The organism is Autumnicola patrickiae, assembly GCF_031846525.1.
Taxonomy (GTDB): domain Bacteria; phylum Bacteroidota; class Bacteroidia; order Flavobacteriales; family Flavobacteriaceae; genus Autumnicola; species Autumnicola patrickiae.
The window spans coordinates 173,015-230,685 of record NZ_JAVRHM010000002.1 but is presented as its reverse complement, the minus strand read 5'-3'; the positions used below and the strand labels follow the sequence as shown (position 1 = coordinate 230,685).

Annotated in this window: 57 protein-coding genes (2 of these 57 running past the window's edge); 32 read left to right on the top strand and 25 right to left on the bottom strand. The window is 37.2% G+C overall.

Going from position 1 to position 57,671, the window contains the following annotated elements:
• Positions 1–107: the start of a pyridoxal phosphate-dependent aminotransferase gene (locus tag RM549_RS03750; protein WP_311681538.1), read on the bottom strand. The gene continues 1,084 nt to the left of window position 1, outside the view; the window shows 107 of its 1,191 coding nt (coding positions 1–107); its start codon is at positions 105–107; its stop codon lies beyond the left edge, outside the window.
• Positions 108–288: 181 nt separating this feature from the next.
• Positions 289–678, bottom strand: coding sequence for a DUF1573 domain-containing protein (locus tag RM549_RS03745; protein WP_311681536.1), 390 nt, complete (start codon positions 676–678; stop codon positions 289–291).
• Positions 679–818: 140 nt separating this feature from the next.
• Between RM549_RS03745 and RM549_RS03740 the strand changes: the two genes are divergently transcribed.
• Positions 819–3,449: a valine--tRNA ligase gene (locus RM549_RS03740; protein WP_311681534.1), complete on the top strand. Its 2,631-nt coding sequence runs from the start codon at positions 819–821 to the stop codon at positions 3,447–3,449.
• A gap of 27 nt (positions 3,450–3,476) precedes the next feature.
• On the opposite strand, the gene RM549_RS03735 is transcribed toward RM549_RS03740, so the two are convergent.
• From RM549_RS03735 to rsfS, 6 genes are all read right to left on the bottom strand, one after another.
• Positions 3,477–3,749, bottom strand: a complete 273-nt coding sequence (locus RM549_RS03735) for an acyl-CoA-binding protein (RefSeq protein WP_311681532.1) — start codon at positions 3,747–3,749, stop codon at positions 3,477–3,479.
• 9 nt (positions 3,750–3,758) lie between these two features.
• Entirely contained in the window at positions 3,759–4,412 is a 654-nt protein-coding gene (locus RM549_RS03730) for a phosphatidylserine decarboxylase family protein (protein WP_311681530.1), read from the bottom strand.
• Positions 4,402–5,142 carry a phosphatidate cytidylyltransferase gene (locus RM549_RS03725; RefSeq protein ID WP_311681660.1) on the bottom strand — a complete coding sequence of 247 codons (741 nt, stop codon included), beginning with the start codon at positions 5,140–5,142 and terminating at the stop codon, positions 4,402–4,404. The genes RM549_RS03730 and RM549_RS03725 overlap by 11 nt, the downstream gene beginning before the upstream one ends.
• A 66-nt stretch (positions 5,143–5,208) precedes the next feature.
• On the bottom strand, positions 5,209–5,817 hold the full coding sequence (locus tag RM549_RS03720; protein ID WP_311681528.1) for an LUD domain-containing protein: 609 nt from the start codon (positions 5,815–5,817) through the stop codon (positions 5,209–5,211).
• A gap of 100 nt (positions 5,818–5,917) precedes the next feature.
• Positions 5,918–7,963 carry an ATP-dependent zinc metalloprotease FtsH gene (gene ftsH, locus RM549_RS03715; protein WP_311681525.1) on the bottom strand — a complete coding sequence of 682 codons (2,046 nt, stop codon included), beginning with the start codon at positions 7,961–7,963 and terminating at the stop codon, positions 5,918–5,920.
• Between the two features lie 25 nt (positions 7,964–7,988).
• Positions 7,989–8,360, bottom strand: a complete 372-nt coding sequence (gene rsfS, locus RM549_RS03710; RefSeq protein ID WP_311681523.1) for a ribosome silencing factor — start codon at positions 8,358–8,360, stop codon at positions 7,989–7,991.
• 95 nt (positions 8,361–8,455) lie between these two features.
• On the opposite strand from rsfS, the gene RM549_RS03705 reads away from it, so the two are divergent.
• Positions 8,456–9,187, top strand: a complete 732-nt coding sequence (locus tag RM549_RS03705; protein WP_311681521.1) for a biotin--[acetyl-CoA-carboxylase] ligase — start codon at positions 8,456–8,458, stop codon at positions 9,185–9,187.
• A 112-nt stretch (positions 9,188–9,299) separates the two neighbouring features.
• On the opposite strand, the gene RM549_RS03700 is transcribed toward RM549_RS03705, so the two are convergent.
• Both RM549_RS03700 and pyrE read right to left on the bottom strand, forming a co-directional pair.
• Positions 9,300–9,692 (bottom strand): SRPBCC family protein, encoded by a 393-nt coding sequence (locus RM549_RS03700; protein ID WP_311681519.1) that lies wholly within the window; start codon positions 9,690–9,692, stop codon positions 9,300–9,302.
• A gap of 2 nt (positions 9,693–9,694) precedes the next feature.
• Positions 9,695–10,336 (bottom strand): orotate phosphoribosyltransferase, encoded by a 642-nt coding sequence (gene pyrE / locus RM549_RS03695; RefSeq protein ID WP_311681517.1) that lies wholly within the window; start codon positions 10,334–10,336, stop codon positions 9,695–9,697.
• A gap of 7 nt (positions 10,337–10,343) precedes the next feature.
• Between pyrE and RM549_RS03690 the strand changes: the two genes are divergently transcribed.
• The gene (locus RM549_RS03690; RefSeq protein WP_311681515.1) at positions 10,344–10,967 is read left to right on the top strand and encodes an NUDIX hydrolase; all 624 of its coding nucleotides are present in this window, start codon (positions 10,344–10,346) and stop codon (positions 10,965–10,967) included.
• On the opposite strand, the gene RM549_RS03685 is transcribed toward RM549_RS03690, so the two are convergent.
• Entirely contained in the window at positions 10,935–12,686 is a 1,752-nt protein-coding gene (locus tag RM549_RS03685; RefSeq protein WP_311681513.1) for a M14 family metallopeptidase, read from the bottom strand. The two genes, RM549_RS03690 and RM549_RS03685, sit on opposite strands and share 33 nt — an antisense overlap.
• A gap of 230 nt (positions 12,687–12,916) precedes the next feature.
• Between RM549_RS03685 and RM549_RS03680 the strand changes: the two genes are divergently transcribed.
• On the top strand, positions 12,917–14,200 hold the full coding sequence (locus tag RM549_RS03680) for a PQQ-dependent sugar dehydrogenase (RefSeq protein WP_311681511.1): 1,284 nt from the start codon (positions 12,917–12,919) through the stop codon (positions 14,198–14,200).
• A gap of 12 nt (positions 14,201–14,212) precedes the next feature.
• On the top strand, positions 14,213–16,504 hold the full coding sequence (locus RM549_RS03675; RefSeq protein ID WP_311681509.1) for a TonB-dependent receptor domain-containing protein: 2,292 nt from the start codon (positions 14,213–14,215) through the stop codon (positions 16,502–16,504).
• Between the two features lie 122 nt (positions 16,505–16,626).
• On the opposite strand, the gene coaD is transcribed toward RM549_RS03675, so the two are convergent.
• Together coaD and RM549_RS03665 are read right to left on the bottom strand one after the other, a co-directional pair.
• Complete coding sequence (coaD, locus tag RM549_RS03670) at positions 16,627–17,082, bottom strand: pantetheine-phosphate adenylyltransferase (protein WP_311681507.1); 456 nt, start codon at positions 17,080–17,082, stop codon at positions 16,627–16,629.
• Between the two features lie 34 nt (positions 17,083–17,116).
• Positions 17,117–18,103, bottom strand: coding sequence for a D-alanine--D-alanine ligase (locus RM549_RS03665; RefSeq protein WP_311681659.1), 987 nt, complete (start codon positions 18,101–18,103; stop codon positions 17,117–17,119).
• A gap of 99 nt (positions 18,104–18,202) precedes the next feature.
• On the opposite strand from RM549_RS03665, the gene RM549_RS03660 reads away from it, so the two are divergent.
• From RM549_RS03660 to RM549_RS03645, 4 genes are all read left to right on the top strand, one after another.
• The gene (locus tag RM549_RS03660; protein WP_311681505.1) at positions 18,203–18,823 is read left to right on the top strand and encodes a PASTA domain-containing protein; all 621 of its coding nucleotides are present in this window, start codon (positions 18,203–18,205) and stop codon (positions 18,821–18,823) included.
• Positions 18,823–19,872, top strand: a complete 1,050-nt coding sequence (locus RM549_RS03655; protein WP_311681503.1) for an RluA family pseudouridine synthase — start codon at positions 18,823–18,825, stop codon at positions 19,870–19,872. The genes RM549_RS03660 and RM549_RS03655 overlap by 1 nt, the downstream gene beginning before the upstream one ends.
• Positions 19,873–19,975: 103 nt before the next feature.
• Positions 19,976–20,737 (top strand): peroxide stress protein YaaA, encoded by a 762-nt coding sequence (gene yaaA, locus RM549_RS03650; protein ID WP_311681501.1) that lies wholly within the window; start codon positions 19,976–19,978, stop codon positions 20,735–20,737.
• A gap of 270 nt (positions 20,738–21,007) precedes the next feature.
• Entirely contained in the window at positions 21,008–21,667 is a 660-nt protein-coding gene (locus RM549_RS03645) for a uracil-DNA glycosylase family protein (RefSeq protein WP_311681658.1), read from the top strand.
• Positions 21,668–21,669: 2 nt separating this feature from the next.
• On the opposite strand, the gene RM549_RS03640 is transcribed toward RM549_RS03645, so the two are convergent.
• The 12 genes from RM549_RS03640 to RM549_RS03585 form a co-directional block, all read right to left on the bottom strand.
• Positions 21,670–21,807: a 30S ribosomal protein THX gene (locus tag RM549_RS03640; protein WP_311681499.1), complete on the bottom strand. Its 138-nt coding sequence runs from the start codon at positions 21,805–21,807 to the stop codon at positions 21,670–21,672.
• On the bottom strand, positions 21,807–21,959 hold the full coding sequence (locus RM549_RS03635) for a hypothetical protein (protein ID WP_311681495.1): 153 nt from the start codon (positions 21,957–21,959) through the stop codon (positions 21,807–21,809). Before RM549_RS03635 ends, RM549_RS03640 begins: the two co-directional genes overlap by 1 nt.
• A 76-nt stretch (positions 21,960–22,035) precedes the next feature.
• Entirely contained in the window at positions 22,036–22,803 is a 768-nt protein-coding gene (trpA, locus tag RM549_RS03630) for a tryptophan synthase subunit alpha (protein WP_311681489.1), read from the bottom strand.
• A 52-nt stretch (positions 22,804–22,855) separates the two neighbouring features.
• A complete protein-coding gene (gene trpB / locus RM549_RS03625) occupies positions 22,856–24,037 on the bottom strand; it encodes a tryptophan synthase subunit beta (RefSeq protein WP_311681473.1) in 1,182 nt (393 codons plus the stop codon).
• A 40-nt stretch (positions 24,038–24,077) separates the two neighbouring features.
• Complete coding sequence (locus RM549_RS03620; RefSeq protein ID WP_311681467.1) at positions 24,078–24,743, bottom strand: phosphoribosylanthranilate isomerase; 666 nt, start codon at positions 24,741–24,743, stop codon at positions 24,078–24,080.
• A 29-nt stretch (positions 24,744–24,772) separates the two neighbouring features.
• Positions 24,773–25,555: an indole-3-glycerol phosphate synthase TrpC gene (gene trpC, locus RM549_RS03615; RefSeq protein ID WP_311681460.1), complete on the bottom strand. Its 783-nt coding sequence runs from the start codon at positions 25,553–25,555 to the stop codon at positions 24,773–24,775.
• A 56-nt stretch (positions 25,556–25,611) separates the two neighbouring features.
• Positions 25,612–26,604 carry an anthranilate phosphoribosyltransferase gene (gene trpD, locus RM549_RS03610; RefSeq protein WP_311681454.1) on the bottom strand — a complete coding sequence of 331 codons (993 nt, stop codon included), beginning with the start codon at positions 26,602–26,604 and terminating at the stop codon, positions 25,612–25,614.
• A 57-nt stretch (positions 26,605–26,661) separates the two neighbouring features.
• Complete coding sequence (locus RM549_RS03605; RefSeq protein WP_311681448.1) at positions 26,662–27,276, bottom strand: anthranilate synthase component II; 615 nt, start codon at positions 27,274–27,276, stop codon at positions 26,662–26,664.
• A gap of 108 nt (positions 27,277–27,384) precedes the next feature.
• A complete protein-coding gene (locus RM549_RS03600) occupies positions 27,385–28,779 on the bottom strand; it encodes an anthranilate synthase component I family protein (RefSeq protein ID WP_311681440.1) in 1,395 nt (464 codons plus the stop codon).
• Positions 28,780–29,119: 340 nt separating this feature from the next.
• Positions 29,120–29,620, bottom strand: coding sequence for a YceI family protein (locus tag RM549_RS03595; RefSeq protein WP_311681434.1), 501 nt, complete (start codon positions 29,618–29,620; stop codon positions 29,120–29,122).
• Positions 29,621–29,705: 85 nt separating this feature from the next.
• Entirely contained in the window at positions 29,706–30,338 is a 633-nt protein-coding gene (locus tag RM549_RS03590; protein ID WP_311681428.1) for an NAD(P)H-dependent oxidoreductase, read from the bottom strand.
• A 35-nt stretch (positions 30,339–30,373) separates the two neighbouring features.
• The gene (locus RM549_RS03585; RefSeq protein ID WP_311681423.1) at positions 30,374–30,826 is read right to left on the bottom strand and encodes a MarR family winged helix-turn-helix transcriptional regulator; all 453 of its coding nucleotides are present in this window, start codon (positions 30,824–30,826) and stop codon (positions 30,374–30,376) included.
• A 171-nt stretch (positions 30,827–30,997) separates the two neighbouring features.
• On the opposite strand from RM549_RS03585, the gene RM549_RS03580 reads away from it, so the two are divergent.
• From RM549_RS03580 to RM549_RS03470, 23 genes are all read left to right on the top strand, one after another.
• A complete protein-coding gene (locus tag RM549_RS03580; protein WP_311681407.1) occupies positions 30,998–31,315 on the top strand; it encodes a rhodanese-like domain-containing protein in 318 nt (105 codons plus the stop codon).
• A 214-nt stretch (positions 31,316–31,529) separates the two neighbouring features.
• Positions 31,530–32,240 carry an outer membrane beta-barrel protein gene (locus RM549_RS03575; protein WP_311681401.1) on the top strand — a complete coding sequence of 237 codons (711 nt, stop codon included), beginning with the start codon at positions 31,530–31,532 and terminating at the stop codon, positions 32,238–32,240.
• A 1,308-nt stretch (positions 32,241–33,548) separates the two neighbouring features.
• On the top strand, positions 33,549–34,550 hold the full coding sequence (locus RM549_RS03570) for a mannose-1-phosphate guanylyltransferase (RefSeq protein WP_311681399.1): 1,002 nt from the start codon (positions 33,549–33,551) through the stop codon (positions 34,548–34,550).
• Positions 34,551–34,618: 68 nt separating this feature from the next.
• On the top strand, positions 34,619–35,569 hold the full coding sequence (locus tag RM549_RS03565) for a UDP-glucuronic acid decarboxylase family protein (protein WP_311681398.1): 951 nt from the start codon (positions 34,619–34,621) through the stop codon (positions 35,567–35,569).
• 56 nt (positions 35,570–35,625) lie between these two features.
• A complete protein-coding gene (locus RM549_RS03560) occupies positions 35,626–36,402 on the top strand; it encodes a glycosyltransferase family 2 protein (RefSeq protein ID WP_311681397.1) in 777 nt (258 codons plus the stop codon).
• A gap of 281 nt (positions 36,403–36,683) precedes the next feature.
• A complete protein-coding gene (locus RM549_RS03555) occupies positions 36,684–37,670 on the top strand; it encodes an exostosin domain-containing protein (protein WP_311681395.1) in 987 nt (328 codons plus the stop codon).
• 25 nt (positions 37,671–37,695) lie between these two features.
• Positions 37,696–38,808, top strand: a complete 1,113-nt coding sequence (gene gmd, locus RM549_RS03550; protein WP_311681393.1) for a GDP-mannose 4,6-dehydratase — start codon at positions 37,696–37,698, stop codon at positions 38,806–38,808.
• Between the two features lie 35 nt (positions 38,809–38,843).
• A complete protein-coding gene (locus RM549_RS03545; RefSeq protein ID WP_311681391.1) occupies positions 38,844–39,980 on the top strand; it encodes a GDP-L-fucose synthase family protein in 1,137 nt (378 codons plus the stop codon).
• Positions 39,981–40,022: 42 nt separating this feature from the next.
• Complete coding sequence (locus RM549_RS03540; protein WP_311681387.1) at positions 40,023–41,369, top strand: exopolysaccharide biosynthesis polyprenyl glycosylphosphotransferase; 1,347 nt, start codon at positions 40,023–40,025, stop codon at positions 41,367–41,369.
• A 133-nt stretch (positions 41,370–41,502) separates the two neighbouring features.
• Positions 41,503–42,267: a polysaccharide biosynthesis/export family protein gene (locus RM549_RS03535; RefSeq protein ID WP_311681381.1), complete on the top strand. Its 765-nt coding sequence runs from the start codon at positions 41,503–41,505 to the stop codon at positions 42,265–42,267.
• A gap of 12 nt (positions 42,268–42,279) precedes the next feature.
• Positions 42,280–44,574 (top strand): GumC family protein, encoded by a 2,295-nt coding sequence (locus tag RM549_RS03530; RefSeq protein WP_311681374.1) that lies wholly within the window; start codon positions 42,280–42,282, stop codon positions 44,572–44,574.
• A gap of 72 nt (positions 44,575–44,646) precedes the next feature.
• On the top strand, positions 44,647–45,945 hold the full coding sequence (locus RM549_RS03525; protein WP_311681359.1) for a lipopolysaccharide biosynthesis protein: 1,299 nt from the start codon (positions 44,647–44,649) through the stop codon (positions 45,943–45,945).
• A 46-nt stretch (positions 45,946–45,991) separates the two neighbouring features.
• Positions 45,992–47,014 (top strand): glycosyltransferase family 2 protein, encoded by a 1,023-nt coding sequence (locus RM549_RS03520; protein WP_311681352.1) that lies wholly within the window; start codon positions 45,992–45,994, stop codon positions 47,012–47,014.
• A 14-nt stretch (positions 47,015–47,028) separates the two neighbouring features.
• Positions 47,029–48,696: a carbamoyltransferase family protein gene (locus RM549_RS03515; protein ID WP_311681344.1), complete on the top strand. Its 1,668-nt coding sequence runs from the start codon at positions 47,029–47,031 to the stop codon at positions 48,694–48,696.
• A 117-nt stretch (positions 48,697–48,813) separates the two neighbouring features.
• Entirely contained in the window at positions 48,814–49,872 is a 1,059-nt protein-coding gene (locus RM549_RS03510) for a glycosyltransferase family protein (protein ID WP_311681336.1), read from the top strand.
• Between the two features lie 45 nt (positions 49,873–49,917).
• The gene (locus tag RM549_RS03505) at positions 49,918–51,156 is read left to right on the top strand and encodes a glycosyltransferase family 4 protein (protein ID WP_311681328.1); all 1,239 of its coding nucleotides are present in this window, start codon (positions 49,918–49,920) and stop codon (positions 51,154–51,156) included.
• A gap of 9 nt (positions 51,157–51,165) precedes the next feature.
• Positions 51,166–52,539 (top strand): hypothetical protein, encoded by a 1,374-nt coding sequence (locus RM549_RS03500; RefSeq protein WP_311681319.1) that lies wholly within the window; start codon positions 51,166–51,168, stop codon positions 52,537–52,539.
• A complete protein-coding gene (locus RM549_RS03495) occupies positions 52,539–53,711 on the top strand; it encodes a glycosyltransferase family 4 protein (RefSeq protein ID WP_311681310.1) in 1,173 nt (390 codons plus the stop codon). The genes RM549_RS03500 and RM549_RS03495 overlap by 1 nt, the downstream gene beginning before the upstream one ends.
• The gene (locus RM549_RS03490; RefSeq protein ID WP_311681303.1) at positions 53,711–54,991 is read left to right on the top strand and encodes a glycosyltransferase; all 1,281 of its coding nucleotides are present in this window, start codon (positions 53,711–53,713) and stop codon (positions 54,989–54,991) included. The genes RM549_RS03495 and RM549_RS03490 overlap by 1 nt, the downstream gene beginning before the upstream one ends.
• Before the next feature lie 9 nt (positions 54,992–55,000).
• Positions 55,001–55,933 (top strand): hypothetical protein, encoded by a 933-nt coding sequence (locus tag RM549_RS03485; protein ID WP_311681297.1) that lies wholly within the window; start codon positions 55,001–55,003, stop codon positions 55,931–55,933.
• A gap of 11 nt (positions 55,934–55,944) precedes the next feature.
• A complete protein-coding gene (locus tag RM549_RS03480) occupies positions 55,945–56,490 on the top strand; it encodes a WcaF family extracellular polysaccharide biosynthesis acetyltransferase (RefSeq protein WP_311681288.1) in 546 nt (181 codons plus the stop codon).
• Positions 56,491–56,515: 25 nt separating this feature from the next.
• A complete protein-coding gene (locus RM549_RS03475; protein WP_311681281.1) occupies positions 56,516–57,328 on the top strand; it encodes a glycosyltransferase family 2 protein in 813 nt (270 codons plus the stop codon).
• A gap of 184 nt (positions 57,329–57,512) precedes the next feature.
• Positions 57,513–57,671 carry the 5' portion of a hypothetical protein gene (locus tag RM549_RS03470; RefSeq protein WP_311681279.1) on the top strand. It continues 681 nt past the right edge of the window, so only the first 159 of its 840 coding nucleotides appear in the window; the start codon lies at positions 57,513–57,515; its stop codon lies beyond the right edge, outside the window.

The window sequence follows — 57,671 nt, the reverse complement described above, 5'->3', positions numbered from 1 at the left end:
AACTGGTAAATTATCCTTCCTTCCCGTATAGCGGCTTCTGCAAAAGGAACAAGCTTTCTAATAGGGGATTGGGGCATATTTTGACCCTTCTGTGAAATATTCGGCATAATTATCAATTTTTTATTCAATACAAAAATGCAAAAATAATAGTAGAATTTCCAGATTTGGAAAGATTATATAGGGGATTAAGGTCACAAATGCCAATACAGCTTTGCTGGTTTCTCTTCAGTATAAAACAAAAAAACCTCCCGATTGGGAGGTGATTTCAATAATATCAATAAGGCCGGTTTAACTTTCTGTATCTTCTTCCGGTAATACTTTTCCTTTAATTTTAAGGGCTTTAGTAGTCTCTTCAGCATTAGAATATACAGTTACTGTTTTTCTAATTGGCCCTACTCTTTTAGTGTCGTATTTCACTTCAATCGTTCCGGTTTCTCCGGGAGCAATAGGGCTTTCTGGCTTTTTAGGAATAGTACATCCACAACTGGATGATACCTCCTTGATTACGAGAGGTGCGTCTCCTGTATTTGTAAATTCGAATACACGAACCCCGTCACTTCCTTTTTTTATTTCGCCATAGTCAATCGTTTCCGACTTGAACTGCATCTTGGCGGTTTGGGCAAAAGCAGTACCCACTCCTGCCAGAACAAATATGGCAATCATTACTAGTTTTTTCATAATTTCAGGTTTTAGATAGATTAGATAGAGAGTAAAGATAAGCTGAATTAGAAAACAGGCAAAATTTTAATCAATTCAACTTCTTTTAAAATCCTTCAGTTATAATTACTTTTGCTATTATTTCAAAAATCAGACCAAATATGGCTATTGCTTCCCAATATAATGCAAAACAAGTTGAAGATAAGTGGTATAAGTACTGGATGGATCACGGTTATTTTCATTCAGAAGTAGACGAGAGAGAACCATACACAATCGTTATTCCTCCGCCCAATGTGACCGGTGTTTTACACATGGGACATATGCTGAACAATACTATTCAGGATGTTTTGGTGAGACGAGCCCGTTTAAAAGGTTTTAATGCCTGCTGGGTTCCCGGGACAGATCATGCTTCTATTGCAACTGAAGCTAAAGTTGTAGCCAAACTTAAGGCTGAAGGTATTAATAAGAATGACCTTACCCGTGAGGAATTTCTGGAACACGCCTGGGAGTGGACACATAAACATGGTGGAATAATACTGGAACAACTGAAGAAGCTGGGAGCATCCTGTGACTGGGAAAGAACGAAGTTTACGATGGATGAGAAAATGTCTGCTTCAGTGATAAAGGTTTTTATTGATTTATATGACAAAGGTCTAATTTACAGAGGATACCGGATGGTTAACTGGGACCCTGAAGCAAAGACGACCCTTTCTGATGAAGAAGTAATCCACCAGGAAAAGCAGGGGAGTCTTTATTACTTAAAATATAAAATTGAAGGTAGTGACGAGACTTTAACCATTGCCACCACCAGGCCCGAAACTATCCTGGGAGATACCGCGATATGTATAAATCCTAATGACGAACGATTTTTTCATCTTAAGGGGAAGAAAGCTATTGTTCCTATCAACAATCGGGTAATTCCAATAATCGAGGACGAATATGTAGACCTGGAATTTGGTACCGGATGTCTAAAGGTTACTCCGGCGCATGATGAGAACGATAAAATGCTGGGTGACAAGCATAATCTTGAAGTTATTGATATTTTAAATGACGATGCCACGTTAAATTCCTACGGAATGCACTACGAAGGCAAAGACAGGTTCGTAGTAAGAAAGGAAATTACTGCGGAATTAAAAGAGCTGGGGGTTCTTGCGAAAACTGAAGAGCATATCAATAAAGTAGGTACAAGCGAACGTACTGGTGCGGTTATAGAGCCAAAATTGAGTGATCAATGGTTTCTAAAGATGAAAGATCTTGCCGAACCGGCAATAAAGGCAGTGGTTGGTGATGATATAAACCTTGTACCAGATAAATTCCTGAACACGTATAAGCACTGGATGGAAAATGTACGGGACTGGAATGTTTCCCGCCAGTTATGGTGGGGACAGCAGATTCCCGCCTACTATTATGGTGACGGAAAAGAAGATTTTGTTGTTGCTGAAAATCCTGAAGATGCACTTGAGAAAGTGAAAGAAAAGACCGGCAGTCAAAAATGGCAATTATCGGACCTTAGACAGGATCAGGATGCTTTGGATACCTGGTTTTCTTCCTGGCTTTGGCCAATGAGTGTCTTTAATGGTATTCTGGAGCCGGAAAACAAGGAAATTCAGTATTATTATCCCACAAATGATCTCGTAACTGCTCCGGAAATCCTCTTTTTCTGGGTGGCGCGTATGATTATGGCTGGATACGAGTACCGCGGAGAACGACCCTTCAAAAACGTCTATTTAACCGGGATCGTTCGCGATAAACAGCGCCGTAAAATGTCGAAATCCCTCGGAAATTCACCTGATCCACTGGGTTTAATTGAACAATATGGTGCCGATGGCGTTAGGGTGGGAATGTTGTTAAGTTCTCCTGCCGGGAATGATCTAATGTTCGATGAAGATCTTTGTAAGCAGGGGAGTGCCTTTACAAATAAGATATGGAACGCCTTCAGGCTTGTAAAAGGCTGGGAAGTTTCTGAAGAAAAAGAACAGGATGAGACCTCAAAAATCGCCATTGACTGGTACAGGGCTAAATTTCAAAAGACGCTACACGAAATAGAAGATCACTTTAATAAATATAGAATGAGTGATGCCTTAATGGCAACCTATAAACTTATCTGGGACGATTACTGTTCGTGGTTTCTGGAAATGGTTAAACCTGCTTTTGGGGAACCAATGGACGCTGCTACATATAAGGAGGTAATCGCCATTCTTGAAGATAACCTGAAAATTCTACATCCCTTTACCCCGTTTTCTTCTGAAGAAATCTGGCAGGAAATAACAGGTAGGACTCCCCAGGAAGCTTTAATTATAGCTAAATGGCCTGAATTAAAATCTTATGACGAGAAATTAATTTCAGAATTTAGTGTCGCAGCAGAAGTGATTACGGGAATTAGAAAGGTAAGGAAGGAAAAGAATATTTCGTTTAAGAATGAAATCGAGTTTAAGGTTCTAAATAACGAAGAGACTTCTACCTTCTTTGATCCTGTAATTTCTAAAATGGGAAACCTGTCGACTTTGGATTACGTAGAGAAGCAGGTGGAAGGCGCTTTGTCCTTCCGTGTAAAATCTAATGACTATTTTGTTCCTGTGATAGGAGCCATAGATGTTGATGCTGAAATAAAGAAACTGGAAGAGGAGCTTGCTTATACTGAAGGTTTCTTGAAATCTGTAGATAAAAAACTTTCTAACGAGCGGTTTGTAAATAATGCACCGGAAAAAGTTGTTGCTATTGAGAAAGCAAAGAAAGCAGATGCTGAATCCAAAATAGAAGCTTTAAAAGCAAGCCTGAAAAGCTTGAAATAGGTGATAGAATTAAATGGCAGTGTAGCTTTAATCTATGCTGCCAATATATTCTTCTACAAGGTCTATATATTTTTCCTGTGCTTCCTGTTTTGTTAAATCTTTTACCTGTACCAGTGCATTTACTTTAAATGCAGAACGCAAGTCCCCAACACTGGTTGGAGGGAGGTAGAAACCATTCTTTGAGGTTGCACGTTTGTAGTAGGCATAGAAATGAAGTAACACATCTGGCGGAAACTTTTGATCTGTAGCACTCGCCATTTTATAGGCCTTTAAAAACTTCTTATTATTTTCCTCTGGCATAATTCAATTTTACTGAATTTTTCCAATCACACTTACACCGCCTTTTACCTTCTGGTTAAGCTCAACATTTAATGGTGTACCTAATGGCATGAAAACGTCTACACGGGAACCAAATTTTATAAACCCACTATCACTTCCCTGAACAACTTCCTGTCCTTCTTCGGCATAATTCACAATACGTTTCGCCATGGCTCCGGCAATTTGCCTGTAAAGAATTTCTCCTGTAGTCTCATTTTCTACAACTACTGTAGTCCTTTCATTTTCTTCGCTGGATTTGGGGTGCCATGCAACAAGAAATTTTCCCGGATGATATTTACTAAACTTCACTTTTCCTCCAACAGGATGACGTGTAACATGAACATTGATTGGAGACATAAAAATTGAAACCTGTAATCTTTTATCCTTAAAATATTCTTTTTCGAAAACTTCTTCAATTACTACCACTTTACCGTCTACCGGTGAAACAACAGTTTCGTTGTTGATTTCCGTTTTCCTCTTTGGATTTCTAAAAAACTGGAGGATTAGCAGAAAAAGTATAATTGTTATTACTAGTATTGAAAATTTAATCCAATATCTATTTATTAAACTGTAACTAAGGATATTTATTGCAATTAAAAGAATTGCAGTAATAGTCATTATCTTGTAACCTTCTTTATGAAACATAATCTAATAGGTATAAATAAGCATAAACAAAGGGACTGGCGAAAATAATACTGTCCAGCCTGTCGAATAAACCACCGTGTCCCGGCATAAGATTTCCGCTGTCTTTTACTCCGGCCTGTCTTTTAAATTTGGACTGGATGAGATCTCCTAAGGTACCAAAAATACTTAATATTATTGCTAATCCTAACCAAACGGGGAAAGTCAGAAATTCTGTATAGGCGTAAATAAAATAGCTCGCGATACAGCTAAAAATCATTCCGCCAAGGAAACCTTCAACAGTTTTCTTAGGGGAAATACGTTCAAAAAGCTTTCTGCGGCCAAAATTCTTTCCTACAATAAACGCAAAGGTATCATTAGTCCAGATCAAAATAAATATCCCTACTACCAGTTTAGGAATAAAGACACCTGCAATGGTTGGTATAAGAGTAAGAAAAATTAATGAGGAGATAAGGTAGAAGATAATGATAATATATTTCTTCTTCTCAAAAACCGGAATTTTATTAACGACCATTAAGTCTTTTACCAGGAATAAGTTGACAAAGATGGTAATGAAAAGTAGGAGAATAGTAGCATCCTGATCAAACTTTAAATAACTGAAAAGATAGAACAGCAAAGCCTGGACAGCGTATAAAGCATAGCTTTTAAGGTGTAGCAATTTTTGCATTTCAACAAGGCAAACAAGCCCAAGCAGGAAAAATAAACTAATGAAGACAAATTCAGAAGAAAGGATTGAAGCTACCAAAATGGCTATATACAATAATCCTGAAATAGTTCTGATTATGGCTTCCCTCATAGATTAAAGATCTTCAAGAAGTAGCAAATATAGGTTTTTAGTGCTACTTCCATAGCTCATAAAATCACCTTCTTTCTGTGTTTCAAAATTTTTAATTGTAGTAATGTTGGAAGGGATGTGCTGTTTGTTTCTGAACTTAATGCCACGCAACCCTTCACCTATAGTGTCAATAAGTTGGCTGGTGGAAGCTAAAACAATAAAATTAGCAGGCAAATCATGTAGTTTACTCTCCTTTATCTGATTTGATGAGATAAGGATAGAGCCATCGTTGGCGACAAGATATTCACAGGTTGAAAGAAAAAAAGCTGCATTGGAAGATCTGTTGAACTCCAGATTAAAATTATTAAACTTATCCTGAAGTGCCTGGTCAAAACAGAAGCAATCCTTTTCGTACCAGTCGTTTTCCAGAAGGATATTATCAAAAGCTTCAAGAACTTCTTCGTTGCTTTCGCAATAGAGGAATTTTCCCCCGTTATTCCTGAAATTAAGCATGAATCTCTCATCTGTAGGCAGCTTTACCTCAGGCATATACTTTCCCCTACCAGCTTTTTCAGGATTATCCTGATTTTCTGATTTCGATTTAGGGTTCAGGAATCTGCTAAATAGACTCATAAAGTATTTGGTGTGGTTCTCAACGTGATTTCTCTCAAAGGTAAAAAATCTTAATCTAACCATAGGTCAAATTAAGATTTTTTAAAGATGCAAGAACAAACTATTTATTAACGGAATCGCTTTTAGAAACAGTATCTCCTTCAATTTGGTTGGAATCTGGATCAGCTTGAGCTATTTCCTCTTCGGGAGTAACCTGTTTAGTCGCTTTTGCCAGCTCTTCCCTGTCTTTTGCAAAAGGTCGTGCTCCAAAGATTTTCTCAAGGTCATCCTTAAAGATCACTTCCTTATCCAGAAGGATTTCGGCAAGTTGCGTTAATTTATCTTTGTTCTTTGTAAGAAGGTCTATTGCACGGTTATATTGTTCTTCAATTAGCCCGGAAATTTCTTTATCTATTAATTCTGAAGTACGCTCACTATAAGGTTTTGTGAAGTTGTATTCACTTTGTCCTGAAGAGTCGTAATAGGTAAGATTTCCTACAGCATCATTAAGTCCATATATAGTAACCATTGCACGTGCCTGCTTAGTTACTTTTTCAAGATCACTAAGTGCACCGGTAGATATTTTATCAAATGTTACTTTTTCTGCTGCACGACCTCCTAAAGCTGCACACATTTCATCCAGCATCTGCTCTGGCCTAACGATTAGTCGTTCTTCAGGTAGATACCAGGCTGCACCAAGAGACTGTCCACGGGGTACAATTGTTACTTTAACAAGAGGAGCAGCATGTTCCAACATCCAGCTCACGGTAGCGTGACCTGCTTCGTGAAAAGCAATAGCTCTTTTTTCGTCTGGAGTTATAATTTTGTTCTTCTTCTCAAGACCACCAACAATTCTATCTACAGCATCAAGGAAATCCTGTTTGCCTACGGCCTTATTTCCTTTTCTCGCCGCAATAAGTGCTGCCTCGTTACAAACATTAGCAATATCTGCTCCAGAGAATCCAGGAGTTTGTTTTGCCAGGAATTCTGTATCCAGCTCATCTGCAACTTTTTTCAATGGCTTTAAATGAACTTCGAAAATTTCTTTTCGTTCATTCAAATCGGGAAGGTCAACATAAATCTGACGGTCAAAACGGCCTGCACGCATAAGTGCCTTGTCAAGAACATCTGCACGGTTTGTAGCGGCAACCACAATAACATTGGTGTTGGTGCCGAAACCATCCATTTCAGTTAATAACTGATTAAGCGTGTTTTCCCGCTCGTCGTTAGATCCTGAAAAGTTGCTTTTTCCACGGGCTCTACCAATGGCATCTATTTCATCAATAAAGATAATAGATGGCGATTTTTCTTTTGCCTGTTTGAATAAATCACGCACCCTTGAGGCACCAACTCCTACAAACATTTCCACAAAATCTGATCCCGATAGCGAGAAAAACGGAACCTTTGCTTCTCCTGCTACGGCTTTTGCCAATAATGTTTTACCTGTTCCGGGAGGGCCTACTAATAAAGCACCTTTCGGAATTTTACCCCCTAAAGCAGTATACTTTTCTGGTTGTTTAAGGAAATCAACAATTTCCTGTACTTCCTCTTTTGCCCCTTCCAGTCCCGCAACATCCTTAAATGATGTTTTTACATCGGTATTCTGGTCAAACAGTTTAGCCTTGGATTTACCAATGTTGAAAATCTGGCCACCTGCGCCACCACCGGCACCTGAACTCATTTTTCGCATTATAAAAATCCAGATCCCAATAATTAGGATAAAAGGCAACAGTGTAAAGAATACTTCGCCCCAAACGTTGGTTTCCCTTTCAAAAGTCACATTTGCCGAAACATTATATTCTTCCTCAATATCTTCAACATCGTTCTGAAACTTCTCTAAACTACCAAGGTTAAAAGTATAAGCCGGGGTTTCGCCCGCAGCAAACATTTCCTCATTGGTTTTGGATTGATGTTGTTCTTCTTGTTTTGCCTCTTCTGTAAGGAAAATGTTTGCCTTTTGGTTATTGACAATCACGACTTTCTGAACCTCTCCATCCTTCAGGTATTCTTCAAATTGCGTTGGTGTAATTTTAGCAGGCTCATTAAAGCCGCCACCGGAGAAGAATTGTATTCCTAAAAATATAATGATTATAGCCGCATAGATCCAATACGCACTAAACTTAGGCTTTTTGGGATCTAATTTCTTTTTTGGTTGCTCTTTCGCCATTCTTACTTACTTCTGATTAATTTTTTTAATAATTAGTCTCAATGCTGGTAATTTTTGCATCACCCCAAAGACTTTCAATGTCGTAAAACTCCCTTATATGTCGTTGAAAAACATGAACCACTACATTTACATAGTCCATAAGAACCCATTCGGCATTTTCACTACCTTCAATATGCCAGGGTTTATCCTTAAGAGCTTTACTAACTGATTTTTGTACGGAATTTACTATGGCGTTTACCTGCGTATTTGAAGTACCATTGCAGATGATAAAGTAATCACAAACTGTATTTTCGATTTCCCTTAAGTCCAGGATGTCAATATTATTCCCTTTTACTTCTTCGATTCCCTTTATAATTTGAGCGATAAGTTCATCGTTGTTCGTTTCTTTTTTTGCCATTAAATTTATTTCTTTACGCAAAGTTATTACTTTTTAGTCTTTTTAATGCCTGTTATTTTATAACATTTTAATACCCTTGCGTCTTTAGTATCTACATGCGTATAATCAAAGTTAATGCCATCAATTCCACAAACGAATTTGCACGTGATTTATATCGCGGCAATACGAATTTTCAGCCCGTTTGTGTGGTGGCTCATACCCAACAAAAAGGGAAAGGGCAGCGTGGTTCCGGCTGGTTATCGAACCCCGGGGAAAATCTTACTTTTAGTGTGCTTTATCCGCATGCGAATCTTGCAATAGAAGATCAATTTCTTCTAAATGCGGCCGTGGCTTTGGCTATTGCAGATATTTTGGAGCAGTATGAAATTCCGAAAGTTAAGGTGAAGTGGCCTAACGACATTATGTCAGCAAATTATAAACTCTGCGGAATTTTAATTGAAAATATACTCAATAATAGCCAAATTTCGGCCTCCATTTTGGGAGTAGGTTTAAATGTGAATCAGATGGAATTTTTAAACCTGCCCCGGGCAGGATCTATGCAGCAAATGTCAGGTAGAAACTTTAATCTTGACAGTCTGCTGGAAGATGTGCTGGATTCATTAAACAAAAGGCTTAAGCTGTTGTCAAAACCGGTAAAGAATGCTCTTCTTGAAGAATACACTTCAAAAATGTTCAAAAAAAATATGGTTTCGGCTTTCGAATTGCCAGACGGAAGCCATATGACCGGAATTATACGAGGTGTGACGCGGGAAGGAAGATTATACGTGGAAACAGAATATTCCGTTTTTAAAACTTTTGATCTAAAGGAGATAAAACTTCTCTTCTGAAGAAAATAATTTCATTTTAAAGGCAATTATTCTAACTGATGAGGGTTTACGAATTCTGCAGGTCCATAATTGCCATTTTTTGAAGGTCTCTTAATTTGCCTTAAAATGCAGCTTATAATTTTTCAATGTTTTCTGCAAGACTATTTATAAATTTCTGTAACGGACTCTTAACCATCATACTCATCATCGCATTAAACTTCCCATGGAAGAAAAGTTGGGTCTCACTCTGATTTTCATTTAGTTTATCAATATGAATGTTCAGGGAGAAATTGAGTTTATCTGAAGTAGAACCTAAAACAACTAATTTTGGTTCTTCAGTTTCTGTAATCCTCAATTTTATCTCAGGCATACCTTTTAGGGCAAACAAAAATGTTTCCTGATCTAATACTTTAAATTTCTCCTTACTTTCCGGCATTAACTGCTCATAATTTTCAACATTTGTCAAAAATTCAAACATTTCCTGCTGGCTCTTATCTGTGGTTACTTTTGGGCTTTCTAAATTCATAACTATTTTTTCCAGTTTGCTGGATCGTGACGCCATTCTTTCAAAACTTCGGCTTCAGAACCATTAATATATTTTGTTTTTTGTGCAGTTTCAATCAGGTGATCGTAATCACTAAGGGTATGAAGTTCTACTTTTGCTTCTTTAAAATTTTCCGAGGAAATTTCAAATCCGTAAGTAAAAATAGCAAGCATTCCTTTTACGTTAGCCTTAGCTTCTCTTATCGCTTTCACCGCATTTAAGCTGCTTTTCCCTGTGCTGATAAGATCTTCAATAACAACCACAGTTTGTCCTTCCTCAATGTTCCCTTCAATCTGATTTTTTCTACCGTGGCCTTTTGCCTCGGGTCTTACATAGGCAAAAGGAAGGCTTAAATATTCTGCCACCAGCATCCCAATTCCAATTGCACCGGTTGCTACTGCTGCGATAACATCTGGTTTCCCATACAACTCCTCCACCTGTTTTGCAAAATGTTCACGTATAAAATTCCTGATTGGAGGATAAGACAAAATAACACGATTATCGCAGTATATCGGGGATTTCCATCCACTGGCCCATGTAAATGGCTCTTGCGGGTTTAATTTAATTGCTTTAATTTGCAATAGTAGTTCAGCAGTATGTTTTGCTGTTTCTTTATTTAAAATCATAATACAAATGTATAAAGTTTTTGTAAATGATATCCCGATTATTCTTTCTACAAAAAAAGAAATTGGTGAAGCATATACTTCTTACCCTATCAGGACCGTACGACTGAAAAAAATTTTAAAGAAGATCGATAAAGGAAAATTGCTCTATGTGAATCTTTATCACGAAGATGAAGAAAAATTATTGAAGTTTTTACTGAAGAAGCTGCGGATGGTAACAGCTGCGGGTGGCCTGGTGTTAAATGAAAAGGACGAAATTCTTTTTATCTACCGAAATAAACGATGGGACCTCCCCAAAGGTAAAACTGAAAAAGGGGAGAGTATCGAAGATTCTGCTATTCGTGAAGTAGAAGAAGAAACTGGTGTACAGGATCTTGAAATCACTAAATTCCTTCAGAAAACATATCACGTTTTTAAAAGAAAAGGCAAATACAGGTTAAAAGTGACTCATTGGTATGAAATGCGGACCTCCTATAGCGGCGAATTAAAACCTGAACAAAAAGAAGGGATAGAAAAAGCCAAATGGAAAAATCTTGAAAAAAGCCAAAAGGCGCTTACAAAATCGTATGCCAATATAAAGCTTCTTTTTTCTGAAAAATATTTACCTGGGCACCCTAAAGATCGGGTAGCGTAGATGAGCTTCCTCGTAGTGCGGGGATTTCCTGTGAATCCATTGCAGTTGGGCATAGGAATCATTTCTAAATTCTGAATCTGAATCTCTTTTTTCTTCAAATTCAGCTTCTAACTCAGGATTTTCATCCAGAAGTTTTTTGGCAATATCTTCAAAAACGTACGGAGAAAAATTTTCCTTCTGCTGTAAAACCGAATCGAAATAGTTCCAGTTAAAAAAAGAGTCCACCATCTCAGGTTCTAGAGTCTCCAGTAAATATCTCGCTCCATCCTGGAAAGTAGTCACATAAAGATCTCCTTTTCTGAATCTAATTGAATCCATAGTTTTGCTCACCTCTGTATTTTTGTGAAGGTAATGACCTTCATATGGCGATTCTACGGTTTCAAAGTCTTCTATTCTGTATTTCTCGACATAGATTGTGGTGTCCCTGGCAAGAGGTTCCATCTTAATCTGATTTAAAGCTAAAAGCTGTGTGACTTCCCACCATCCCTGCGGAATAATATAGGCTCTTGGAATCTCAATTCTATCTTGTGGTGTAAAATTGTCGAAATATTCTATGTCTTTTGTGAATGGTTGGTTTTGGTCGTATTTTAACCGGTCTTCTCCTGTGACTTCACTGTCAGTTCTTTCTCCTTCATAACCTTTGAACTCCCTGGTACTGGGGTTTTCCATGTCTGGTTGAAAATTTAATGGATACCATCTTTGGGTTAAATACTTTTTTGTTTCCCGCTGTCTCAGGTCTTTTATAGTGGCACTTTCAGCATCTGTTATATTTATCATGGAGCGCATGAGCTCATAAGTACCCATCACCCTTTTATCGTAAGGCTTCAGCATATGAGTTTCTACCATCATTCCCAGCGTATTCCAAAGGGTTGTGTAGCCGGTGGAATATCGCGGATGATCCATGAATTGATTAAACCCGCTCTCTGGAACTTCATTAAAGACATTAACATAAGGGGTGATATCCCATTCTTTCTGTTTTAGAGAATCTTCCAGAGCGGGCATCATTTTTCTGTTAAGATATTCTCCCAGTTCTCCTCCTAATTTGTTGTGCTGAGTGAAGAGATGGGTGAGGGTATATTGGTAATCTGCACCGTTACTAACATGATTATCAATAAAAACATCTGGCTGTAACTGGTGAAAGATTTCATAGAAAGTGCGGGTGTTTTTAGTATCGGCCTTTATAAAATCCCTGTTTAAATCGTAATTCTGTGCATTTCCTCTAAAACCATATGCTGCTGGTCCGTTCTGGTTTGTTCTTGTGGTGGAATTTCGGTTAAGTGCTCCACCCACATTATAGATGGGAATAGTGGCAATTATTGTATTCTCCGGGACATCTATAGAATCACCAGCCAAATCCCGAAAGAGCATCATTGTAGCATCAATACCGTCACTTTCCCCGGGATGAATACCATTATTCACTAAAATTACGGTCCTATCCTGTCTCAGTTTCTGCAGATCAAACTCCCCCGAAGGACTAAAAACCGCCAAATGTAAAGGCTCACCACTATCTGTAGCTCCAAATTCAGTAAAAGTTACGGTTGTATAAGCTTCATCGAGCTGGGAATAAAAATCCAATACTTCAGGATAAGTTGCTGTCTCTTTCCCTTCAGATTTTTCAAATTCTGTTTCAAAATCATAATCTACCACCAGGCGGTATTTAGATAAATCACAGGAAACAATGACGGTTAAAAGTAGTAAAGCTACTATTGCTTTTTTCATTTGAGCGAATTTAATAGGGTGACATCTCTAACAGTAATTTCTTATGATGTCTGCTTCGGGCATTTCTAAAAGCTCTTAATAATAATCGGTAAACATAGTTAAAACTGCTATAGCTGCCAAAACTAGTAGGCTTGTGTCCTCAATTTAACGCTTGTTAAAGGAAACCTAATCAGCTTATAAAACTTTTCTCTGCACAAATTTCGGGGTATTTTTGGGAAAATTGCTTTAAAATGAAAAGAAAATCAACTATTTTAAGTGTTTTCATTGCTTTAAGTATAAGCACGTCTGCACTTTCACAGTTTAAGGAAGTAAGCGAAGGAAAGAAGGAGGAGCTATCTAAAAGAGCTCCAGATGTAGTGCAGACGGCTGTTGGTCGGCTTGAACTTCCTGCACCTTTTTCTTCCGAATCTGTTACTAATGAAAGTAAGGTTATAGGCTGGTCCAGTAATAAGCCGGAAGCTCCTGAAGGTTTTGTAGTCACATTATATGCTGAAGATCTTGAACATCCCCGCAGAAGTTACGTGGCACCAAACAACGATGTTTTTGTTGCAGAATCTAATGATGCCGAAAAAAGTGCTGACCGGATTACGATGTTTAGGGATACAAATGGCGACGGAATGCCGGATGAGCGTTATGTTTTTATGGAAGATCTTAATCAGCCATACGGAATGCTGATCCTGGATGATTATTTTTATGTGGCTAATGTAGACGCTCTAAAAAGGTTCCCTTATAAAGAAGGACAAACTTCTATTGATGAAGAAGGGGAGACGATACTGGAACTGCCCGCAGGCGGTTACAACCATCACTGGACGAGGAACATTATAGCAAACAAAGAGGGAAGTAAAATTTATATCACTGTAGGTTCTTCCAGTAATGCCGGGGAACACGGGATGGAAAAGGAGGAGCGAAGAGCAAATATTCTGGAAGTAAATCCTGATGGTTCCGGAGAGAAAGTCTACGCTGCAGGAATAAGGAATCCTGTTGGAATGGACTGGAATCCGGTTACCGGAGAGCTATGGACGTCTGTAAACGAGCGTGACAAGATTGGGAATAAATTAGTTCCAGATTATCTTACCAGCGTGAAAGAAGGAGGCTGGTATGGCTGGCCTTTCTCATATTTTGGAGATATAAAAGATCCGCGTTGGGCAGAGGATCCGCACCTGGAGCTTGTGGAAAAAGCTATTGTGCCAGATGTACCGCTGGGTTCCCACACTTCTTCCTTGGGTCTTACTTTTTATGAAGCAGATCAATTTCCTGAAAAATACAAGAACGGAGCTTTTGTTGGGCAACATGGTTCCTGGAACCGGGCCGATCTTGCAGGTTACAAAGTGGTATTCGTGCCTTTTGAAAATGGGGAGCCGCAAGAACCCGAAGATTTTCTTACCGGCTTTTTTGCAGATAAAGATTCCAGTAAGGTTTATGGCCGACCTGTTGGGATAACTACTTTGCCCGATGGCTCTTTGCTGGTAAACGATGATGATGGAAATGTTATATGGAAAGTCTCTGCTGAATAAAAAATAGAACTATTGAAAAATATAATTATAGCAGCCTTATTATTTACCTGCTGCGGAAAAATTTTTGGTCAAAACATAAAGGGTAGAATTATAAATTCAGAGAATTCTGAAGCAATTGAAGATGCGAGAATAGAAAATCTCACTTCAGGAGCAGTAGCTTTTTCAGATGAAAATGGGAATTTTTTCCTTGAAAATGAAGACCTTCCGGTAGAGCTGGAAATAAGTTATTTAGGTTTTCAGAATAGAAGTAGAACAGTTAGTTCGTACACTGAAGAATTGGTGATTTATCTTGATCCTTTTCGGGATAATCTTTCAGAAGTAATGATCAGGAGTACTATTATTCCCAATGAGCTTCAAAAAGTCCCGGCTTCAGTAGGTGTACTATCAAAAAATGATCTTCAGCGTACAGATGCGACGGCATTAATGGACAATTTTAATTATGTGCCGGGAATGTACGTAAATCAGGGCGCTTTAAACACCAATAAGATCAATATTCGAGGTATTGGAGCCCGTTCTCAGTACAGTACTAACCGTATTCAGGCGTATTTCGACGGAATTCCGATGACTACGGCAGAAGGTGAATTGACGCTGGATGATATCGATCAGGAATCTTTAGAACGGGTAGAAATAATCAAAGGACCTACCTCCAGTATCTATGGAGCCGGTTTGGGAGGTTCAATTAACCTTTATTCGGCTAGTCCCGATGCCAGGGGAACCACTGGAAATGTCAATTATCAGCTTTCCAGTTTTAATACCTCCAAAAAAGTCGTTTCGGCTTCTCACAGTTCAGAAAATACCAGTCTTTTTGCTAATTATTCGCACTTAAAAAGTGATGGTTACCGGGAAAATGGAGAATATGATCGTAAGTCTGCTCTTGTAAATGCGAAGCTTGTAACTTCTGAGAATAACAGCCTCTCATTTTTGGCAAATTTCACCAAACTGAAGGCTTTTATTCCAAGTTCCTTAAACGAAGATGATTTTCTTAATGATCCTGAAACGGCTGCCTATACCTGGGGCGCTTCCCAAGGATATGAATCGTACGATCGCGGACTTTTAGGCCTGGCATATAACCATCAATTCTCTGAAAACTTCAGCAATACCACAAGTATTTATACAAATTTCAGAAATGGATACGAGCCACGGCCTTTTGATATTTTAAAGGAAGAGCGACTTTCGGCCGGTGCGCGTACAAAATTTAACCTGGATACTAATATTGGAGATATGGCTTCTCAGTTTAGTTTTGGTGCAGAATATTATAATGAATGGTATGAGATTGGCACTTTTGAGAATCTTTACGAGGAATTCCCAGACCAGGGAAGCGTGCGGGGAGCACGGTTGAGCAACAATGAGCAGGTGAGGGATTATGCTAATTTCTTCGGACAATTAAGTGTGGAATTAGCTGAAAACTGGAATGCAGAAGCAGGTGTTAATGTTAACACCACCGGTTATACGTTAACAGATTTATACGCTGAAGATGAGGTGGACCAATCTGGAGATTATCGCTTTAATACTATTTTTTCTCCGCGTATAGGAACAACTTATGAAGTTGCTCCGGGTAAAAATGTTTATGCTTCTATAAGTCACGGATTTTCTACTCCCACAGTAGCAGAGACTCTAACTCCCGATGGGCAAATAAATACAGACCTGGAGCCGGAAACCGGAATTAATTATGAAATCGGGTTTAAAGGAAACTGGATAAATAATAGATTGTATACCGAAGTCGCGCTTTATTCCATCCAAATTGAAAATCTGCTTGTCGCGCAGCGTGTTGGTCAGGATCAATATGTAGGGGTAAATGCAGGAAAAACCGACCATAACGGAATTGAATTCTTAGCCCAATATAATGTGGAACTGGGAGCAGGAATAACCGGTAAACCTTATATAAATGCTGCTTTTAACTTTTTTGAATTCGATGAATTTATAAATGAAGAAGAAGATTTTTCCGGAAATGAATTGCCTGGAGTTCCGAAGTCGACAGTCAATCTTGGCTTCGATCTTTCGACAGATTGGGGGCTAACTTTTTATAGTAATTACAGAGCGGTGGGTGAAATTCCACTGAATGATGCCAATTCAGAATATGCAGAGAACTATCAATTGGTAAATCTAAAAGCAGCCTACAGCCTGAATGTTTCAGATTATTTTGAAATTAATTTCAACGCCGGAATTAATAATGTCTTAGATGAACATTATGCGGCTAGTGTCCTGACCAATGCAGTTGGCTTTGGTGGCTCCGCTCCAAGATATTATTACCCGGGAAATCCGAGAAATTATTTTGGCGGAGTAGGAGTGAGTTATAATTTTTAATCTAAATGTTTATCCAGACCTGACAGGTTTTCAAAACCTGTCAGGTCTAAACCAGTAAGTTGATAATTGCCATTTCTAAGTACAGACTTAAAGATTTCAAACTGTGAGGTCTTTTATAAATTCTATTTTCTCCTGACCACATCAGGTACCATAAATTCATAGTTCCCCCCATGCCTGATTACGTCGCGTACCACTGTGGAGGAAATATGGCTCTTTCCGGAGGAGGTTATAAAAAATACAGTTTCGATTCCCGACATTTTAAAGTTGGTCTGCCCGATCGCTTTTTCAAACTCGAGATCGGTGCCATTTCGGAGTCCGCGAAGGAGAAACTGTGCACCTTCACTCTTACAAAAATCAACAGTGAGACCCTTGTACGTCATCACTTTCACCTTCTCTTCATTTTTGTAGGTTTCTTCAATAAAATGCAGCCTTTCTTCAAGGGAAAACATATATTTTTTGTCGGAATTTGTGCCTATAGCGAGAATAATTTCATCAAAAAGAGGAAGGCCCCTTTCGATAATATCGGTATGCCCTAATGTAAGAGGATCGAACGATCCCGGAAAAACTGCTTTTCTCATAGCTTAATGTTGTACTGTGACGTAATTTACGACTTTAGAATTTATCCTGCTCCAACGCAGCTTCGATGGCACTCCCGTAGAGATCCTGCAAACTTATTCCTGCTTTTTCTGCCTGCTGCGGTAAAATACTTGCTTTGCTAAGGCCCGGTGTCGTGTTCATTTCAATAAAATGCGGCTCCCCGTTATGAAAAATAAATTCTGAACGGGTAAGTCCTCTCATTTTTAATTTCTTGTAGATAAGAATAGATATTTCCTGGACTTTTTTTGTTTGCTCTTCAGAAATTCTGGCTGGAGTTATCTCCTGAGACTTTCCTAGGTACTTAGCTTCATAATCGAAAAATTCATTTTCTGAAATAATCTCGGTCACCGGCAGTGCTATCACTTTTCCTTTATAAGTGACCACGCCCACAGAAACTTCAGTTCCATCTAAAAAAGACTCAATTATAGCTTCATTATCTTCTTTAAATGCAGTTTTTGCGGCAGGTATAAGTTCTTCTTTCGACTTCACTTTTGTTATTCCGAAGCTACTTCCGGCACGATTCGCTTTTACAAAACAAGGCAGGCCTACTTTTTCCACAATTTCGTCCGGATTTATAGTGTCCTCTTTATTCAGAAAAAAATTAGTAGCGGTTTTTATTCCGTAAGGCTTTAAAACGCTGATTAAATCCCGTTTGTTAAAAGTAAGTGCGGCCTGATAGTAGTCGCAGGAAGTCTGCGGAATGCCGACCAATTCCAGGTATGCCTGTAAAAGCCCATTTTCGCCAGGTGTACCATGAATGGTATTAAAAACGCAATCAAAGGAAATCGCTTCACCCTGGATCCTAACCGTAAAATTACTCTTGTTAATAGGGTAGGGCGTATCATCATCGGTCACCACAAACCATTCGCCTTTTAAAATATGGACGCGGTAAGGTTCGTACAAGTCACGATTAAGATGTTGATAAACCATATTTCCGCTATTAATAGAAATGCGGTACTCACTGGAATAGCCGCCCATGGCAATGGCAATTTTTTTCTTCATGTTCAATATGTCGTGATTAAAATCGTTATCAAAAATATCACTAATAACGGGTGCATCCAAAACCGCGGGGTTTTATATCTTTGCTTTTTAAACCAATTTATGGGAATATTTAGATTTATCTTCAGCAAAACTTTTTTAATACAATTAGTTTTGGCAATAATAGCCATTGTGGTTATTGCATATCTGGCTTTACAATGGCTGGAATATTCTACTAACCAGGATCAAAGGATTAAAGTGCCCGATCTTGCAAGGATGTCTCTGGATAACGTAGAAGATCGTTTGGACGAGATGGATCTTCGGTTTGAGATTTTAGATTCTGCGAATTTTAATCCGGATTTTCCCCGCTATTCGGTAATTGAACAAGTTCCCGAACCTGGTAAATTTGTAAAAGAGAACCGAAAAATTTATTTGACCCTCAACCCATCCGGGTATAGAAAAGTCACTATTCCAAATAATTTAATCAGAAAAACCAGAAGGCAGGTGGAGCCAACCTTGCGTTCTTTAGGATTTGAAATTGGGGATGTTACTTATAAACCGGACATTGCTGAAGATGCGGTGCTGGAAATGCGGCATAAAGGCCAGCTGGTAGAGGCGGGAGATGAGCTCATGAAAACGTCAGTTATCGACCTGGTGTTGGGAGATGGTTCCGGTAGGTACGGGCAGGATGAGGAAGAAGAGGAAGGAACTGAAACGGATGTGGAAGAAGAAATAGAATTTTAATGAAAGAAGAAGAAGGTCACGAAATAGAAGATCAGGATGATGAACTTTATGAGCATCATAAATTTGTAGCCGAAAAAGGCCAGAATCCGTTGCGGGTGGATAAATATTTGATGAATTACATCGAGAAAGCCACGCGGAATAAAATTCAGAAAGCGGCAAAAAGCGGAAATATTTATGTAAATGAAGTTGCCGTAAAATCGAATTATAAAGTAAAAGCGGGAGATGTGGTGCAGGTGATGTTTGAGCATCCTCCTTATGAATTTTTACTTACTCCTGAGAATATTCCGCTGGATGTAGTTTATGAAGATGATACGCTGCTGGTTGTAAACAAACCGGCAGGAATGGTGGTGCATCCTGGCCACGGAAACTACAGTGGAACTTTAATAAACGCGCTGGTATACCACTTCGAAAATTTGCCAAATAACAGCAGTGACCGTCCCGGTTTGGTGCACAGAATAGATAAAGACACCAGCGGACTTTTAGTCGTGGCCAAGACAGAGCAGGCTATGACGCATCTCTCGAAGCAATTTTTCGATAAGAGCAGCGAAAGGGAGTACGTAGCGATTGTGTGGGGAAATGTGGAAGAAGATGAAGGAACTGTAGAAGGGAATATTGGAAGACACCCAAAGAACCGACTGCAGAATACCGTTTATGAAGGAGAAGACGCCGAAAAAGGCAAACCTGCAGTGACGCACTTTAAAGTGCTTGAAAGATATGGTTATGTGACGCTTATTTCCTGTAAGCTGGAAACAGGCAGAACGCACCAGATTCGGGTTCACATGAAGCATATTGGTCATACACTTTTTAATGATGAACGCTATGGAGGAGACCGAATCTTGAAAGGGACTACTTTTACAAAGTATAAACAATTTGTAGAAAATTGCTTCAAGGTACTTCCAAGGCAGGCGCTCCATGCAAAAACCCTTGGCTTTGTACATCCCAAAACGGAAAAGTGGATGAGCTTTAACACCGAAATTCCGCAGGATATGCTAGATTGTATTGCCAAATGGGAGAGCTACGCAAAGAATCAGAAAGAAATTCTGGATTAAGCTTAATGAAATAAGCCTTCTCTATTATTTCATAAAGAAGTAATAACATCTCTTTTTTCATTTAACATCATTAGGCTTATCTTTGGGTACAAATCCTCAGATCATGAAAATTGTTGTTTCTCCGGCGAAAAGCCTGGATTACGAATCAAAATTACCAACTACACGCGGTACACAGCCGCAATTCCTGGAAACAACTGCAAAACTGAATCGTAAGCTTGCGAGAATGACTAAAGCTGAAATTTCAGAATTGATGGGAATAAGTGATAAGCTGGCCGACCTGAATTACACAAGGTATCAGAAATTTCAGGAAGAACATAATAAGAAGAATTCACGTCCTGCTGCTTACGCTTTTGCGGGTGATGTGTACACCGGACTCGATGCTTACACAATTCCGACAGAGAAACATGACCGGCTGCAGGATACCCTAAGGATTTTATCTGGCATGTACGGAATTCTAAGGCCACTGGACCTCATGCAGCCTTACCGGCTGGAAATGGGAACTTCTATGGGGATAGAAAGGAAAAAGAATTTGTACGAAGTTTGGCAGAAGAAAGTAACTCAGGCGCTTAATGATGAATTAAATGATGATGAACTTTTCATCAATCTTGCCAGTAACGAATATTTTAAGGCTGTTGATGCCAAAGCTTTAAAAGTTCCGGTTATTTCCCCGGTATTTAAGGATTTTAAAAACGGAAAACTAAAAATTATCAGTTTCTACGCAAAAAAAGCCCGTGGTTCCATGGTTCGCTATATTATAGATAAAGACGCACAGTCTCTGGAACATATAAAAGGTTACGATTACGACAATTATCGCTTTAGCCAGGAACATACTGAGAAAGAAAATGAGCCTGTCTTCATCCGGTAGAACGGATCTTTGCAGGATTTTTATAAGATTGATATCGAACAGAAACAAGAATAAAGACCGCTTCGCTGCAAGAACAAAGATTTTTTTAAAGTGAGGAGTCGATAATTGCCATTTTGAGCCTACCATCTTATTTTTAACAACAGACAACAGAAAGAGGAATAAAGACCTCTTCGCTGCAAGAGCAAAGATTCTTTAAAATAATTTATTAGTCGATAATTGCCTTTTTAGGGCTGGCATCTTATTTTTAAACAATAAACAATAAAGAAAGACATCTTCCACCACACTCATCCATATCGTCCATTTATCCCAGAAAATGCCACTAAACTCATTGTCGGAACATTGCCACCACCGCGATTTACAAAGCGGCAGCTAAAGGAAGGAGACGTGGATTTTTGTTACGGCAGTCGTGACGGATTGCTATGGCGGGTGCTGGATAAAATCTTTGACATCGGGCTGCGCTTTGAAACCACTGAAGAAGCTGTGGAGCATCGAAAGCAGTGGTTAAGAAGCCGCGGCATTGGAATTTGCGATATGGTGGAAAGCAGCCGCAGGGATAAAATCGATGCTTCAGATCTTGGAATGCAACAGGTGGAACTCCGCAATATGGTTCAGATTCTTAGGGATCATCCAAATATTGATACGTTGCTATTTACAGGCGGAAACAGCAAAAACGGTCCGGAATTTTTCTTCCGGAGACATTTACGGGAAATTGAGAGTGACATCCGGCTGAAAGTAATCTCCAATGATGTCCCAAAGATTCACCAGTTCATTTTGGACGGAAGGTTGATTAAAACAGTTTCGTTAACAGCTCCTTCAGGGTCTGCCAATCGAGCAATTGGTAGTATGGAACTTTATAAATACTTAAAAAAGAAAAACCCTGAATTCAATACGATTGATTTCAGGGTTCTCCAGTATAAGGAGCATTTTTAAAACTATTGCTCCAAACTTTTCTTTTGTGTATCGGCCATGGTGGTTGGTTTTACCTTAAACTTTTTACGTTTAGGTCTTAGTTTTCCATGAGTGCCGATTGCGATTTTTCCGCGTTTGGTTTTTTTATCACCTCTACCCATTATTTCTTATTTTGCTGATCTTTGATTGTTTTATCATCAATATCAAAGTCATTAGTTTCTATATCGCGGTTTCCAATTTCTCCACTTAAAGGATCATTATCGCTTCGTCTTTGTTCTTTTCTCTTATTTCTACTTTCCTCTATACGTCCCATAATTTTCTTTTTTTAATTCTAAATTAAGATACGTCAATAAAGGGTGATTTTGTATTAAAGCCTTGTTAGACTTAGGTTAAACATTCCGGATCCCTTTAACAAATTCCGCAATTTTCCCCGTTCCCGTCATATTAATATGTTTTATAAATGCGCTGCCGATAATAGCTCCTTTGGCGTATTGGGTAGCCTGTTCAAAGGTTTCATTATCACCAATTCCAAAGCCTACCACCTGTGGATTCTTCAGATTCATACCATGAATCCTTTTAAAGTAATCTTTTGTTTCATCACTAAACCCTTTGGTCGAACCCGTTACACTGGCAGTACTTACCATATAAATGAATCCGTCGGAAACCGAATCTATAAACCTGATCCGTTCTTCGGAAGTCTGCGGAGTGATTAAAAAGATATTCTGAAGTCCGTGTGCTTCAAACGTTGCTCTGTACTCTTCATTGTAAACATCTACCGGAAGATCGGGAATAATGAGTCCGTCAATACCTGATTCTTCACATTTTCGGCAAAACCGCTCCACTCCATACTGAAGTATCGGGTTAAAATATCCCATAATAATTAACGGAATTTCCACGGAATCCCTGATTCCTTCCAGTTGCTGAAAAAGTCGGTTTGTAGTCATTCCAGCTTTTAGGGCTTTAGTAGAACTCTCCTGGATTGTTGGGCCATCGGCCAGGGGATCACTGAAAGGTAATCCGATTTCTATAAAATCGATTCCGCTTTTTTCAAGATCCTGGATGATTTGTACCGTGTCTTCAGGTTCAGGATAGCCGGCGGTAAAATATATGGAAAGCAGTTTTTTGTCTTCCTGCAGTTTTTTGGTAATTCGGTTCATTTTTATGTTTTAACTAAACCTGACAGGTTTTGGAGACCTGTCAGGTTTGAAATTATAAATTAAAATAGTCGATATATGTATTAAGATCCTTATCGCCACGTCCCGAAAGATTGACCACAACAATATCATCCTTTTTAAACTTCCGGTCTTCAAAAATTGCAAGAGCGTGGGAGGTTTCAATTGCAGGAATAATTCCTTCCAGCTTGGCCAGGTGCAAACCGGCTTTCATGGCATCTTCATCGGTAACCGAAATAAATTCTCCGCGACCGCTTCTAAACAAATTTGCGTGCATGGGTCCAACGCCGGGATAGTCGAGTCCGGCAGAAATTGAATAAGGTTCTGTGATTTGTCCATCTTCCGTCTGCATAAGCAAGGTTTTGCTTCCGTGGATAATTCCTTCTTTTCCCAGTGCTGAGGTTGCGGCACTTTCACCACTCTGGATCCCTTTTCCGGCAGCTTCAACAGCGATTATTCCCACTTCAGGATTATCAATATAGTGAAAATAAGCCCCGGCAGCGTTACTTCCGCCACCTACACAAGCCACTACATAATCAGGATTTTCACGACCTTCTCTTTCCTTAAGCTGCACTTTTATTTCTTCAGAAATAACCGACTGAAACCTGGCGACCATGTCCGGATAGGGATGCGGCCCAACAACAGATCCTATTATATAATGAGTGTCTACCGGATTATTAATCCAGTCCCTGATAGCTTCGTTAGTAGCGTCCTTAAGCGTACGACTTCCCGACTTGGCAGGAACTACTTTTGCTCCAAGCATCTTCATACGGGCTACGTTTGGAGCCTGTCGTTCGATGTCTACTTCCCCCATATATACGATACATTCAATACCCATAAGGGCACAGACGGTGGCCGTTGCAACCCCGTGTTGTCCGGCTCCGGTTTCGGCAATAATCCTGTTCTTGCCCAGACGTTTGGCCATTAAGATTTGACCTACGGTGTTGTTTACTTTATGAGCACCAGTATGACAAAGATCTTCCCTTTTCAGGTAAATTTTTGCATTATATTTTTTACTGAAGCGTTCCGCATAATAAAGCGGAGTAGGACGTCCTACATAATCTCTCAACAAATCCCTGAATTCCTTCTGAAAGGATTCCTCTTTCATGATGTCCAGATATTGCGAGCGTAAAGCCTCAACATTTGGATAAAGCATCTCCGGAATATACGCGCCTCCAAATTCGCCGTAATATCCTTTTTCGTTTGCCTGATAGGTCATTTTCTATGTTATTTATTGATCCTGTAAAGTTTCTAAAAACTTATAGGTCTAATTTTTCTGTAATACGTTCTTTAAACTGCCGCAGCTTTTCTGCATTTTTCAATCCCTGTTCATCCTCAAACCTGCTGTTAACATCTACTGCATAAAGCAGGTTTTCTTTTCCGTTTTCCTGAAACAAATTCATCAGTTCTTTTACCTCTTCTGCTTCTTCAAGCCCTATTCCTCCGCTTAAAAAAAATGGAGTAGAGGAGGGATAATTCTTCAGCACTTCCCAGTTGAAGGTGACTCCGTTTCCACCTTTATTTTTGCCTTTGGTGTCGAAAAGAAAGAAATCCACAACCCCTTCATATTCTTCTAGTCTGCTGAAGTCAAATTCTTCTTTTACTGAAAAAACCTTGATGATTTCAATATTTTTATCCTGAAGATTATCTCTCAATTGCCTGCAAAATTCAGCGGTTTCTCTTCCGTGAAGCTGAAGGGCTTGTAGTTGATACTTCTCAATTTTCTCCAGAATAAATTCCAGCGATGTATCTACAAAAACCCCTGTTTTTTTTACTTCTGAAGTAATCTCAGGAATATGAGCAGCCACATATCTGGGAGATTTCTCGTAGAATATCAATCCCATGTAGTCCGGCTGAAGCATCGCAATTTCCCGAACATTTTCCGGTTGCTTCATTCCACATATTTTAAGCCTGATATTTGCCATTTTTAAGGTGTCGCTTTGAGTCTTGACGGTTAGTTCAGTTTTGCAATAAATTCTGCTGCGCTTTTACCCGGATTGTCAGTTTTCATAAAATTTTCACCAATCAGAAATCCTTGGTAGCCATAATTCTTTAGATCCTTTATAGCTTCAACAGAACTTATTCCGCTTTCGGAGACTTTTACAAAATCATCGGGAATTTGCTTTGAAAGTCGCTTGCTAATGTCAGTACTTACTTCAAAAGTCTTCAAATTCCGGTTATTTACCCCAAGCATATCCAGGCTGGGCATAATCGATTTCTGAAGTTCTTCTTCATTATGAACTTCAAGTAATACATCCAATCCTAAATCTTTTGCAAATTGCGATAATTGCCTTATTTGAGCCTTCTCCAAAACTGCAGCAATCAGAAGAATTACATCGGCGCCATAGGCTTTTGCTTCCAGTAACTGATATTCATCAATAATGAATTCTTTCCTTAAAATTGGCATTTTAACACTGGCTCTTGCGTAAAGCAAATCCTCCAGCGATCCGCCAAAGTATTTTCCATCTGTAAGTACGGACATTCCTGAAACTCCGGCATCTTCGTAACCTCTAGCGACATCCTGAACGTTTAAATCCTGGTTTATAACAGATTTTGAAGGAGACCTTCTCTTGTGTTCTGCAATAATTCCGTTTTTACTGGATCTTAAAGCTTCAGCAAGAGAAACTGTTGCTCTCTCAAAAAGTGCAGAACTCTCAAGTTGCGAAACCGGAACCACCGATTTCTTTAGTTCAACTTCTTTGACTTTATCTGCTATTATTTTATCTAGAATATTCATTTTATTCATTTAATTTCTGAAAGGTTTTTTTTCAGGTCATGCCTCAAAAATGGCAATTATCGACTTAATTCCTGCAACTTCTTTAAAGCCAGCAATCCGTATCCGGAATTCAAAGATTCTTTAGCTTTTGCAAATCCTTCCTGTGGTGAAACGTTTTGGGTAGTTGCGATTGCCATTCCGGCATTGGCACAAACCACATTATTCTGAGCCTCGGTTCCTTTTCCCTTTAGAATATCCATAAAAATTTCTGCAGAACTTTCTATTGATCCGCCGCCTGCAATTTGTTCAGGATTTAATGTTTCTATGCCGAAATCTTCAGCTCCTAGCATAGCTTCTGAATGATTGGAAATAATTTTAGTTTTTCCGGTAAGCGAAATCTCGTCGTAACCATCCAGAGCGTGCAGAATAGTAAAATTCTTGTCTGTATTCTGATATAAATATCCATACATTCTCGCCAGTTCCAGGTCAAAAACCCCCACGAGCTGATTTTGTGGAAAAGCTGGATTTACCATTGGCCCCAGCATATTAAAAAATGTTTTTACCGCCAGGGATTTTCTGATTGGTGCTACGTTTTTCATCGCGGGATGAAAGAGCGGAGCATGTAAAATACATATTCCGGCTTTATCTATGCAACGCTCCAGAAAGTCCGGATCATTGCTGAATTTTATTCCCAGGTGTTCCATCACATTGGAACTTCCACTTACAGAGGATACCCCGTAGTTTCCATGTTTGGCCACATTAACACCCGCCCCAGCAGTTACAAAAGACGCGGTTGTGGAAATATTAAAAGTGTTTTTGCCGTCACCACCGGTTCCACAAAGATCCACAGGATTGTAGTCGCTCAAATCTATAGCAATGCATAGTTCCAGAAGTGCATCCCTAAATCCCTCAAGCTCCTCTATGGTGATACTCCGCATCATATAAACAGTGAGAAAAGCCGCAATCTGATTGCTGTTATATTCTCCATCTGAAATGTTGAAAATAACATGCTTCGCCTCTTCTTTGGAAATCGTCTCGTGATTTATTAATCTGTTGAGTAATTCTTTCATAATTCTCCTCTGTCTCCCCAAAATGAGAACATTTTTGAGGCAATTTTAAAGTTAAACTTACGCATTTGTGTCTGTTACTTTCTTCCCTTTGGTAAGGTTGAAGGAGGGGCTTTCTACCCAGTTTTTAATAATTCTTTTTCCTTCAGGAGTAAGGACAGATTCCGGATGAAACTGAACTCCTCTAATATCAAATTCTCTGTGGCGAAGGGACATGATCTGTCCGTTTTCGTCGTAAGAAGTTGCTTCAAGAACATCTGGTAACTCCTTTAGTACCACCCAGGAATGGTAGCGCCCCACCATAAACCCATTGGGCAAATCTTTAAATAAAGGTTCATCTTTTACACAAAGATTGATATTTGTGGCTACTCCATGATAAACAGATTCCAGATTCCCCAGTTTTCCTCCATAAACCTCGCCTATTGCCTGTTGGCCGAGACAAACTCCGAAAATACTTTTCGTCGATCCATATTTCTCGATAATTGGCTTTAAAAGTCCTGCTTCTGAAGGGATTCCTGGACCAGGTGAGAGCAGAATTTTATCGAATTCCTCTACATCTTCCAGCTCTAGCTGATCGTTTCTTCTTACGGTTACTTCACAATCCAGATCTTCAAGATAATGGACTAAGTTATATACGAAGGAATCGTAATTGTCTATGACTAATATTTTTTTCATGTTCTTTATGCTTTTGCGTTAGGGATTGAGGCTTTGTGAAGCTCTTTTTAAAGTTTTTCCTTTAAAAAAGCGACTGCCGAAAGCCCGACCCGCAGGGTAACGCCCATATTAAATATCTTCTGCAATTTCCAGTGCTTTGGTTAATGCGCCTAATTTATTATAAACTTCCTGCAATTCGTTTTCTTCTACAGATTCTGAAACCACCCCGGCGCCGGCCTGGTAATGTAACTGGTGGTTTTTGCTCACAAACGAGCGGATGATAATGGCATGGTTAAAATTCCCTTCGAAATCCATAAATCCAATAGCGCCACCGTAAGCGTCGCGATTCACATTTTCGTATTTCTCGATAAGCTTCATCGCGCTGTGCTTGGGCGCGCCACTAAGGGTGCCGGCGGGAAAAGTATCGGCAACCACCTGCATAGTTGGCGTGTTTGCATGTTTGGTGCCGGTGACTTTACTCACCAGGTGAATCACGTGAGAAAAAAACTGGATCTGGCGGTAATTTTCCACTTTTACGTTACTGCCATGCCTGCTGAGGTCGTTTCTCGCAAGATCCACAAGCATCACATGTTCGGCATTTTCCTTTTCATCTGCAGCGAGCTTTTTGGCCAGTTCGGCATCCTGCTCATCATTTCCGGTGCGTTTAAATGTGCCGGCAATCGGGTGAATTTCTGCCTGGCCATCTTTTACCACAAGCTGTGCTTCGGGGGAACTTCCGAAGATTTTAAAATCTCCATAATCGAAATAGAACAAATATGGAGAAGGGTTTACGCTGCGGAGCGCCCTATAAACATTGAACTCATCACCTTTAAAAGCCTGTGAAAAGCGCCGGGAGAGCACAATTTGAAAAACATCGCCACGGTAACAGTGCTTTTTACCCAACTTCACGTTTTCTTTAAATTCTTCGTCGGTAAGATTGGAAACAGGCTCCTGCTGACGTGTAAAATTGTAAGTAGCAAAATTACGAACCTTTATAAGCTGTTTTATTTCTTCAATCTTACTGTCTGTATTGTAGGTGTGATCAAATATATATGCTTCGTTATTGAAGTGGTTGATGGCGATGATATTTTGGTACACGGCGTAATACATGTCCGGCAATCCAAGATCTCCTTCTTTTTTCTTGATTTCCAGATCTTCAAAATATCTTACTCCGTCATAAGCTATGTATCCAAAAAGCCCATTATTGATAAATTTAAATCCTGAATTTTCAGCTTTAAACTGCTGCGAAAACTGTTGAATCTTCTGCGGAACATTTACCTCCTGGTCGATATTTGTCATTTTTCGACTACCATCTGGAAAAGTCTCCACGATCTTCTCATTCTGGATTTTTATGGAAGCGATGGGATTACAGCAGATATAGGAGAAACTGTTGTCGCTCGCGTGATAATCGCTACTTTCCAGCAGCAGGCTATTTGGATATTTATCCCGCACCTTTAGATATACGCTCACAGGTGTGATCGTATCGGCAAGAAGTTTTGTATGGGTTGTAGTTAGCTGGTACATTTATAAATATTTGCATTTTCCGGAAAAACCGGTAAATTTTAAATTGAATTATTCAAATTTTCACTCCTGCGGCAAATTTCAATCTCTTTACGTTAAGGAACAAAAGCAATAAAAAAAGGCTTGTCGTGAGACAAGCCTTTTGTATATATTTTTATACTATAGCAATGTTACTTCACGACGTTTGACGTAAGTTGCTCCACCACCAAGTATGTACTGTAAAAGTTTTCATTGCCTCAAATATAGAGATGAAATTTTAATTGACAAAGATTTTTCTCTTTTTACTTTTTTAGAAAAAAAACCGCGCAATTTGGGTTTGCGCGGTTTAAAAAATATTCAGTTGTTAGAACTTTAGATTTACATCCAATTCAAAATTGTCATGAATAGTGTTATCGCCCAAATTTGAGAAAAAACTTCCGGAACCATAACGCACATCAAATTTAGATCTGTCAATAACTACTTTTGCCAGAGCTGAATCTTCATTTATTTGTTGTTCGAAGGTTATAGGGTTGGTTTTTTCTTTGATAGAAAGGTCTCCCGATACGCCATAGGTGCCATTTTCTTGTTTTACAACATTTCGTACTACCAGTTTAGCAGTAGGATATTTATCTACGCCAAAAAAGTCTTCATTTTTTAAGTGATCTTCAAGTTGTTGTTTGTTTTTTCCGGAGAGGTCGGTTACTTTTATAGAAGTCATGTCCATAATAAATTCGCCACCTGTAGGCTCATTATTTTCCATGTTGAAATATCCTTCTTTAAAATTTATAGTTCCTGAGTGAGAACCTGCTAATTTTTTACCTTTCCAGATTACATTACTTTCCTGAGTTTTGATTTCTTTTTTCATAGTATATAAATTTGAATAATAATTATAAAGTTTTTTAGTTCCAGTTGTGGCTTCCAGCCAATTCTTTTTCAGAACAATTTTATATTTAAATGAATTCGAAAAGTTGTTCTTCGCTTTTCCGAACTTTTTTGGCGTCCTGAGCCGGATCTTCTTCACTTCGATGACCTAGAGTTGCTATAACTGCCGTGGTCATACCTTTTTCCTGAAGTCCCAGAATTTCATCAAATTTTGCAGCATCAAAACCTTCCATTGGGCAGGTGTCGATTTTATAACTTGCTGCAGCTGAAAGAAGATTGCCCAAAGCAAGGTAGGCCTGTTTTTGAGCCCAGGTGTTTTGATCTTCTGCCGGAAGTTTGGTGATACTATTTATAAGTTTATCCTTTAGACCGGCAAGATTGTCTACAGCTATATGTCGGATCTGACTAATGTTTTCTATATAAGAATCAACATACTTTTCGTCGATGGTCTTATAATTAGCAAAAACAACCAGGTGAGAGGAATCTGTGATCTGGGGCTGTCCCCAGGCTGCCGGCTTTAATTTTTCTTTAATCTGTGGATCATCAATAACAATAACCTTATAAGGTTGCATCCCATAGGATGAAGCTGAAAGCTGAATGCTTTTCAGAATTTTGTCCAGATCTTCTGAATTAATTTTTTTCGTGTTGTCAAACTTTTTGGTGGCATATCGCCATTCCAGATCTTCAATATATGTGCTCATAACTGTTGTATATACAATTGTTAATATAAATTTTTTTATTCACGGATCTTTTCCAGTAGATAATTAAGGTTAGAGATTTCCTCAGGACTCAGATTTACTGCGATTTCGTTCTCGACTTCCTCAACAATAGGGTCTAGCTCCTTTAATAGTTCTAAGCCTTTCTCTGTAATTACTATCTCAACTTTTCTTCTGTTTTCTTCACAAATGCAGCGGTCAACCAGCTTCTTCTCAAGGAGCTTGTCTACCAAACGTGTAGTATTGCTCATTTTGTTGACCATTCTTTCCTGAACAGTATTCAAATTTGCGGGTCTACCTTGCTGACCTCTTAAAATTCTTAAAACGTTAAACTGCTGTATCGAAATTCCAAATGGTTTTAAAGATTCCGCTACAAGAGTATTAGCCTTGGTGGTGGCCAACATCATATTGATCACCAATTTCTTCTTTTCAGGTAAAGGTTTCTTTGATTTTATAATCTTCTCAACTTTCATTTGTCAGAACAACATTTGTAGGTACAAATATAAATAATAATCTTTCTTAGGTTTGATAAAACAAAGTTAAAATTCCATGATATTACAAAGAGGGGAAAAATACTGATTATATAATCTATTTCTTTGCATCTTTTAGTATTTTTAATCCTGAAAATTTTTAAATAAAACATTATGAAAGAGCTTTCGCAGGAAGAATGGAGTAATCAATTAAAAAATGATAAAGATGCTGTTATCCTTGACGTAAGAACCGAAGAAGAAATAGAGGAGGGGTTTATTCCCGGTGCTAAAAAAATTGATATATATAAAGGACAGGGATTTATAGATGAAGTAGAGAAACTGGACAAGTCCAAGAACTATTACATTTACTGTCGTTCCGGAAAGCGCAGTGCACAGGCCTGTTCTATTCTCGATCAGAAGGAATTCCAGAATACATACAACCTGCTAGGTGGTTTTATGGAGTGGGAGGGCGAAGTGGAAGGAGATGAATAAACACAAATTTTCCTGTGCCACCTGAAGTAGTATTTTAAATGAAACACTGTTGGTTCTGTTTATATTTTTCCAGGTTATTATTCCTAAAGGATTAGAAAAAAGAATATTCTAATACTATAGTTTTTCTTTTACCGTTAAAAAGAAACTTAGGCTGCCTATTATTTGAATAATTGATATATTTACGGCCCAAGTCAGGATCTTTAAACCTACATTTATGAAGAAGTCGATATTACCTATTCTATTTTTCTTTTTATGTTTTTCATTTACTCAAGCCCAGGAATTTAGTTTTGGATTAAAAGGAGGACTGAATTATGCTATGGGGGGTGAAATTGTAGGTCTGCAATCCCTTGTGGACACTGAACTGGTATATAGCTCCGACACCTTTAATCCAGAATCATCAATTGGATTTCATGGAGGGGCTTTTATAGAAATGAGGTTTGGTAATTTTTTTATTAGGCCGGAAGCTTTATATATTTCTTCGGAAACAGAATTTACTTTAGTGAATATTACGTCTTCCTATACTGTTGATCAGCTTACCATTCCTCTATTAGTTGGTTATAACGTCTATGGTCCCATAGATGTGTATGCAGGGCCGGCATATAATAATATTATTGAGGGTAATCTTGAAGGTACTGCAAATGCTATAGTCGTACAAAATTCTCCTTTAGCAGCCCAAGCGGGTATAAAGGCCGGAGTAGGACGTTTTGAACTGGATTTACGTTATTCCCGTAGTTTGGCTTCTGAGGATTTACAAGAAATAAATGTGTCAAATGATAGCACAATAAGTGGAGGGGTTAGTGAAAGAGATGGTGTGAATCGAGCCAATTTTGACGGTAGATTACATCATGTGCTATTAAGCCTTAGTTTTAAATTATTTGACAGCTCAGCAAATCCTCGTCGAAGAAGTGGAGGATGTTATTTCTAAACCTTTAAGCTTTTGAAGCTGTAAGTAGCCCTTTTAGAAATTAAGGGTTTTAAAAGCCACATCTGTTTCTTATGAAAGAATGGATTATGTTCAATTTATTATGTTACAGGATCCTTCTTCTTCGTATATAATTATCGGTACATAAAACGACCTAGCTAGCTTCCCATAGCTATTTTCGTTCTTTCTGAAAGCAAGACCTTTCTTCTTTTTTGTTGATTATCTTTTCTCCTACGGATTTGTGAATAGAAAACTAACCCGTAAATAGTATTCAAAAGAAACTTTAATTGGCCTAAAAGGTACATCCAGAGTTACTTCTATTATTTTTTAGTTTTTTGTCTTCCGCTCAATTTAAAGCTCTCTTTACCGTATTACTGATGTTACCATTCTTAAAGCCTGGAAAAGCTTACTTTTTTTATCCATGATAATTGTTTTAAAGTATACTACGTAAGATAAGCTTCTAAAATTCTGTCGGGGAATGGTTAAAATAAATCGACTTTGGAAGAATTTAATTTTTTCCAAATGCTTCTGCCATCCCATATATTTTTAATGTTATAATGAAGAGAATCTGTTCTTTTTTACTTCAGTTTTGAAAGAATTTGCGTTTTTAAGAAATACTGTTAAATTTTTCTGAGTATCTCATGGATGAAAATTTACCATTCATCGGAAGCTAAGTTTTTGGGAAGAGTTTCAAATGCTAAAATTCTTATTCTTAGCGCATTTTTTCATATTTTAACATATTGCTATTCTATTTTTATTAACAGTGTAATAGCTACTATAATTGAATGATTCTTGTTAATATGCAATATTTAATAGATAATATTTAAATTAACCAGCATAAGAGGCATTATTCTCTTCTTCTAAATTTTCTGTTTTGAAAATTTTAACATATTCATAATGCTGAGCTTAGGAAAAAATTCCAATCTTAGTAAAGAAGAAAAAGATCATTATTTATACCCCAAAGATTGTATTCTCCATCCCCTATTTTTAAGATTATCCCCACACAGCAATTAAATATGTAAGACCAAAATGGGACTTACAGCGGCGAAGCCATAAAAACTCCTGATTGCACTTCCCCAATTATCAGTAAAATCCCTCTGAAGCTTATAGAACTAGTTATGAATTGAAAAAAGAGTCTGGTGAAAGATGAGTTGTGTAGCCATAATTTTAGAAAAACGGCTTTTTGCAAAAATTTGTTGGCAAAGCAATAGTAATAAATTAGGCAGTTGAATTATTCTATAACCCGAATAAGTAATTAAAATCTGATAAAAGGTCTTTGGCCTCACTTTAGTTTTATTAAAACATTTTATTATGGCAGAAGTTTCACATGTAATTTTAACGGGAGGAGTCGGGAGCAGATTATGGCCTTTGTCGAGACAGTCCAAGCCTAAGCAATATCTAGAAATTTTCTCAGATAAGTCTTTATTTCAACTTGCTGTGGAGAGAAATAGGCTTTTTTCAAAAAAGTTGATTGTAGTGGGAAATACAGGCAATAAGGATCTTTCAGAAAGAATATTAAAAAATATTGGACAGGATTTTTATGTGAATATAGTAGAGGCAACACCCAGAAATACGGCACCGGCAATTGCTTTTGCTGCTTTTTCTGCTGACCCAGAGGATATTTTGTTAGTGACACCTGCAGATCACATTATACAAGAAGGTGAATCTTATCAAGAAGCCGTTGAGAAAGCAATAGAACTTGCTAAAGAAGACAATCTTGTAACTTTTGGGGTGCAACCCACCAGTGCTGAAACCGGCTATGGATATATAGAATTTGAAGGCGAAAGAGTGGTATCCTTTAGAGAAAAACCAGATAAAAAGAATGCGGAGTCATATTTGAAGGCAGGTAATTTTCTGTGGAATAGCGGGATGTTTTGTTTTAAAGCTAATGTATTTTTAAATGAGTTACAGGAATTTGCTCCAGAAGTATTTAAAAGGTCCTATGAGGCTTGGCAAACTGCTGAAGAAGGGTGTCTAAATTCAGATATTTCCATGAAAATACCTTCTATAAGTGTGGATTACGCAGTGATGGAGAAAAGCGATAAAATAAAGGTGGTTCCGGCTAATTTTCAATGGAGTGATATGGGGTCTTTTGAGGCTGTATACGACTATTTTAAATCCCATGGTTATACCACCGATTCTAATTTAAATATGCAGCTTGGAGAAATAAAACCCACTTTTTTCGTAGGAGTGAATAATTGTATTCTTATTTCAACCAAAGATGCTAATTTGGTTGTATCTAAAAAAGCTTCTCAGGACGTAAAAACAATATACTCCTATCTGGAACAAAATTTTCCAGACTTAATACGATAATTTGCGACCTAGGGTTTTATTGTCCTTTTCCATAATAGAGGAGGTTTTCTTTAAAATATAAAAATAAAATGAAAAGAATTTTAGTAACAGGAGGTGCAGGGTTTATTGGTTCTCACCTTTGCAAAAGGCTGCTGGAAGAAGGTAACGAAGTGATTTGCCTGGATAATTATTTTACCGGGAGCAAAAGGAACATAATACCTCTGTTGGACAATCCGTATTTTGAAGCTATACGTCATGATGTTACCATTCCATTTATGATTGAAGTAGATGAAATCTACAATTTAGCATGCCCCGCTTCACCTGTTCACTACCAGTACAATTCCATAAAAACTATAAAAACCTCTGTGATGGGAGCTATAAATATGCTTGGGTTAGCCAAAAGAGTAAAGGCAAGAGTTCTGCAGGCAAGTACGAGTGAGGTATATGGTGATCCTGAAATTCATCCTCAGCCTGAAAGTTATTGGGGCAATGTAAATCCAATTGGTCCCCGTTCTTGTTATGACGAAGGTAAAAGATGTGCTGAGACCCTTTTTATGGATTATCACCATCAAAATAATGTGGATGTAAAAATTGTCCGCATTTTTAATACTTATGGCCCCAATATGAATCCTGATGATGGTCGAGTGGTTTCAAACTTTATAGTTCAGGCATTAAAAGGGGCAGATATTACAATTTTTGGTGATGGTAAACAAACAAGGTCTTTTCAGTATGTAGATGATTTGGTCGAAGGGATGACAAGAATGATGGCTACTAAAGACTTTACTGGTCCGGTGAATATCGGGAACCAAAATGAATTTACAATGCTGGAATTGGCAGAACATATTTTAGAGATAATTGGTTCTTCTTCCAAATTAGTATTTAAAGATTTGCCAAAGGATGATCCTAAGCAAAGACAACCAGATATCACTTTAGCTAAGAAACATCTCAATGGTTGGGAGCCAAAGATAGAATTGAAAGAAGGATTATATAAAACTATTGAATATTTTGATGCACTTCTAGGACAGAAAATATCAGTATAGAACGATCTATTTTATCAAGAAATTTTTTGATAATCATTACAATCAATTAAAAAATAATGAAAGTTTCAATTATAACTGTTGTCTATAACAATGCGGAGAGCATTTCGGACTGTATTGAATCAGTTTTAAGACAATCCTATGCGAATATTGAATATCTTGTTATTGACGGTGGTTCAACAGATGGAACCCAAAAAAGAATCGAGCCATACAGGGAAAGAATTGCTTACTACATTTCCGAAAAAGATTCTGGTATTTATAGTGCTTTTAATAAAGGTATACGAGAAGCAACAGGAGATATTATTGGTATTGTAAACTCCGACGATTTTTTGTTTGATGAAGACACCATTAAAAAGATAGTGCAGAACTTCAGAGAATCCGGAGCAGACTTATTATATGGCAAAGGAATTTACGTAAGTCAGAATGATGTATCTAAAATTAAAAGAATTTATCCCTCTAACCCTTTTAGAAAAAATTATTTGCTTTTTGGGTGGATACCTCTTCATCCGACAATTTACGTTCGAAGGGAAGTTTATGAGAAAAACGGACTTTATGATCAAAGTTATAGCATCGCCAGTGATTATGATATTTCTCTGCGGTGGTTTAAAAATGATGAGATAAAAAAGGTTTTTATAAATGAGTGGATAATAAAGATGCGACTTGGAGGTAAAAGTACTACGGCAAGTTTACAAAAGAAAAAGTCAGGCGAGGATCTTCAAATTATAAAAAAACATAATTTAATGGGGTATTTCACTCTTGCCTTTAAGATTGGTAGAAAAATACCACATTATTTAATTCCGCAGTTTATTAATATCAGAACTGCGAACAGAAAATAAGAGTGCTTTATTATAATCCAGATTACTTTTTCAAAAAAGTAGAAATTAGCTTCAATGTTTTAATGGATCAGGTTGTTAAAGCCTTTGGATTAAGACATTACAGCATTTAAAGAGCGTGACGTATAAGAAATAACAAAAGGAGTAATTAATAATATTATTAAATAAAACTTCAAATACTACTTCTACTTTTTTAAATCCACTCTTGCTGGTCCAAAATTGGATTTATTTATTTGTATTTCCCCTATAGTTTTTATTTAGTTTTTTAAAATTTAGAAACTATCATGAGGCTGTTTATAACATCTGCATATCCTTACAATTCAGAGACAAATTTCGCTGCTTACTGGCTAAGAGAATCGGCAGAATTGGATCCATACAAAATTCATTCTGTATGCGACGATCCTGGGGATGCAGATATTATTTTTTTTGTTGAACATCATCCAGATAACGATCCTTATTTTCTTAAGGTTCTCACCTCTCCAATATATAAGAAATTTAAGGAGAAATGTTATTTGTACCATGATAGAGACTGGGTCGTTCCTTTAATGCCAGGAATTTACCCTTCCATTAGAAAGAAATTTTACAGAGATAGTAGAATGGCATCGGGGCATTATATTGCAAGAATTTGTGAAAATGAAGCTATTAAATATGAAGCTGGGAAAATTAAACCTGAATATCTTTTTTCATTTGTGGGAGCAAGTTCTACTCATAGAGTAAGAACAAATATTTTAGCTCTTGATTATCCAAATTGTTTTCTTAAAGATACAGCCGGTAAGAATTCATGGATGCTAAACCCGAACGAAAAATCACAATTTGAACAGTCTTATGCTGAAATTATGAAAAAAAGCCTGTTCATTTTATGCCCACGTGGTTTCGGTCCTTCTACATATAGATTGTTCGAAAGTATGGAAATGGGTAGAGTTCCCGTAATTGTATCGGACGAATGGGTGCCAATTAACGGACCTGAGTGGATAGATTTTTCAATTCATCTAGCAGAAAAAGATGTTGACCAGATACCGCAAATACTTGAAGAAAGAAAGAACGAAGCTGAAGAAATGGGCTACAAAGCAAGAGAAGCTTGGGAAAATTGGTTTTCAAAAGAAATTAGCTTTCATCGTTTTGCTGATACTTTAAGCAGGTTACATCAGCGTGGGGCAAGTCAGAAAAATTATAAGAACTGGAAAGTTTATCTTCAATTTCTCATTCCCTTTCATTTTAAAAATTTAATGAGGTATACCAGAAAACAATTGCTTCTAACCAAAAAGAACTAGAATATTAAAATTAGTCATATATATAATGAAAATAGCATTTATAACAGGTATAACCGGACAGGACGGAGCATATCTAAGTGAGTTTCTTTTAAAGAAAGGATATATTGTTCATGGTCTTAAAAGAAGAGCTTCTCTCTTTAATACAGACAGGGTTGATCACTTGTATCAGGATCCACATTTAGAGAATCGAAATTTTGTACTTCATTATGGTGACATGACAGATAGTACAAATTTGATACGACTCATTCAAAAAATTCAACCTGATGAGATTTACAATTTGGCAGCGATGAGCCATGTGCAGGTTTCTTTCGAAATACCTGAATATACCGGTAATGCAGATGGTCTGGGTACTCTACGGATCCTGGATGCTGTCCGATTATTGGGACTTGAGAAAAAAACAAAAGTTTATCAGGCTTCAACTTCCGAATTATACGGAAAAGTGCAGGAAACTCCGCAAACAGAAAATACACCTTTCTATCCCAGAAGTCCTTATGCTGTCGCAAAAATGTATGCCTACTGGATTACAGTAAATTATCGTGAAGCCTATGGAATGTTTGCGTGTAATGGAATTCTCTTTAATCACGAATCTCCTATAAGGGGAGAAACTTTTGTCACCCGGAAAATAACTCGCGCAGCTGCTCGTATCGCTTTGGGACTTCAGGATAAAATATATCTTGGTAATCTGGATGCTCAAAGGGATTGGGGCCATGCCAAAGATTATGTGAGAATGATGTGGATGATTCTTCAAGCAGAGGAACCTGAAGATTGGGTCATTGCTACTGGAAAAACTACTTCTGTAAGGGATTTTGTGAAAATGGCATTTGATGAGGTGGGAATAAAATTGGAATTTGTTGGAGAAGGGGTTGAAGAAAAAGGAATAGTAAAATCCTGTGCCAATTCTCAATTCCAGCTAAAGATAGGGAAAGAGATTTTGGCTGTAGATCCTAAATACTTTCGACCTACAGAAGTGGAACTTCTCATAGGTGATGCTACTAAAGCGAATACAAAATTAGGCTGGATTCCAGAATATGATTTGAAGGACCTGGTAAAAGAAATGATGGAGAGTGATCTTAAGCTTATGCAAAAAGATCAACATATCCAGAATGGAGGTTATGAGATTTTCAATTATTATGAATAAGTAGATGTTTTTTATCTGAACAGTAGAAGTAAAGAATGCAAAAGGAATCTAAAATATATATTGCCGGGCATCGGGGTCTTGTAGGGAGTGCTCTTAAAATGAATCTTGAGAAACTAGGGTATCATAATATAATTACCCGCACTCATGAGGAACTGGATTTAACAGAAGCAAATGCAGTAGCGGCCTTTTTTTCCAGTGAAAAACCCGATTATGTTTTTCTCGCAGCGGCAAAGGTAGGAGGAATTGTGGCTAACAATAAATACAGAGCAGATTTTATCTATGAAAACTTAATGATTCAGAATAATGTGATCCATCAAAGTCACATACATAAGGTAAAAAAACTTTTATTTCTGGGTAGCACTTGTATTTACCCTAAAGACTGCCCCCAACCTATGACGGAGAACAGTTTATTGACCGGTCCATTAGAATTTACTAATGAACCTTATGCTATAGCTAAGATCGCAGGTTTAAAATTATGTGAAAGTTATAATATTCAATACGGGACGAATTTTATTTCTGTAATGCCGACAAATCTGTACGGACCCTACGATAATTTTAATCTTGAAACATCCCATGTGCTTCCAGCTTTAATTAGAAAAATCCATCTTGGCAATGCTTTAAAAGAAAAGGATTGGGAGGTGATTAGGGAAGATTTGGATAAGCGGCCGATAGGCGGTGTTTCCGGGAGTGATTCAGAAGAAGAAATACGGGCTGTTTTGCAAAACTATGGAGTCTATCAAGAATCGTCTTCCGGTACTCCAAATGTAAAGGTGGAAATCTGGGGGACCGGTAATGCCAGGCGGGAATTTCTTTGGAGCGAAGATATGGCGGAAGCCTGTGTCTTTATAATGGAAAATGTGACTTTTCAAGATGTTGTTTCCTTGGCTAGAAATAACACCCCCCATATAGCTGAGAACGAGCTCCGAAATACACATATTAATATAGGAACCGGTGAAGATATTTCGATCAAGGAACTGGCCTGTCTCATCAAAGATATATTAGCTTCTGAAGTAGATCTCTTTTTTGATATGGAAAAGCCTGACGGAACAATGAAGAAATTAACTAATCCCTCGAAGCTGCATCAATTGGGATGGAGGCATAAAATAGAATTAAAAGAAGGAGTTAAAAAACTCTATAACTGGTATATAAACCAGCCACCCTACAAGGGGTAGTCGTAAAAGGCTATCTCTGCACCTATTGTAAAATTTTTTAAAATGCAAAAGTCAGTCTTAATTATTCCTTTGTCTATTTTTATTCATTTGGTAATAATAAATAGCTGTTTGTATTTTTTTACTCCGGAAACTTACCTGGATTTCAATAGTATTCTTTACTATAATTTTTCGTGGTTATTGATTACTTACAGTTTGGATTTTTATCCCACTGCTAGAAAAGAGCGATTTATGACAAATTTCATGAAGATGCTGCAATTATACATCATTTTCGGTCTGGCATATTTTGCATTGTTTGCTTTTAAAAACCATCAGGTCTATTCGGATCAGTATCGGGTAAATGTATATTTAATCATCTGTTTGCTTTTATTGCTTTACCGGTGGTTGTTTTTCTGGTTGAGGAGAAAATATAGGCTCGAAGGAGGGAACTTTGTGAATGTAGTAGTAATTGGAAGGGATAAGAACCTAAAGAAGATTAGAAAAGTCTTTGATGAGCCAGATCTTGGTTATCGTTATATGGGTTATTTTGACAATGAAGCTTCTAATAGTTCAACATACCTGGGTGAGATTAAAAATTCTTTCCAGTATGTTATAGATAGTCAGGTTAATGAAATTTATTGTATGGTTTCGAAGCTAACGCAGGAGGAATTAAAAACTCTTATAACCTTTGCGGATAACAATTTGAAAAAGCTGAAAATAATACCAGACAACAAAGAAATTTTTTCCAGGGCTATGTCTATAGAGTTGTATGACACTATTCCTGTTTTAAATATGAGGGGGTCGCCAATGGACGGAGAATATGCGCGAATTGTGAAACGCGCCTTTGATATTGTTTTCTCGTCTCTTGTCATCCTGTTTTTGCTGTCGTGGATTACTCCAATTTTATATGTGCTTATTAAGTTAGAATCTCCAGGCCCATTATATTTTAAACAAAAGCGTAATGGTGTAAATTGCAAAATTTTTTGGTGTCATAAGTTTCGTTCAATGACTGTTAGTAGTGATGCAAATACTTCTATGGCTACACGAAATGACGTAAGAGTTACCAGAATTGGCAGGATACTACGTAAAACCAGTCTGGATGAGTTACCTCAATTTATTGATGTTTTTTTAGGCCATATGAGCGTAGTAGGACCACGTCCACATATGCAGCAACATACAACAGAATATGGTACAACGGTGGATAAATATTTAGTGAGACATTTTGTAAAGCCGGGGATAACCGGTCTTGCCCAAATTAAAGGGTACAGGGGTGAAATATTAAGAAAAGCAGATATTATTAACCGCGTACGTCTTGATATTTTTTATCTGGAGAAATGGTCACTTTTACTAGATCTAATGATTATATACCAAACCGTAGTTAATGCTTTAAAAGGCGAAGAAAAGGCCTATTAACTTTTTTTCCTATAAATTATTTACTTCTATATGTGCTTCCTGTACATTTTTAAGAAGACTTATAACTATAGAAGTTGCAATCACCGTGTAAACTACTAACCAATTAATTTAACAAACACAAAATTAACTACTTATGAAACATAAAATTTTCCTTCTCGTTATCCTGCCCCTGTTTTTTTCCTGTTCCCGTAACCTTGTGTACTTCAGCGATTATGCAGAAGGAGACATTTATACTGAGAAAATTTCTTCGGAAGCAAAAGAAGTGATTATCCAGCCAGGTGACTTACTAAGCATTTCTGTAACCAGTTTAAATCCTGAAGCAGATTTACCATTTAATCGCAGCACTGTAATGAATACTTTGGGAAACTCCAATAATGCAGTAGGTACAGCCGAGGGATATCTTGTAAATAGCGATGGTACAATAGATTTTCCTCAATTGGGGTCTATTGACGTAAAAGGACTTACTAAACCGGAATTAAAATCAAAATTAACAGATACATTAAAGAAGTATTTAAGTAATGCTATAGTAAATATTCGGTATTTGAATTATAGAATTACAGTTATAGGAGAAGTCAACAATCCTTCAACATTTTCGGTTCCTGCTGAAAAAATTAGCATAATTGAAGCATTGGGGATGGCTGGGGACATGACAGTGTATGGCAAAAGAGATAATGTGCTTGTTATTAATGAAACAGAGGGAGTCCGGAGAATTGTTAGATTAAATCTAAATAATAAGGAAGTTTTGAATTCACCTCATTATTATTTACAGCCAAACGATGTTGTGTATGTAGAGCCAGTAAATTCCAAGAAAGAGCAGGCTAGTATGACCAGAAACAATATTGCCCTCGTTCTTTCAGTCATTTCCACAGCATCACTCATACTTTTAAACTTAAATTAATTCTTAGCAAAGATGAAACCAAACCATATTTCACAAAAAGCTGAAGAAAAAGATATAAAGGAAATACTCTCTAAATATCTGGAGTATTGGTATATTTTCTTATTGGGCTTAATAATCTTTATAGGTGCTGCTTTTCTGTATTTAAGATACGAAGCAATACCTCAATATCAAATCACCAGTACCCTGCTTATAAAAGATAAGGATAAAGGTGAGGGTGCATCAAAATTCGAATCATTTGCGGAATTAGGTCTAATTAAACCATCCCGTAATATTGAAGATGAGATAGGGATTTTAACTTCTGCCGGATTAATGGAAGTTGCTTTAAGCGAGTTATCACTCCAGGTGCGGTATTATGTTGAAGGTAAGGTGAATGAAGTTGAAGTATATGGGAAAGATTTACCAGTATATGTCGAAATTAATAATTCCCTCCCGTTTTCTCATGGCCAGCGTCTAAGTATTACTATGCTGGACAATAAGAGATTTGAGTTAACAGAGGAAGGAAAGGATAATAAGAAGACGTATACTTATGGACAGGAGATACTAAAACCCTACGGAACATTTACTGTACTTTCAAGATTTGATGATCTGTCCTCAGAAATTGGAAATACAATTGATATGGAATTTATAAGTATTCAGGACTTCGCTGAGTACTATAGTGAACAACTTGAAGTTGAACCCGTAAATGAAACAGGTAGTCTTATCGCTGTAAGTCTTTTGGATCCAATACCTGAGAGAGGAGAAGATATTGTCACTAAGTTAATCGAAGTCTATACCCGAAAAGCAGTTGAATACAAAAACCGTCTGGCAATCAGTACGATCGAGATGATTGATGATCGTCTCCAGCACCTCACCAGTGAGCTCACAGGTGTTGAAAAGAATGTGGAGCAATATAAACAACAAAATGATTTAACAGATGTTAATTCTAATGCAGCTATTTATCTTCAAAAAGCAAGTCAGGCTAAAAGTGAGCTAGCAGATTACCAAACCCAGATTGATGTTCTTAACTCAATTGAGAATTACTTAAAACAACAAGGGCCGAATGCATCTTTGGTACCAAGTTCATTAAATATTCAAGATGCCACATTAGTTGGTTTAATTTCCAGGTTTAATGAATTGCAATTGGAAAAGCGAAGTCTTCTTCGTACAACTCCAGAGGATAATCCATTGGTGGTAGAAATTGATGAACAATTATCAGATCTTAGGAACAATATTCTGGAAAATCTGAATAATATAAAGGACGGTTTAATCATAACAAGAAGAAACCTTATGGCTAATTCCAACCGTCTGGAATCTCAAATTAGAAATGTTCCTTCTGCAGAAAGGGAGTTGCTTGCAATTAATCGGCAACAAAGTACAAAGCAGGAATTATATTTATATCTCCTGCAAAAACGTGAAGAAGAAGCATTATCCTTATCTGCCCCTGTATCGAACACGCGTGTTATTGATGAGCCAAGGTCGGGGAACTTTCCAGTAAGTCCCAATAAAACCTCAATTTACCTGGGCGCCATAATTTTTGGTCTTTTCCTACCTTTTTCTATTGTTTATATAAAGGATAATATAGACGATAAAATTCAGAGTGTTGATGATATTCAACGATTAACGAATGTGCCGGTTCTAGGAAAAATAGCTCATAGTAATGACAAAGAAATTATTGTTGCCACAGAAAAGAACAGGACACCTGTAGCTGAACTCTTTCGCCTTATCCGTTTTAATTTAAAGTTTATATCTGCAGGGAAGACTAATAAAATAATACTAATAACGTCAGATATGAAAGGAGAGGGTAAAACCTTTTTCACAATTAATTTAGGCACAAGTCTGGCAATTTCTGGAAAGAAAGTTATTGCTTTAAGTTTTGATTTACGTGCACCTAAACTTATGCAAGATATGGGCTTGTCCAATAAAGTTGGTGTTACAGATTATATTATAAATCATGATACTAAGCTGGAAGAAATAATTGTTCCCTCTCCTTCTGTGGAAAATCTCTTTTTTATAGACTCTGGTTCAACTCCACCAAATGCCGGGGAATTAATGCTTAGTGAAAGAATAGGTAAACTTCTTAATGAATTAAAAGAAAGATATGATTACGTCCTAATCGATTCGGCTCCTGTAGGTAAAGTAGCTGATGCATTTGCACTCGCTCCGCATATCGATTCGACAATTTTTGTAGTGAGAAGAAACTACTCCAATAAGGCTCGCCTGGTCACTATTCAGGATATTTATGAAAACAAAAAATTAAAGTATCCTATGGTAGTTTTAAATGATGTGGAATTTTCTAAAGCAGATACCTACGGGTATGGTAATGAGTAAATATTTAATAATAGATTCAATTGTAATTCAGAAGATGAATAAAATAAATCCAGCCTGATAAAAGATCCTTTCTTGGAAAAATTAATCGCCCGTTTGGGCCCATATTTTAGTAAATCTTCCTTAAAACCTATTGGACAGGTTTTTGGTTCCCAGCTCATAGGAAAAGCTTTAGGATTTTCTATTAGTATTTTCTTAGTTAGAGAACTTTCTAAGGAAGATTATGCTATTTATACTGTTCTATTAACTATACAGGGAATGCTGATTCCCCTCTCAAACTCTGCCATTTTTATTGGATTTAAGAAAATTGGAGGAGAAGTATGGGAGGATATCGTTAAAATGTCCAGGCTTGTAAAAACCGCGAATCTTATTTCCCCATACATTATTGTATTGGCATTTTTACTGGTTGGTGGTTATGCGTTTTATATTCTTTATTTACAGGAAATAAGCGTAGGTAGAATAAGCTGGTTCTTGCTTTGCCTTTTCTTAATTGTTGTTCCTGAAGTAAAAACTGCCTTTATAAGAAGTGCTCTTTTACTACGAAAACAAATAGCCATTGTTCAGGTCTCAGAACTTGTAGGGCATGTAATAAGATGTGTTGGTATAATAAGTTTGTTGCTATTTCTTAAATCCAGTTTTATAATTGGGGCTATTTTCCTAATTACAAGTTTGTCAGCATGGATCTCATACATCTACGTAAAAAAAAAAGGGGAAATAACTGGCATTTCTGAATCTGTTGACGTGGACAAGGGTTACCAAAAGATTCTTTTAAAATATATTAAAATAAACTGGCACAATTCCGCCTTCTTTGCCTTTAAAGGACAAATTTCAATTTTTTTAATCGGTATTTTTGGAACTACCAGTTCATTGGCAGATATAGGAGCCTTATCTCGTTTTGCTTTGGTATTTACAATCATTACAGCTCTTTTTGGTAATATATACTCACCTGCTTTCGGTAGGTGTCAAAATCTAAGAAAGCTAAATAAGATGTATGTGGTTACTATGGTTAGTACAGTTTTACTGTGCTTTCTGGTGTTGTTGGTAGTATTTCTTATTCCCGAACCTTTCTTGTGGATATTAGGGGAAAATTATGAACATTTGGAACATGAATTATTTCTGATCTTCCTCAGTGGATCAGTAGGCTTATTATTAAGTATAAATTATGCCATAAATCTGAGTAAAGGATGGATAAAATATACCCCAATGCTTGAGATTCCAACAGATATAGCAGGTATTGTTCTTGGGGTTCTTTTATTTGATGTTACCACATTAACGGGTGTTCTTTATTTGGGAATCCTTTCCGCCGGAATTAATTTTTTATTACATCTGTTTAATAGTGTGGCAGGGCTAAGAGCACAACCTTCTACAGAATAAGATTTTGTCTCTAAATTCTCACCTTTTTACTAATTATGAAGGAGCAATGAACTCAAATAGAAAAATAGTGGTTTTAACTCCAGTAAAAAATGAAGCCTGGATATTGCATCGGTTTTTACGAGTAACCAGTATTTTTGCAGATGCCATTTTAATAGCAGATCAGCAGTCGATAGATGGATCTTTGGAGATTTATCCTCATTACCCAAAGGTGACTCTCATAAATAACGAGAATACTAATTTTAATGAAGCCGAAAGGCAGTTGTTACTTTTAAATAAAGCACGAGAACTTTATGGCACTAATACTATTCTCCTGGCAATCGATGCAGATGAGATTTTAGCAGCAAATGCCATGCAAACTGAGAATTGGGAAAATATGGTAAACGGGAAGCCAGGAACCGTTCTGTATTTTGAAAAACCTTCTTTCTATAAAAATACGTCTAAAGTAATTCGTTTTAATGGAGGGGGGTGGCCTTTGGGATACATAGATGATGGAGCTGAACATGAACCTTCAGAAATTCATAGTGTTCGTATTCCAAATCCTGAAAATGCCTCAACTCTTTATCTCAATGAAATTAAATTTCTTCACTATAACACTACACGTTTAAGTGCATTTAAGTCTAAGCTGCGTTTTTATTCAATTTTAGAAAATATAAAAAATTCCAGGAATTTGAGAAGGAGGTTAAGGATGTATAACAGTGAAATCGATATCCTGGAAATAGGGGACTACATTGAATCTACACCAAAAGAATGGCTAAAAAAGTGGGAAGAAAATGGAATTGAAATGCATTTAACACCAGAGGAGGATTATTACTGGTATGATTATGAGGCTCTGAAACTGCTACTACATTATGGTCCAAGAAGATTTTTATTGGACGATATTTGGAATTTTGACTGGGAGACTTTTAGACAAACAACTAGTCAACCTGAGTTAGGTGATTTTTCAAAAGAAGAAATAAAACGTCCTTTTTTTCCATTTAGCAAATTGTTGCAAATGTCTATCAAATCACTAGACAGGACATGGCAACTTACCAAAAGATTTAATAAATTTTCATTTAAAACTAACCATTGATTAAATAATTAATAATGATTACAATTGGTATTAACTACATTGGAGGGCCTGGACATGACTCTTCAGCTGCTATAGCCGTAGACGGCAGTTTAAAATTTGCAATTGCAGAAGAAAGATTAACAAGGAGAAAACAGGATTCCTCATTTCCTATAAAGGCTATTCAAGCCTGCCTGGACTTTGAAGGAATAAAAATAGAAGAAGTAGATGAAATGGTATTTGGATGGCCAGAACTAAATAAACATTTTGCTACAAGCATAAAATTAAATTTCACAGGAGCGCTTAAAGAAAGTTTTCCAAGACAGGCTTTAAACTATTATCGCAGTCTTACTTCCAGAAACGTTAAGAGATATATAGAATCTTATCAACTTAAACCAAAGAAAATAACTCATCTGGATCATCATTTTGCTCATGCCTGGAGTGTAGTTCCTTTTTTAGAAAGTGAAAAGTCCCTGATTTTTATTGTTGATGGCCGGGGAATTAGTGAATCAACAACTGTATACCTCAAGAATGGTTTTGATCTTGAAGTGCTGGAAAGAATTAATTTCCCTAATTCATTAGGTTTATATTATGCCGAAATGACTTCCATGTGTGGTTTTAGAAAATATTCTGATGAATGGAAAGTGATGGGCTTAGCGCCATTTGGAAAAAAATCTTTTGATTTGAGTCATTTAATTGCTTCAACTTCTGGTTCTCATACTGTTAATCATAAAACACTTTTAAACGTAGAACAACTGGCTTTAAATGGTAAGGTTATTCAAAGACCAGAATCTGATGAAGTAGCTATTAATGACGAAGACATTAAAGATCTGGCTCATTCTGCCCAATATCACTATGAACAAACAATCCTCAAATTCGTAAAGTATTATACCAATCTTTACAGCATCAAGTCCATTGGAATGGCGGGAGGGGTAGGTTTAAATTGCAAGGCTAATGGCTACTTAATGAGGGAATTACAATTAGAAGAATTTTTTATACAACCCGCAGCAACAGATGATGGTACTGCTATTGGAGCTGCATTATATCCATTCCATTTAAATAACACTATAAAAAAAGAACAATTTTACCCATACCTCGGAAAAGAATTTACGAACGATGAGATTAAAGAAGTGCTGGATAAATATCATCTTGATTACCAATTTATTGATGAAGTTGAAAAAGATGCAGCTTCAGAATTAGCTAAGGAAAAAATAATCGGATGGTTTCAGGGGAGAGATGAATTTGGTCCGAGGGCATTAGGAAATCGTTCTATTGTTTCAAATCCAGGTACTGCCAAGATGAAGGATAAGGTAAATGAGGTCGTTAAGTACCGCGAAAGTTGGAGACCCTTTGCACCATCCTTATTAAAAGAAGAGGCGGAAAATGTTTTAAAAAATATAAAATCTTCACCTTATATGATTTTGACAGACTATGTAAGTGAAGATTACGCCGAAAAAATACCTGCTGTTGTTCATGTGGATGGCACTCTGAGGCCGCAAACAGTAGATAAAGATATAAATCTTCGTTATTGGAATTTAATAAATGAATTTTATATAATTACAGGTTTACCCGTAGTAATGAATACTTCTTTCAATTTAAAGGGAGAGCCCAATGTATGTCATCCATCAGATGCAGTTCAGACTTTCTTTACTTCCGGTTTAGATATACTTTACCTCGGGAATTATAAAGTGAAAAAGAAGCCATAGCACATAAAATTGTTTGAAGAGTCTCCTAATTTCTGTATAGAGTAAATAATGAAAATTCTTTTTATATGTGGCTCCCTGGAACCAGGCTGTGATGGAGTAGGGGATTATACTGTGAGATTGGCAAATGAACTTATAAAGCAAGGCTACATAATATCCATTTTAGCAATTGCTGATCGTTTTACCGATGTAATTGTTAAGGAAAAAAGAGGTACACCGCATAATAATTTTGAAATTCTAAGACTCCCTTACAAGGAACCTTTTATTCATAAAGCAAAAGAATGGGTGGATACTCAGGATCCAGATTGGCTAAGTTTACAATATGTGCCATTTTCATTTAACGACAGAGGTCTTCATTTTGGTTTAAGTAAGGACTTATTGGAAATTGGAAAGAATAGGAAGTGGCAGATTATGTTCCATGAATTGTGGGTGGGAATGGAGAAAGGAAGTAAATTAAAATTCCATGTTTGGGGAATTCTCCAAAGGTTCCTCATAAAAAGATTATTAGAAAATTTATGCCCAGCCGTTATACACACGCAGTCAAAACTTTATCAGGCACATTTAAAAGATTTAGGCTATAGAGCGATTTATCTTCCATTATTTAGTAATATTCCAAATATCAGGAAAAGCAAATCAAATCTACCAAATGGAAAGTCAGAAAAAAGGAAGGAAGTAAGATTTATCGTTTTTGGCACAATTCAGAAAAACGCACCTATTAAAGAATTCGCAAAAGAGGCTCGGAAATTTCAAAAAGAGAAAGGAATTAAATTGAAGTTAATTATTGTAGGACGGGCACATGCGGAACAGGAACTTTGGAGAAAGATATGGGCATCAAATAATTTAGAAGTAGAATTATTAGGTGAATTATCTCCTCCAGATGTTTCAGACGCAATGCTAAATTCATCTGTAGGATTAGCAACAACTGTTTATCCAAAAATAGAAAAAAGTGGTTCTGTTGCTGCTTTACGGGAACATGATTTACGCGTTATATGTGTTGCAGGTGCCTGGCAGCCAAGGTTAAATACTTATATACCATCTAATAGTAGTATAATTCAGTATAAAATTGGCAACTTCAACTCCTGCTTAAGGGCTGCATTAGATACACAGAGAGAAATTCCTTCTGATATTTCCAGTATTACTGCAAAATTTATTAAAAATCTTGAAGCTGGAGTTATTTAGCAAAGACAGTAACTTTTAATTTCTGAACAAGTAATTGAATATTAAATGGTAATAATATCTCACCCGACAGCTAATGCTAATGTCAGGGCTGCAGCAGAAGGTTTCCTGGAAGCAAATCTATTATATGAATTTCACACTTCCTTAGCCTTGTTTCCCGATAGTCTTTTAGATCGAATTAGTAATTTGAGGCCATTTAAAGAACTGGGAAGACGTAAATTTGATGCACGTCTTGGTCCCTACACAAAGATGGAACCGTGGTTTGAGATTGGAAGGCAAATAGCACCAAAATTTGGTCTTTCACATCTAACTTCCCATAATGCCGGAATTTTAAATATTGATAATGTATATAAAAATCTTGATAAAAAAGTAACGAGGAACTTAAATCGTGCATCACTAAGAGGTGCTAGTGCAATCTATAGCTATGAGGATGGAAGCTTATTTTCTTTTCAGAAATCCAGGAGTTTAGGTTTAAAAAATTTTTATGATCTTCCTATTGGCTACTGGAGAGCAGCCTTTAATATTCTTAAAGATGAACAACTTAAGTGGCCAGAATGGGAAAGTACCCTAATTAATTTTCGTGATTCAAAGGAAAAACTGGAGCGCAAGGATAAAGAATTAGGTTTGGCAGATGTCATTTTTGTAGCCAGTAGTTTTACAGCGAATACTCTAAAAGATTATCCTGGTAAGTTAGGGCCTGTAGAGATAATTCCTTATGGTTTTCCCAAACCCAGTATGAACCCCCAACACAGTGTGGTAGAAGAAGCTCCACTTAAACTATTGTTTGTGGGTGGGCTCTCCCAAAGAAAAGGAATTGCAAATATGTTTGCTGCTGTTGAAAGTTTTAATTCTCATGTAAAATTAACAGTAGTAGGACAAAAGACTTCAAATAATTGTAAGGCTTTGGATATTGAACTCAGGAAACATCACTGGATACCCAGTCTTCCACATAAAGATATCCTGAATTTGATGAGGGAAAATGATGTTCTCCTTTTTCCTTCACTGTTTGAAGGTTTTGGCCTTGTCATTACAGAAGCTATGTCACAAGGAACTCCAGTTATTACCACAAACAGGACTGCAGGTCCAGATCTTATTCGTCATGGAGAGAATGGCTGGTTAGTAGAACCAGGATCTACGATAGCTTTAAAAGAATGTATTGAACAACTTCTGATTAATCGGAAAAACGTGGCCAAAGCCGGAAAGGCAGCGTTGGAAACTGCTCATTCAAGATCCTGGAAAGTGTATGGTAGAGAACTTGCAGAAGCTACTTCCAAATACCTGAATTAAAAGATAAAAATGGAGAGTTATAAGTATAATACATTAAATAGAGAGGTTTCCTCCTGGGAGGAAATACCAATGGATAATACTGCCATTCATGTTAAGGAAGAGAAGAGTTTAAAGGCGTTAAAAACCGGAATATGGTTATATTTTTTCTTGTTAATCTTTGAAGGTGCTTTAAGAAAGTGGGGCCTTCCTGGTCTTTCTGCTCCACTTTTAGTAGTTAGAGATCCTCTTGCTATTTGGTTGATATATTCTTCTTGGAAAAAAGATATTTTTCCTTCTTCGATATATCTTCAAATTATGATAATCATAGGGATAATAGGAATGGGTACTACCTTAATTTTTGGTCATCAAAATTTAGCGGTTGCATTATTCGGCACCAGAATTTTACTCTTACATTTTCCGCTAATGTTTATCATAGGGGAAGTATTTGACAGGGAGGATGTAGTCAAAGTAGGAAAAGTACTCCTTTGGTTATCGATTCCACTTGTTATTTTAACTGCTCTGCAATTTTATAGTCCTCAATCAGCCTGGGTGAACAGAGGTGTTGGTGGGGATATGGAGGGTTCAGGGTTTAGTGGAGCAATGGGCTATTTTAGACCATCAGGAACGTTTTCTTTTACATCTGGAAATTCTCTATTTTTTAATCTTGTAGCTTGTTTTGTACTTTATTTTTGGGTAAGTAGTACAAAAGTAAATCGTGTGCTCTTATTGCTGGGAACAGTTGCAGTTCTGGCTTCTGTGCCACTTTCGATAAGTCGTTATTTATTCTTTGCTATAGGGGTTGCTTTAGTTTTTACCTTTCTTGCAATATCCCGAAAACCTGAATATCTTTCGAAATTACTTGGTGCTGTAATAATTACAGTACTTTCAGTAGGAATTCTTGCCCAGACTGCATTTTTCCAAACCGCAACCGAAGCTTTTACTGCGCGATTTGAAACAGCCAGCAAAATAGAAGGAGGATTATCTGGATCATTACTGGATCGTTATTTTGGAGGTATGTTTACCGCAATAACTGAGACCAATAATTTGCCATTTTTCGGCTATGGTTTAGGCATGGGGACTAATGCTGGTAGCGCAATGCTTACCGGAGACAGGGCTTTCTTAATAGCGGAAGATGAATGGGCGCGGCTCGTTGGGGAGATGGGATTTTTATTAGGAATGGCAGTTATAGTGGTGCGCCTGGGATTTTGTTTGTATTTAACGATAAATAGTTATAAGAGGCTAAAAATCGGGGATCTGTTACCCTGGCTATTACTAAGTTTTGCGTTGCTTATTATTCCACAAGGACAATGGGCGCAGCCAACTTCCCTGGGTTTTAGTACCTTAATAGGTGGTTTAGTGCTGGCAAGTCTTAATTCCTTTAGCTCAGATGAAAAACCTTCCTGATGCATATAATTTTTTTTACTCATCCCGACTTTTTAAATCATCAAAGTATGCCACGGTTTACCCGAATGCTTGCTAGAGGTATGAAAGAGCGAGGGCATAAAATAGAGATATGGGCTCCTAAACCAACTGCATTTAATCTTCCGTTTCCTGCCTCACTTAAAAAATGGCTTGGTTATGTTGATCAATATGTGTTTTTTCCTATGGAAGTTAGAGGTCGATTAAAAAAAATAAAACAAAAGACACTTTTCGTTTTTACTGATCAAGCATTGGGACCATGGATCCCACTTGTTAGAGATCGTCCTCACATCATTCATTGTCATGATTTCCTGGCACAATTTTCTGCTGTTAAACAGAATTCAGAGAATCCTACTGGCTGGAGTGGTAAACAATATCAAAAAATGATTTACAGAGGCTATACAAAAGGAAAAAATTTTATTTCTGTTTCAAGAAAAACCAAGCGGGATCTTCATTATTTTCTACCTGCTAATCCTGAAATTTCAAAAGTGGTGTATAACGGCCTCAACAGAGATTTTTCTCCCGGAGAAGCACAAATGATGAGGCAATTTTTACAGGAGTACTTCAGGTTAGAACTGAGTTCTGGCTATATATTGCACGTAGGAGGTAACCAATGGTATAAAAACCGCTCAGGTGTCATCGAAATTTACAATTCCTGGCGGCATAAATACAATCAAAGTATCCCTTTGTTGTTAATTGGTCAATCACCAGATAAGAATTTAGAACAAAAACATGTTGACTCTCCTTACAAGAACGATATACACTTTTTGACTAAGGTGCCTGATGAGGTAGTAAAAACAGCTTATTCCGGAGCTACTGTTTTTCTATTCCCTTCTCTGGCTGAAGGTTTTGGATGGCCAATAGCTGAAGCAATGGCTTCAGGTTGTCCCGTGATAACAACAGATGAAGCGCCTATGACAGAAGTAGCCGGAGAAGCCGGATTTTTAATTTCCAGACAGCCTAAAAACTCAGTTAATATAGAAAACTGGGCAAATGATTCTGCGGAAGTGTTAAATACTGTGATTAATCTTACGCAGCAAAAGAGGGAAGAATACATTGGAAAAGGTATTGTGAATGCCAGGAGATTTGATCAGGATAAGGCTCTTGATGAAATTGAAAGAATTTACGGAATGGTTCTTTCTAAAACCAAAAATTAATGAAGGTACTTCATGTAGTAAGTGAGATGGATCCTGAATTAGGAGGAGTATCCAAAGCTGTTCGCACAATGGCTGCAGGTCTGCACCTTCATGGAATAAAAAGTGCAGTGGTAAGTTTAGATGATCCAAAAGCAGGTTTTTTCTCTGTGGAAGATCTTACTGTCTATGCGTTAGGGCCAGCTAAGAATCCCTGGAGCTACAGCAAGAAACTTGTACCATGGCTTATGGCTAATAGTCTGAAGTTTAATGCGGTTATTATTCATGGTTTGTGGTTGTATAATTCCCATGCCACCCGTATTGCTTTTTCCAAACTTCAAAAAAATAAAAAAAATATATTACCTAAGCTTTTTGTGATGCCTCATGGAATGCTTGATCCATATTTTCAAGAAGCTCCTGAAAGGAAACTGAAGGCGTTAAGGAACAAGATATACTGGAGGCTAATAGAATCTAAAGTTATAAATAACGCAAACGGTCTTTTATTTACATGTGAAGAAGAAAAATTATTAGCACGCAAAACTTTCGGGTCGTATAAACCAAAAAAGGAACTTGTAGTGGGGATGGGTGTAGAAGCACCTCCATCATTTAAAATGTCTATGTCTAAAGCGTTTAATGAGAAGTGCACCGGATTAAAAAACCGTCCATATTTATTATTTATCAGTAGAATTCATGAAAAAAAAGGAGTGGATATTTTGGTGAAGGCTTATGCGGAGGTGCTAAATGAAACTGTGCATAAAGATTTTGTATCAACAAGTTCTTCAGTGGATGTTCAGAAAAAATCATCTGTATTACCTGCACTAGTTATTGCAGGGCCTGGACTTAATTCTGCTTATGGCAAAAGCATCCAGGAGATGGTAAAAAAGAATAATAATTTATCTGAAAATGTTTTTTTTCCGGGGATGCTGGAGGAGGAGGCAAAATGGGGAGCATTTTATAATGCTGAAGCTTTTATTCTTCCAAGTCATCAGGAAAATTTTGGAATTGCTGTTGTAGAAGCTCTTGCTTGTGGGAAACCAGTTCTTATTTCTGATCAGGTCAATATTTGGAGAGAAATTGAAGCCTGTGGAGGGGGAATTATCGGGAGCGACACTTTGGAAGGAACTATCCACCTCCTGCAAAGCTGGGTAAACTCTTCTCCTGATGAAAGAAAAAAAATCTCCAGAAACGCTGAAGTGTGTTTTAGAAAAAATTATTCTGTAGGTTCTGTTCTGAAAAAGTGGAAAGAAACTATAGGGAGCCCTGACCCAGAAAATAAGCAACTTAAGCAAATTGTTAGTACTTAAAAGTTTTAAATGAAAGGAAATCATGAAAATGTTTTAGTGACCCTGTATGGTCCTAATTATATCCAGAATGACTGGACGATTCCGTGTATGAAAAGTTGGAAAAACATTTTAAATATATCCCATTCAGATTTTTATGTGTTACCAGACAAAACACTGAGTGCTACAGAAAAAAAAACATTTTCTGAATTAAATTTTAAGACTACAAATGCAGATGAAGAAATAGATAAGTTTCTTAATAAATATCCTGCCTTAAAATTTATAAGGGAAAATGATGCGACCTGGCGTAAAATTATAGATGTGGGAATAATTTTTAGAGAGGCTGAAAAAATTACAATTATCGATACAGATGTTTTTGTTAAGGATCAAATTAACCTGCCTCTTAAAGACATTGATATTGTATATATGAGAGAAGATATTCCTGCTTACAGAGGAAAATGGAATATGGTTTGGAAAGAGAAAATGGTGCCTGCTTTAAATGCAGGAATTGTAATAGTCGATCCTAAAATTATTGATTATGGGTATCTTGAATCTTTGGTTTTAAATTATTTGCAAGGATGTAAAAATTATTGGTGGTCTGAGCAATCTGCATGGGCGTGTCTAGCCGGAAAAAGTAAAAGAAGATTTGTTTTTTCTGGGGAGCAGGTACGGGTTACTTCAGGAATGCGCCAAAGGTCTGCAAAAGAAATCAGTAATAATTCATATAAATATTTCGGGAATAAAGAAATGATAAAAAATTATAAGGAATTTGAACCTTTGCTGTATGGAGGGTCCATATTTCATTTTGCAGGACCGGGAAAATATATGTTTAAAAAGAGTCAGGAGTATCTATTGCAAAATATTAAACCAAATTCAATTACCATAGATGCACACAATGAAGAAACACTAAACTTTCAGGATAAAATTTTTATCTCCATGAGATTGTATCTTAAAGAGAAATTTTAGAATATCATTTTATGCATAATACAGATACCTTTGTAGGACCATCATTTAGTATCCAAAATCGAGTAGGTCGGCTTTTTTGGAATGTCACTGCATTTTTTTTGTTTCAATATACTCCAAACCCTTTACATAGATGGCGGTGTTTCCTTCTACGCCTTTTTGGTGCTAAAATAGGCAAGGGGGTTCATGTCTATCCCGGCGTTAAAATTTGGGCACCCTGGAATCTTGAATTAGAAGACGAATGCGGAATTGGGAATGGAGCTACAATATATTCTCAGGGAAAAATTAAGATTGGAAAAAGAACTGTAATTTCCCAGGGAGCGCATCTGGTTGCCGGAACCCACGACTATACTAAGGCAGGATTCCCCCTTATAACGATGCCTATAGATATTGGAGCTAATGCATGGATCGCAGCAGAAGCATTTGTACATCCCGGGGTTATTATTGGAGAAGGAAGCGTAGTAGGTGCCCGATCTGTAGTTACAAAGAACTTGCCTGCATGGATGGTTTGTTCAGGACATCCCTGTAAACCCATTAAGCCAAGAGTTCTGGAAAAATGAATTTGTGGTTTTTAAAATAGTAAAAATGGTATCGATTGTAATTCTCACAAAAAACGAAGAAAAGGATCTTCCTGCAGCTTTAACTGCTATAGCATGGTGTAACGATGTTCATGTTCTTGATTCAGGCAGTACAGATGCTACACTAGATATTGCAAGGGAAAATAATGCAAAAATAAGCTCCAATGCTTTTGAAAGTTTTGGACAGCAAAGGAACTATGCCTTAGATCATTTGGATATTGAAAATGATTGGATTCTGTTCCTGGACGCAGATGAAGTTGTCACTAAAGAATTTAAGACAGCTATTTTTGAGGCAATGGAAACAGCCAGAGAGGAGATAGCAGGTTTTTATTGTTGTTGGAAGATGATGCTCGATGGAAAGTGGTTAAAACGCTGTGATAATTTTCCAAAATGGCAATTCCGGTTGTTGCGTAAAGGAAGAGCCAGGTTTACAGATTTTGGTCATGGACAAAAGGAGGATAAGGTGGACGGTGAAATCGAATATATTAGGGAGCCGTATTTGCATTTTGGATTTTCTAAAGGATGGACTTACTGGATAGAAAGACATAATAGGTATTCAAGTCAGGAAGCTATAGCCAGAACAATAGCTATCCCCCCTTTTAAAAATGTACTGTCAAGAAATACAAGCATTAGGAATCCTGCACTTAAATCCTGGTTAAGTAAACTCCCGGGATGGCCTTTTTTAAGGTTTTTTCAGGCATACATTGTTAATATGGGTTTTATGGAAGGAATACCAGGTTTTATCTATTGTGCGAATATGTCCTACTATGAATTTTTAATTCAAATAAAAATTCGGGAGCAGAAAAGAATTCCCAATTGATGATTAGCCCCAATCATGGTTCTATTGTACCTTTCTTATCACATTTTTTTCAGGTGCTGGTTTTATTATTTACTATACCGATGATCTGCGATCGGAAGAATCTTGATTATTGGCTGAAATTAAAGAAGTATAAAAATAAAGTTTACCCCAATTGTAGCAATAATTGAATTTTAAACCTGATTTTATGAAAATTGAATTGTTAATACCACTATGGTACACTTTAAAAAGATACACGATAAGACATGAAACCAGTGTAAGTAGAAGCTTTGTTGCTTATCTTTCCTCTATGTTCAGGGATTATATTTGGATTCCAATATACGCTATTTATTTCCTGGGAGGCCCT

What these genes read in the sequence shown, in the direction of transcription:
- RM549_RS03745 (WP_311681536.1), bottom strand. Translation starts at nt 678, where the DNA reads ATGAAAAAACTAGTAATGATTGCCATATTTGTTCTGGCAGGAGTGGGT.
- RM549_RS03740 (WP_311681534.1), top strand. Translation starts at nt 819, where the DNA reads ATGGCTATTGCTTCCCAATATAATGCAAAACAAGTTGAAGATAAGTGG.
- RM549_RS03735 (WP_311681532.1), bottom strand. Translation starts at nt 3,749, where the DNA reads ATGCCAGAGGAAAATAATAAGAAGTTTTTAAAGGCCTATAAAATGGCG.
- RM549_RS03730 (WP_311681530.1), bottom strand. Translation starts at nt 4,412, where the DNA reads ATGTTTCATAAAGAAGGTTACAAGATAATGACTATTACTGCAATTCTT.
- RM549_RS03720 (WP_311681528.1), bottom strand. Translation starts at nt 5,817, where the DNA reads ATGAGTCTATTTAGCAGATTCCTGAACCCTAAATCGAAATCAGAAAAT.
- ftsH (WP_311681525.1), bottom strand. Translation starts at nt 7,963, where the DNA reads ATGGCGAAAGAGCAACCAAAAAAGAAATTAGATCCCAAAAAGCCTAAG.
- rsfS (WP_311681523.1), bottom strand. Translation starts at nt 8,360, where the DNA reads ATGGCAAAAAAAGAAACGAACAACGATGAACTTATCGCTCAAATTATA.
- RM549_RS03705 (WP_311681521.1), top strand. Translation starts at nt 8,456, where the DNA reads ATGCGTATAATCAAAGTTAATGCCATCAATTCCACAAACGAATTTGCA.
- RM549_RS03700 (WP_311681519.1), bottom strand. Translation starts at nt 9,692, where the DNA reads ATGAATTTAGAAAGCCCAAAAGTAACCACAGATAAGAGCCAGCAGGAA.
- pyrE (WP_311681517.1), bottom strand. Translation starts at nt 10,336, where the DNA reads ATGATTTTAAATAAAGAAACAGCAAAACATACTGCTGAACTACTATTG.
- RM549_RS03690 (WP_311681515.1), top strand. Translation starts at nt 10,344, where the DNA reads ATGTATAAAGTTTTTGTAAATGATATCCCGATTATTCTTTCTACAAAA.
- RM549_RS03685 (WP_311681513.1), bottom strand. Translation starts at nt 12,686, where the DNA reads ATGAAAAAAGCAATAGTAGCTTTACTACTTTTAACCGTCATTGTTTCC.
- RM549_RS03680 (WP_311681511.1), top strand. Translation starts at nt 12,917, where the DNA reads ATGAAAAGAAAATCAACTATTTTAAGTGTTTTCATTGCTTTAAGTATA.
- coaD (WP_311681507.1), bottom strand. Translation starts at nt 17,082, where the DNA reads ATGAGAAAAGCAGTTTTTCCGGGATCGTTCGATCCTCTTACATTAGGG.
- RM549_RS03665 (WP_311681659.1), bottom strand. Translation starts at nt 18,103, where the DNA reads ATGAAGAAAAAAATTGCCATTGCCATGGGCGGCTATTCCAGTGAGTAC.
- RM549_RS03660 (WP_311681505.1), top strand. Translation starts at nt 18,203, where the DNA reads ATGGGAATATTTAGATTTATCTTCAGCAAAACTTTTTTAATACAATTA.
- RM549_RS03655 (WP_311681503.1), top strand. Translation starts at nt 18,823, where the DNA reads ATGAAAGAAGAAGAAGGTCACGAAATAGAAGATCAGGATGATGAACTT.
- yaaA (WP_311681501.1), top strand. Translation starts at nt 19,976, where the DNA reads ATGAAAATTGTTGTTTCTCCGGCGAAAAGCCTGGATTACGAATCAAAA.
- RM549_RS03640 (WP_311681499.1), bottom strand. Translation starts at nt 21,807, where the DNA reads ATGGGTAGAGGTGATAAAAAAACCAAACGCGGAAAAATCGCAATCGGC.
- RM549_RS03635 (WP_311681495.1), bottom strand. Translation starts at nt 21,959, where the DNA reads ATGGGACGTATAGAGGAAAGTAGAAATAAGAGAAAAGAACAAAGACGA.
- trpA (WP_311681489.1), bottom strand. Translation starts at nt 22,803, where the DNA reads ATGAACCGAATTACCAAAAAACTGCAGGAAGACAAAAAACTGCTTTCC.
- trpB (WP_311681473.1), bottom strand. Translation starts at nt 24,037, where the DNA reads ATGACCTATCAGGCAAACGAAAAAGGATATTACGGCGAATTTGGAGGC.
- RM549_RS03620 (WP_311681467.1), bottom strand. Translation starts at nt 24,743, where the DNA reads ATGGCAAATATCAGGCTTAAAATATGTGGAATGAAGCAACCGGAAAAT.
- trpC (WP_311681460.1), bottom strand. Translation starts at nt 25,555, where the DNA reads ATGAATATTCTAGATAAAATAATAGCAGATAAAGTCAAAGAAGTTGAA.
- trpD (WP_311681454.1), bottom strand. Translation starts at nt 26,604, where the DNA reads ATGAAAGAATTACTCAACAGATTAATAAATCACGAGACGATTTCCAAA.
- RM549_RS03605 (WP_311681448.1), bottom strand. Translation starts at nt 27,276, where the DNA reads ATGAAAAAAATATTAGTCATAGACAATTACGATTCCTTCGTATATAAC.
- RM549_RS03600 (WP_311681440.1), bottom strand. Translation starts at nt 28,779, where the DNA reads ATGTACCAGCTAACTACAACCCATACAAAACTTCTTGCCGATACGATC.
- RM549_RS03595 (WP_311681434.1), bottom strand. Translation starts at nt 29,620, where the DNA reads ATGAAAAAAGAAATCAAAACTCAGGAAAGTAATGTAATCTGGAAAGGT.
- RM549_RS03590 (WP_311681428.1), bottom strand. Translation starts at nt 30,338, where the DNA reads ATGAGCACATATATTGAAGATCTGGAATGGCGATATGCCACCAAAAAG.
- RM549_RS03585 (WP_311681423.1), bottom strand. Translation starts at nt 30,826, where the DNA reads ATGAAAGTTGAGAAGATTATAAAATCAAAGAAACCTTTACCTGAAAAG.
- RM549_RS03580 (WP_311681407.1), top strand. Translation starts at nt 30,998, where the DNA reads ATGAAAGAGCTTTCGCAGGAAGAATGGAGTAATCAATTAAAAAATGAT.
- RM549_RS03575 (WP_311681401.1), top strand. Translation starts at nt 31,530, where the DNA reads ATGAAGAAGTCGATATTACCTATTCTATTTTTCTTTTTATGTTTTTCA.
- RM549_RS03570 (WP_311681399.1), top strand. Translation starts at nt 33,549, where the DNA reads ATGGCAGAAGTTTCACATGTAATTTTAACGGGAGGAGTCGGGAGCAGA.
- RM549_RS03565 (WP_311681398.1), top strand. Translation starts at nt 34,619, where the DNA reads ATGAAAAGAATTTTAGTAACAGGAGGTGCAGGGTTTATTGGTTCTCAC.
- RM549_RS03560 (WP_311681397.1), top strand. Translation starts at nt 35,626, where the DNA reads ATGAAAGTTTCAATTATAACTGTTGTCTATAACAATGCGGAGAGCATT.
- RM549_RS03555 (WP_311681395.1), top strand. Translation starts at nt 36,684, where the DNA reads ATGAGGCTGTTTATAACATCTGCATATCCTTACAATTCAGAGACAAAT.
- gmd (WP_311681393.1), top strand. Translation starts at nt 37,696, where the DNA reads ATGAAAATAGCATTTATAACAGGTATAACCGGACAGGACGGAGCATAT.
- RM549_RS03545 (WP_311681391.1), top strand. Translation starts at nt 38,844, where the DNA reads ATGCAAAAGGAATCTAAAATATATATTGCCGGGCATCGGGGTCTTGTA.
- RM549_RS03540 (WP_311681387.1), top strand. Translation starts at nt 40,023, where the DNA reads ATGCAAAAGTCAGTCTTAATTATTCCTTTGTCTATTTTTATTCATTTG.
- RM549_RS03535 (WP_311681381.1), top strand. Translation starts at nt 41,503, where the DNA reads ATGAAACATAAAATTTTCCTTCTCGTTATCCTGCCCCTGTTTTTTTCC.
- RM549_RS03530 (WP_311681374.1), top strand. Translation starts at nt 42,280, where the DNA reads ATGAAACCAAACCATATTTCACAAAAAGCTGAAGAAAAAGATATAAAG.
- RM549_RS03520 (WP_311681352.1), top strand. Translation starts at nt 45,992, where the DNA reads ATGAACTCAAATAGAAAAATAGTGGTTTTAACTCCAGTAAAAAATGAA.
- RM549_RS03515 (WP_311681344.1), top strand. Translation starts at nt 47,029, where the DNA reads ATGATTACAATTGGTATTAACTACATTGGAGGGCCTGGACATGACTCT.
- RM549_RS03505 (WP_311681328.1), top strand. Translation starts at nt 49,918, where the DNA reads ATGGTAATAATATCTCACCCGACAGCTAATGCTAATGTCAGGGCTGCA.
- RM549_RS03500 (WP_311681319.1), top strand. Translation starts at nt 51,166, where the DNA reads ATGGAGAGTTATAAGTATAATACATTAAATAGAGAGGTTTCCTCCTGG.
- RM549_RS03495 (WP_311681310.1), top strand. Translation starts at nt 52,539, where the DNA reads ATGCATATAATTTTTTTTACTCATCCCGACTTTTTAAATCATCAAAGT.
- RM549_RS03490 (WP_311681303.1), top strand. Translation starts at nt 53,711, where the DNA reads ATGAAGGTACTTCATGTAGTAAGTGAGATGGATCCTGAATTAGGAGGA.
- RM549_RS03485 (WP_311681297.1), top strand. Translation starts at nt 55,001, where the DNA reads ATGAAAGGAAATCATGAAAATGTTTTAGTGACCCTGTATGGTCCTAAT.
- RM549_RS03480 (WP_311681288.1), top strand. Translation starts at nt 55,945, where the DNA reads ATGCATAATACAGATACCTTTGTAGGACCATCATTTAGTATCCAAAAT.
- RM549_RS03475 (WP_311681281.1), top strand. Translation starts at nt 56,516, where the DNA reads ATGGTATCGATTGTAATTCTCACAAAAAACGAAGAAAAGGATCTTCCT.